33 protein-coding genes and 4 pseudogenes (1 of these 37 running past the window's edge) are annotated in these 57671 nt (G+C 61.2%); 18 read left to right on the forward strand and 19 right to left on the reverse strand.

The window, feature by feature from the left end; genetic code table 11:
• Nucleotides 1-171: 171 nt before the first annotated feature.
• Complete coding sequence (locus K3555_RS24065) at nt 172-696, reverse strand: redoxin domain-containing protein (RefSeq protein WP_260009335.1); 525 nt, start codon at nt 694-696, stop codon at nt 172-174.
• A 56-nt stretch (nt 697-752) separates the two neighbouring features.
• Nucleotides 753-1502, reverse strand: a complete 750-nt coding sequence (locus K3555_RS24070; protein WP_260009336.1) for a hypothetical protein — start codon at nt 1500-1502, stop codon at nt 753-755.
• Between K3555_RS24070 and K3555_RS24075 the strand changes: the two genes are divergently transcribed.
• Together K3555_RS24075 and K3555_RS24080 are read left to right on the forward strand one after the other, a co-directional pair.
• Nucleotides 1471-2130: a MarR family winged helix-turn-helix transcriptional regulator gene (locus K3555_RS24075; RefSeq protein WP_260009337.1), complete on the forward strand. Its 660-nt coding sequence runs from the start codon at nt 1471-1473 to the stop codon at nt 2128-2130. The genes K3555_RS24070 and K3555_RS24075 overlap by 32 nt on opposite strands.
• Nucleotides 2131-2829 carry an MOSC domain-containing protein gene (locus K3555_RS24080; protein ID WP_260009338.1) on the forward strand — a complete coding sequence of 233 codons (699 nt, stop codon included), beginning with the start codon at nt 2131-2133 and terminating at the stop codon, nt 2827-2829.
• Between the two features lie 474 nt (nt 2830-3303).
• Here K3555_RS24080 and istB read toward each other — a convergent pair.
• From istB to K3555_RS24130, 10 genes and pseudogenes are all read right to left on the reverse strand, one after another.
• Nucleotides 3304-4052: pseudogene (gene istB, locus K3555_RS24085) on the reverse strand (IS21-like element helper ATPase IstB).
• Nucleotides 3982-5582, reverse strand: a pseudogene (gene istA / locus K3555_RS24090) (IS21 family transposase). The pseudogenes istB and istA overlap by 71 nt, the downstream one beginning before the upstream one ends.
• A gap of 293 nt (nt 5583-5875) precedes the next feature.
• Nucleotides 5876-6392, reverse strand: a pseudogene (locus K3555_RS24095) (transposase); the annotation flags it as partial.
• A 122-nt stretch (nt 6393-6514) separates the two neighbouring features.
• Nucleotides 6515-6845 (reverse strand): annotated as a pseudogene (locus K3555_RS24100) (DUF2326 domain-containing protein); the annotation flags it as partial.
• A gap of 23 nt (nt 6846-6868) precedes the next feature.
• The gene (locus K3555_RS24105) at nt 6869-9049 is read right to left on the reverse strand and encodes a type I secretion system permease/ATPase (RefSeq protein WP_260009339.1); all 2181 of its coding nucleotides are present in this window, start codon (nt 9047-9049) and stop codon (nt 6869-6871) included.
• Nucleotides 9049-10446: an HlyD family type I secretion periplasmic adaptor subunit gene (locus K3555_RS24110; RefSeq protein WP_260009340.1), complete on the reverse strand. Its 1398-nt coding sequence runs from the start codon at nt 10444-10446 to the stop codon at nt 9049-9051. The genes K3555_RS24105 and K3555_RS24110 overlap by 1 nt, the downstream gene beginning before the upstream one ends.
• Nucleotides 10430-12667, reverse strand: coding sequence for a type I secretion system permease/ATPase (locus tag K3555_RS24115; RefSeq protein ID WP_260009342.1), 2238 nt, complete (start codon nt 12665-12667; stop codon nt 10430-10432). The genes K3555_RS24110 and K3555_RS24115 overlap by 17 nt, the downstream gene beginning before the upstream one ends.
• 100 nt (nt 12668-12767) lie before the next feature.
• Nucleotides 12768-13679 carry a LysR family transcriptional regulator gene (locus tag K3555_RS24120; protein WP_260009343.1) on the reverse strand — a complete coding sequence of 304 codons (912 nt, stop codon included), beginning with the start codon at nt 13677-13679 and terminating at the stop codon, nt 12768-12770.
• 160 nt (nt 13680-13839) lie between these two features.
• Nucleotides 13840-24825: an NPCBM/NEW2 domain-containing protein gene (locus K3555_RS24125; protein WP_260009345.1), complete on the reverse strand. Its 10986-nt coding sequence runs from the start codon at nt 24823-24825 to the stop codon at nt 13840-13842.
• A 781-nt stretch (nt 24826-25606) separates the two neighbouring features.
• Entirely contained in the window at nt 25607-26509 is a 903-nt protein-coding gene (locus K3555_RS24130) for a LysR substrate-binding domain-containing protein (protein ID WP_260009347.1), read from the reverse strand.
• A 116-nt stretch (nt 26510-26625) separates the two neighbouring features.
• On the opposite strand from K3555_RS24130, the gene K3555_RS24135 reads away from it, so the two are divergent.
• Genes K3555_RS24135 through phnY form a run of 3 tightly spaced genes read left to right on the forward strand, consistent with a single transcriptional unit; the run spans nt 26626 to nt 30544 of the window.
• Nucleotides 26626-27813, forward strand: coding sequence for a 2-aminoethylphosphonate--pyruvate transaminase (locus K3555_RS24135; RefSeq protein ID WP_260009349.1), 1188 nt, complete (start codon nt 26626-26628; stop codon nt 27811-27813).
• A gap of 19 nt (nt 27814-27832) precedes the next feature.
• Nucleotides 27833-29080, forward strand: coding sequence for a phosphonoacetate hydrolase (gene phnA, locus K3555_RS24140; RefSeq protein ID WP_260009351.1), 1248 nt, complete (start codon nt 27833-27835; stop codon nt 29078-29080).
• Nucleotides 29081-29095: 15 nt separating this feature from the next.
• On the forward strand, nt 29096-30544 hold the full coding sequence (gene phnY / locus K3555_RS24145; RefSeq protein WP_260009353.1) for a phosphonoacetaldehyde dehydrogenase: 1449 nt from the start codon (nt 29096-29098) through the stop codon (nt 30542-30544).
• An 18-nt stretch (nt 30545-30562) separates the two neighbouring features.
• Here phnY and tnpB read toward each other — a convergent pair whose 3' ends face one another.
• A complete protein-coding gene (gene tnpB / locus K3555_RS24150) occupies nt 30563-30964 on the reverse strand; it encodes an IS66 family insertion sequence element accessory protein TnpB (RefSeq protein WP_260009355.1) in 402 nt (133 codons plus the stop codon).
• 382 nt (nt 30965-31346) lie between these two features.
• Here tnpB and K3555_RS24155 point away from each other — a divergent pair, with 382 nt between their 5' ends.
• From K3555_RS24155 to K3555_RS24165, 3 genes are all read left to right on the forward strand, one after another.
• Entirely contained in the window at nt 31347-31658 is a 312-nt protein-coding gene (locus tag K3555_RS24155; protein WP_260009357.1) for a DUF2218 domain-containing protein, read from the forward strand.
• Nucleotides 31659-31788: 130 nt separating this feature from the next.
• Complete coding sequence (locus tag K3555_RS24160; protein WP_260009358.1) at nt 31789-32070, forward strand: helix-turn-helix domain-containing protein; 282 nt, start codon at nt 31789-31791, stop codon at nt 32068-32070.
• On the forward strand, nt 32067-33383 hold the full coding sequence (locus K3555_RS24165; RefSeq protein ID WP_260009360.1) for a HipA domain-containing protein: 1317 nt from the start codon (nt 32067-32069) through the stop codon (nt 33381-33383). The genes K3555_RS24160 and K3555_RS24165 overlap by 4 nt, the downstream gene beginning before the upstream one ends.
• Nucleotides 33384-33419: 36 nt before the next feature.
• On the opposite strand, the gene K3555_RS24170 is transcribed toward K3555_RS24165, so the two are convergent.
• On the reverse strand, nt 33420-34445 hold the full coding sequence (locus tag K3555_RS24170) for an AraC family transcriptional regulator (RefSeq protein ID WP_260009362.1): 1026 nt from the start codon (nt 34443-34445) through the stop codon (nt 33420-33422).
• Between the two features lie 160 nt (nt 34446-34605).
• Between K3555_RS24170 and K3555_RS24175 the strand changes: the two genes are divergently transcribed.
• Genes K3555_RS24175 through K3555_RS24210 form a run of 8 tightly spaced genes read left to right on the forward strand, consistent with a single transcriptional unit; the run spans nt 34606 to nt 44166 of the window.
• Complete coding sequence (locus K3555_RS24175; protein ID WP_260009364.1) at nt 34606-35967, forward strand: NAD(P)/FAD-dependent oxidoreductase; 1362 nt, start codon at nt 34606-34608, stop codon at nt 35965-35967.
• Complete coding sequence (gene peaA, locus K3555_RS24180) at nt 35943-37466, forward strand: quinohemoprotein amine dehydrogenase subunit alpha (RefSeq protein ID WP_260009365.1); 1524 nt, start codon at nt 35943-35945, stop codon at nt 37464-37466. Before K3555_RS24175 ends, peaA begins: the two co-directional genes overlap by 25 nt.
• A gap of 18 nt (nt 37467-37484) precedes the next feature.
• Nucleotides 37485-38909 carry a quinohemoprotein amine dehydrogenase maturation protein gene (peaB, locus tag K3555_RS24185; RefSeq protein WP_260009366.1) on the forward strand — a complete coding sequence of 475 codons (1425 nt, stop codon included), beginning with the start codon at nt 37485-37487 and terminating at the stop codon, nt 38907-38909.
• A complete protein-coding gene (qhpC, locus tag K3555_RS24190; protein ID WP_260009367.1) occupies nt 38906-39229 on the forward strand; it encodes a quinohemoprotein amine dehydrogenase subunit gamma in 324 nt (107 codons plus the stop codon). The genes peaB and qhpC overlap by 4 nt, the downstream gene beginning before the upstream one ends.
• 13 nt (nt 39230-39242) lie before the next feature.
• Nucleotides 39243-40322, forward strand: coding sequence for a quinohemoprotein amine dehydrogenase subunit beta (gene peaD, locus K3555_RS24195; protein WP_260009368.1), 1080 nt, complete (start codon nt 39243-39245; stop codon nt 40320-40322).
• Nucleotides 40319-42061, forward strand: coding sequence for an ABC transporter ATP-binding protein (locus K3555_RS24200; protein ID WP_260009369.1), 1743 nt, complete (start codon nt 40319-40321; stop codon nt 42059-42061). The genes peaD and K3555_RS24200 overlap by 4 nt, the downstream gene beginning before the upstream one ends.
• Nucleotides 42058-42744: a hypothetical protein gene (locus K3555_RS24205; protein ID WP_260009289.1), complete on the forward strand. Its 687-nt coding sequence runs from the start codon at nt 42058-42060 to the stop codon at nt 42742-42744. Before K3555_RS24200 ends, K3555_RS24205 begins: the two co-directional genes overlap by 4 nt.
• Nucleotides 42745-42762: 18 nt before the next feature.
• Complete coding sequence (locus K3555_RS24210; RefSeq protein ID WP_260009290.1) at nt 42763-44166, forward strand: aldehyde dehydrogenase family protein; 1404 nt, start codon at nt 42763-42765, stop codon at nt 44164-44166.
• A gap of 124 nt (nt 44167-44290) precedes the next feature.
• Here K3555_RS24210 and K3555_RS24215 read toward each other — a convergent pair whose 3' ends face one another.
• Together K3555_RS24215 and K3555_RS24220 are read right to left on the reverse strand one after the other, a co-directional pair.
• On the reverse strand, nt 44291-44995 hold the full coding sequence (locus K3555_RS24215) for a CpXC domain-containing protein (protein ID WP_260009291.1): 705 nt from the start codon (nt 44993-44995) through the stop codon (nt 44291-44293).
• A 35-nt stretch (nt 44996-45030) separates the two neighbouring features.
• Nucleotides 45031-50577, reverse strand: coding sequence for a hypothetical protein (locus K3555_RS24220; RefSeq protein ID WP_260009293.1), 5547 nt, complete (start codon nt 50575-50577; stop codon nt 45031-45033).
• 309 nt (nt 50578-50886) lie between these two features.
• Here K3555_RS24220 and K3555_RS24225 point away from each other — a divergent pair, with 309 nt between their 5' ends.
• Nucleotides 50887-51237 (forward strand): META domain-containing protein, encoded by a 351-nt coding sequence (locus tag K3555_RS24225; protein WP_260009295.1) that lies wholly within the window; start codon nt 50887-50889, stop codon nt 51235-51237.
• A gap of 134 nt (nt 51238-51371) precedes the next feature.
• Here the strand turns inward: K3555_RS24225 and K3555_RS24230 are convergent, their stop codons facing one another.
• Nucleotides 51372-52466, reverse strand: a complete 1095-nt coding sequence (locus K3555_RS24230) for a ParB/RepB/Spo0J family partition protein (protein ID WP_260009297.1) — start codon at nt 52464-52466, stop codon at nt 51372-51374.
• Entirely contained in the window at nt 52444-53865 is a 1422-nt protein-coding gene (locus tag K3555_RS24235) for an AAA family ATPase (protein WP_260009299.1), read from the reverse strand. Before K3555_RS24235 ends, K3555_RS24230 begins: the two co-directional genes overlap by 23 nt.
• Before the next feature lie 591 nt (nt 53866-54456).
• Between K3555_RS24235 and K3555_RS24240 the strand changes: the two genes are divergently transcribed.
• Nucleotides 54457-55740 (forward strand): replication initiation protein, encoded by a 1284-nt coding sequence (locus K3555_RS24240; protein WP_260009301.1) that lies wholly within the window; start codon nt 54457-54459, stop codon nt 55738-55740.
• A 74-nt stretch (nt 55741-55814) separates the two neighbouring features.
• Here K3555_RS24240 and K3555_RS24245 read toward each other — a convergent pair whose 3' ends face one another.
• Nucleotides 55815-57671: the 3' portion of an efflux RND transporter permease subunit gene (locus K3555_RS24245; protein ID WP_260009302.1), read on the reverse strand. The gene runs 1185 nt beyond the window's last position; 1857 of the gene's 3042 nt are visible here — the last part of the coding sequence; its start codon lies beyond the right edge, outside the window; its stop codon occupies nt 55815-55817.

Genomic DNA, 57671 nt, shown 5'->3' on the forward strand with positions numbered 1-57671 from the left:
GATAATGCATGGAGGTCTTCCGGCCAGCCATTTTGGATCCGCCGGGGCCTTTCGGCAGGCCGCCGCCCAAAGACTGTCGGCCTGTTGACCGCCCCAGTCATGTTTTTGCGCAACGGCTGGCCCGGCCCCGAAGAAACCTTCGCCTTGGTCTGCAGCCAGGCTGCAGGCGCTTCACACGGTGCAGCCATTGTCGCCGCACCGGCTGGAGGAGTCCGGCTGCTGATCTGCGGCCGCAGCAGCAGCCTTGCCGGCAAGCAAGCTGCCAATCTCCACACCCACCTGCAGTTTTGAGACCTGGCCAAAGTGATGCGCTGCAATCCGGCCCGACTGATCCAGCAGAACCAGGCTCGGCGTTCCATGCATCCCGTAGGCGCCCATGGTCTCCGGCAGCGGCCCTGCCCCCTGTTTGTCGACCGCAACAGGAAACGTAATGCGGTATTCATGCAAAAAGGCTTTCAGCGATACCGGGGTCATGGCTTCGTGGTGCTCAAAGACAGTGTGCAGTCCGATCACCGCCACCTGATCGCCGGGAAAGTGCCGATGCACCTCTTGTGCCAGGGGAATGCCATGGGCGACACAGCCAGGGCACAGCATCTGGAAGGCCTCAATCAGAACAACTTTTCCGTGGAAATCTGACAGCTTGAGGTTCCTGTCAGTGTTGAACCATTCACTGACCTGCAGTTCAGGCGCTTGCATTTATTCTCTCCTGTTCAGCAGCCGGCCGCCTGCTTGGCGCGGCCGGCTGCTACCGGTTATTGAAGTTTGCCCGGCAGGCTCAGATCGCCTGAGGCTACGTCGAATACATCGGTGACACACAGCAGCGGCGCATGAATGCTGGCGTTCACCCGCAGGGCGGAAGTGACCCCGTCATAGGCAACGCCTTCCAGCTCGACGCCGCTGGCAAAGCCTGCATTCACCTTAATCTCCGGGCCGTCGAACAGCGGCGTGAATCCGGGGCTGTCGAGAAAGATCGGGAACCCTGGCCAGGTCGCGGGCAGTTCGGGCGTCGCGCCTTCTGGTATGTCGCGCACGGCGAGGGCACCGGGACCGCAGGCTTCGGTCGGAGTCAGAACAACCCAATGGCTGTGCCATTCGATGCCGTCATTGGCCGGGTCGCCGTCGCCGTTTTCATCAAAAAGCGGGGTGTCGTCAAAATCCGGGTGGCTGGTTGCAGCCATTGCCAGAATGCCGGTGCCGCCCTCAAATCCCACGGCAGAGGGATCAAGAGATGTGGGCCAGACGTAGGACCAGACATCTGACCCGCCCACTGCGCCGGTTGCAGCTGGAACCGATGCCCCGGCGGTGCCGCTGGTGGTCATGTGGAAGGTAACAGTGTTGCCGTTGCGGTGCGCATGTGCCGCAAGGATGTCGAAATCCGCCACCTTGCCGGCATCAGCCGGAGAGATGATGGCCCCCTCTTGATGAATGGCATGGCCGCCGTCAGCAACAGCGGACGAAGCACCGAACACAATGGCGGCAAGGGATATCCAGGTAAGTTCCATTTCTCATCTCCAATTATTTAATAGCGATTCGCTACTATATAAAAAACACATTGCAACTTTAATTTCGACTCGCTACTTGTTGAGCATGAAATCCGACCACGGCATCCGCATCCTCATCAACCGCCTTGCCAGGATAGATTCCGCCGCCGGCTGGACCGGCGACCTGAACCCGGCACAACGGGCAGCGCTGGAGTATCTGATTGAGGCCAATCAGTTTTCCCGTTCGCCGTCACATGTCGCCGAGTATCTGGGAACAACGCGCGGGACGATGTCCCAGACGCTGAAGGCACTGGCGCGCAAGGGATACGCTGCTGAACGCCGGCAAAAGTCCGACCAGCGATCAATTTCCTATGAGCCGACCGAGGCAGGCCTGGCCGCCGTGACAGGATCCAATCCGATTGCAGACGCAATTGGCAGCCTGCCCACTGCCGTTCAGACCGCGCTTGAGGACGGCCTGCTTCAGAGCCTTAGGCTGGCTCTGGCAGCAAACGGCGGCCAGTCGTTCGGGAAATGCAAGACCTGCGCCTATCATGACGCCGGTTCCGGAAATGGCTTCTGCACCTTGCTGGGGCTCGACCTGGAACCGGGCGAAAAAGACAAGATCTGTATCGAACACAAAGAGGCCTGAATGACCCTTCCTGAACTCTCGGCAGAAATTGGCGGCATCTTCCTGGGCAGCGTTCAGGACCGCTGGGAAGGAAAAGCACCCTCCGCCATTCAGAAAGACCGGGTGCCCGGCCTTCAGGCCATTACGCAGACCGGATTTTCAGAAGATGCGCAGGCGGACCTGACCGTGCATGGCGGCGAAGAAAAAGCCATTCACCACTACGCGCTGGATCACTATGCGGCCTGGCAGGACGAGGGGCACATGGCCGCCGGAACAGTCCCTGCGGCCCTTGGTGAAAACATCACGACAATTGGGATGACTGAGGAAAACCTCTGCATCGGGGATATCCTGAAGCTGGGTACAGCCACCGTTCAAATCAGCCAGGGCCGCCAGCCTTGCTGGAAACTGGGACTGCACACTGGAATTGAAAAGATGCCCTACCTGTTTCAGAAGACAGGCCGCACCGGATGGTATTACCGTGTGCTGGAAACCGGCGCGGCTGAAGCTGGCGGCCGCATAACGCTGATAGAAAGACGCAACCCGGACTGGAGTGTCCTGCGCGTAACCCGCGCCCGGCTGACACGCAGGGTTTCCCGCGAAGATGCCGAAGCCCTGGCAGGTCTGGCAGATCTCGCCTCCGGCTGGCGTCAGGCATTTGCGCGCATGGCCGAAGGCCTTTCAAGCGAGGACACAAGCGCAAGGCTTGCTGGTCAGTATTGACACCGGCGCCATCGCTAAACTTGGTTATGGATGTTGCGCGACAAGTACCGCTTTCCCAACTGTGAATGACTGTTTGCTCAATTCGGAAAAGTTGTTCTCACAACTACAGCGAAAGGGCGGTTTGATATTAATGCCTCAAATTGACTTTCAACAACCGTTCTGACGACATCGGTTGCACGGCAGCTATGATGGTGCCGCACTTGCGAGCGGATGCTGCGTCAGCAACCTGCCAAAACGTAAATGTCGGGCTTGTCCGCTCCTCGATAGCCGCTCCTCGTTGCAGCGAAAGGACGGTTCGAATTTCGCGCCTCAGACTGGTTTTGAATGACCGATTTGGCGACATCGTGTCAATCGGCATGGAACTTTGACCCCCTATAGGCATCCAAAATTGACCCCCTGTTTGGCGTGCGGTTAGCTGGCCCGATGCGGCGCAGCCTCCACTCAGCGAAGCCGTATCGGGCCAGCGTCGGTCGGCTATTCTCGGGTTTTGAAGCGCCAGCTCTCGTTGCCTGTTTCGACGATGTCGCAATGGTGGGTAAGGCGGTCGAGCAGTGCAGTGGTCATTTTGGCGTCGCCGAAGTCGAGGTTGGTCGTCACGATGATCGATGTGCGCTCGTAGAGGCGGCTGATGAGATGGAACAATAGCTGACCACCGGTTTGTGCGAAGGGGAGATAGCCAAGCTCGTCGAGGATCAGGAAGTCGAGGCGGCACAGCAGATCTGCCGTGCGTCCCTGTCGGTCGGCGCGGGCTTCCGTATCGAGTTTGTTCACCAGGTCCACAACGTTGAAGAAGCGCCCCCGTCTGCCGCGGCGGATGCACGCCCGGGCGATGCTGACGGCCAGGCGGGACTTACCGGTCCCTGTGCCGCCGATCAGCACGACATTGCGTTGCTGCGCCAGAAACTCTCCGGTCGCCAGATCACGGACCAGCGCCTCGTTGACCGGCGTGCCTTCGAAGCTGAACTCATCGGCTTCTTTCGCCAGGGGCAGTTTGGCAATCGTCATCTGGTATTTGATCGAGCGCACCTGCTTCTCACTGATCTCGGCGTTCAGCAGATCGCCCCCTCTCGGCAGCATGCTGCGCATGCGCCTGCCGGGCAATGGATGATCTGTTGCGGTTCGTGCTGACGCTTCACTGCCGTGGCGATGGTCTCATCGTAGGCGGCCTTCATGCCGTAGAGCTTCAGCTGGCTCATCGCGTCCAGCACCTGTGATCTTTCCAGGGATGGGTCTCCTTAGGCTGTCATAGCGTTTGCAGTCGGCCACGGGCTCGCAGGTCAGTCGCAGCGCGTCGGGCGTATCGATGGTCAGCGGCGGCGGCGGTTCACGATGCCGGGCCAGAATGTTGATGACGACCGAGGCCGCGGGGGCCCCTTCGTTCAGCGCTTCGGCACAGGCAGCATCCACTGCATCCAGCCCATCGGTCGGGATCATGCTCAGGATCTGGACCATCTGCCGGTCGCCATTGGGCACCTTGCCCAGTTTGCGCTGAATGCGCCTGATCGCTGATGGCAGCTCCCAGTCCTTGAAGGGAGCCCCATTCCTGAGGGCGTCCCGCTGCCCGGCAGCGCCCGAAGGCTCGATCATGCCGCCCTACGATCTTGCCGTCCTGCCAGATCTCGACCCGCTCGGCATAGGCGCGGATCTCGACTGGCCGGCCGACGGCGCGGCCATCCACCGAATAGCGGTTCTTGTCGAACCGGACGAGACAGGTCTTCGAGACTGATGCCGGAACAGCGTGGAATCCATCAAAGGGGCCGGCATATGGCACCAGACTCGCCCGCTCGCCCTCGAAGACCTCCCAGATCGTGCGGTCTCGAAGCTCCTGATGCGGATGAGATTTGGCCCAAGCAACGCAGCGGTCCTCGAGCCAGGCGTTTAGTTCGGCGAAGCTCTTAAACTTGGGCCTGGGCACGAAGAAGCGACGCCGGGCAACGCCGACCTGGTTCTCGACCTGCCCTTTCTCCCAGCCAGACGCCGGTGTGCAGGCAGCGGGATCGACAAGATAGTGCCCGCACATCTGCTGGAAGCGCCGATTGCAGGCCCGGTCGCGGCCCACGAAGATCGTGTCTGCCGCCGTCTTCGCTCGGCCTGGCCTCGGACCCATGGCGGCCAAACCTCGCTATCGTAGATCCCGCGCGTGCAGGCCCCGCCGAAGAAGGCGAAGGCCTTGTCATGGGCATCGAACACCATCTCTTGCGTCTCGCGCGGATAGGCCCGGACAAACAGCATGCGGCTGTGGCAAAGCCTGACATGCGCCACCTTCACAGTGGTGGTCGCGCCGTCGATCACCACAATCTCGTGGCTCCAGTCGAATTGGTAGGCCTCGCCCGGATCGAAGATCAGCGGGACATAGGCGGCCGCGGAGGCCTCTTGTTCTTCCTTGGACCACGCGGCCGCGTAACGCCGGACAGCATCATAGCCGCCGTCATATCCAAGGGCTCTCAGTTCTTCGAATATCCGGATGCGGGTCAACCGCTCGCGCTTTGGCTTCCTCGCATTCGCCGCCAACATCTCTTCGAGCTTGTTTTTCCATGGCCCGATCTTTGGCAGAGGCTGAACGCTGCGTTCGTAGGTTGCTTCCGTCACACCAGACCGGATCACCTTCCGCACCGTATTCCGCGATACCCGCAGTACCCGGCAGATCTGCTTGATCGGTTTGTTCGGCATTGGCCTCGGACCAATGGCGGCTCAATGCCTCAATCCTGAAAATACGCCCGCCGGATCTTTGCTATCGTCTCCACGACCAACATCCCACTCTGTGCTCCCCGATAAGCTCGGGGGCATCATTCACATCAGTGTAAGGGGGTCTTTTTGGACGCCGATTTCCCCGCTACGGGGTCAAAATTGCATGCTTGTTCACAGACATCGGCTGCAACGCAGCGATGAGCGTGCCGCACCTGCGAGGGAAGGCTGCGTCAGCGAAGGCGGGAAAACGAATGTCGGTTGTGTCCGCATCTTTCGAGTTTGAGCATGGCGCAGCGAATGGCAACTACCTTTGCATGTTCTAAATTGTTCTAAATTTTGGCCACTTTCACATGCTCGGGCCTCTTGGGCCATATTGGCGCGCCAACTCAATCATGTCCGCGACCAGGCGCGCCTCGCCGGCCCGGCCTCTTGGCAACTTTCTCTGCGCGGAACGGTGCTGCCCCAGGACACGGCAGGCCTTCCGTTCCGACACCCTGAACTGACTGCGTACATGCTCAATGCAGGCCCGGCGGCGAGCCGGGCTCAGGGGCTCTGCCCGTTCAGGCCTGAATTGATCCACCGGATCAATTCCTAAACGGCCATCCCTCCCGTTGCGGCCTCCGACAGGATGAGCTTGTCCAGGGTCAGATCCGAAACGGCGCGACGCAGCCGCTCGTTCTCTTTTTGCAGCCGTATTGTTCCCTGAGCTGGTCGGTTCCCATCCCGCCATATTGCTTGCGCCAGCGGTAGCAGGTCTGCTCAGTGATGCGCACTTCGCGGATCGCATCCACGCGCTGCATTCCCTGACCGACAAGCACCTCAACCTGCCGCAACTTCGTGATAATCTCTTCGGGCTTGTGTCGCTTCGTTCCCATTCTGATCCTCCGTTTTCCTAAACATAACGGCGGGGCACTTCAGTGGGGGGATCACGGCGTTTGAAGGATGTCTCATAAATTGGCAGCAGACGGAACCCGCCCGTTAATCCGTCGATCTGGAGCTATCGAAATCTGAGACCAAAAAGGCCGCCTGTTTGTTCTTGGTTTGTGAGGCGGGTCGGAACCACGTACTGTTGCACATCAAAACCGTCTTGAAACCCATCCTCAGGCAGCGCGTCAGAATTCATGGTCACGATGTATTTTGAAACCGACCTTTTCCGCGTGGCTAGCCCCGAGTTGAAGGGCCTTAGCGCATTGTCTCTCATCAACACCATAGAAAAGATGACTGTCATGAATCAGGAAGCCTGGGCCAATTCCGCGCTTCGTCGTCAGTTCAGCCAACATCAGATCGAAACAGAAGATCTGCATGCTGTTGATGCCTTTGCTCTGCTGCGCGTAGAAGCAGCCCCCATCCGTTAACCGTTCTGAAGCTGCCACAGATCCGCGTAGGCCCGCCCGTATTCCAGCAACTCGCCATGGGTGCCCTGTTCGATGATTTCGCCCTTGTCCATTACAAGAACACGGTCGCACAGCGGCATGCAATTCAGCCGGTGCGCGATCATGATAACGGTGCGGCCATCGATTATTTCCGGCAGTCTCCGCAGAATTCCAGCCTCGGTCTCATAGTCCAGCGCCGAGGTGGCCTCGTCGAAAATCAGGATCTTGGGATCCGCCACCAGCGCGCGCGCAATGGCAATCCTCTGGCGCTGGCCGCCGGACAGGTTGCCGCCCCGCTCGCCGACTTGCGTGTCGAAACCATGGCGCAGCTGCTCGACGAATTCGCTGGTGCCTGACAGCCGCGCGGCATGCAGGATCTCCTCTGGCTTCGCCGTCGGATTGCCGAGGGCGATATTGTCCCAGACTGATCCGTTGAACAGGAAGTTTTCCTGCAGCACCACCCCCATGTTGCGGCGCAGGTTGGCCGGGTCGGCCATTGCAAGGTCAACATTGTCCACAAGCACCTGGCCGCTTTGCGGCACGTAAAGCCGTTGAACCAGTTTGGTGATGGTGCTTTTGCCCGATCCGGACAGTCCAGTCAGCCCTATCACCTCTCCGGCATTGACGGTCAGGTCAACGCGCCGCAGAACCTCGGCACCATCGGGTGAATAGCGGAAAGTCACCTTCCGCAGATCAATGCGCCCTTTGATATCTCCTAGCGAGGAGCGGCCGGCACTGGCTGCGGTCTCGGGTTCCTCCTGCAGAATGTCGCCGATCCTGCGGATGGAGATCCCGGTGTGCTGGAAATCCTGCCAGATCTGCGCCAGCCGCAGGATCGGCATGGTGACATGGCCGGACAGCATGTTGAAGGCGACCAGCTGGCCTACGCTCAGCTCGCCTTCCAGCACCAGGCTGACGCCAAACCACAAAAGCAAAGCCGCGGACACCTTCTGCACCAGACCGATGGCTCCGCCTGCCCAATGGCCCAGCATGCTGGCCCCGAAGGTCGCCTTGAGCGACGCGCCCAGCCTGTCTTCCCAAGCCCGGGCGAATTGCCCGCCCATGCCCAGGGACTTGATGGTTTCAATGCCGGTTACGGTTTCGGTCAGAAAGGCAGAATTTTCCGCATGCCGTTCGTATTCCCGCTCCACCCGCTTGCGCAGAAACGGCCCGATGATCAGCCAGGTCAGCCCGAACACTGCAAGTGTCGCCAGAACAACAAAGGCCAATTTGCTGGAATAGGCAAACATGACCGCCAGGAAAACGCTGATGAAACAGAGGTCCACCACCATCATCAGGGCAGAGCCGGTCAGGAAGTTGCGGATATGGTCCAGTTCCTTGACCCGGGCCAGGATTTCCCCCGCCTGGCGGTTGCGGAAGTAGTCCAGCGGCAAGTAGACCAGATGCCGGAACAGGCGTGCGGACAACTCCGAATTGGCACAGCTTGCCATGTGGGAAAACACCAGCGACCGCAGAAATGTCATCAAAGGTTCAAAGAAGGCAATCCCGATCAGGGCAATTGCCAGTACGTCCAGGCTTTGCAGGCCCCGGCTGACCAGGACCTTGTCGATCACAACTTCGAACAGCTTGGGCGACACCAGGGCAAAGGCCTGAATGATCAGCGAGGCCAGCAGAATGCGCCGGAACCGCGCCTTGTGCTTCAGGATCGAAGGCAGAAACCAGGAGAACCCGAAAGCCTTTTGCCCCGACATCCACGACGGTTCCCGGCTGCACAGGATGACCTCGCTGTCAAAGTCGCGGGCAACATCTTCGGGGGCATTGCGGGTGGTGCCGCCTGTCAGCGGGTTTGTGACCTGCAGCTGCCCGCCGACTGCGCCGGTAACGGCGTACCATTGCCCGGTATCAGCCTTGCGGATCAGGTATGGCACCGGGGCAGACAGCAGCCGCCGTTCCGGCAGGGGCGCCAGCCGCGCCTTGATCCCCATGCGTTTGGCGCAGCGGATGATGTCAGTGGCATCAAAGGCAGCATCGGTTTTGCCGTGCAGATGCCAAACCTGGCCGGCATCCGCTGCAACATCCAGCTGACGGGCCGCCGCCAGAAGTGCCAGCAGGCCCGTGTCCTGCTCCGGAGAGACCGCCGCCGCATCGCTTCCCTGCAGGAAGGCTGTATCCTGCAGGCTTTCTGCTGCCATGCTCATTACCGTTCCCTCAAGGTTTCGGACTGGTATTCGCGCAGCGGACTGAGGACGTAATCAATGATCCGCCGGTCCCCGGTCTTGATTTCTGCGGAAACGGTCATACCCGGCGACAAGGCGATGCGCTCGCTGCCGGATGCGATCACCAACCGCTCCAGCACAACCCGCGCCGGATAAACCAGCCCCAGCCGCTCATCCTCAATGGCGTCGCCGGACACATTTTTGACCTCGCCCACGACAGTGCCGAACTTGGTGTAGGGGAAGCTGTCGATCTTCACTTCAACCGGATGGCCGTCACGGACAAAGCCGATGTCCTTGTTCAGAACCATAACCTCCGCTTCAAGGTTTGCGGCATGCGGCACAACAACAAGCAGTTCCTGAGCGGGCTGGACAACGGCACCAATCGTCGAGACTGCAACTTGCTGAACCACGCCGCTCACAGGTGCGGTTACGGTCATTTTACGCGCGTTTTCATCGGCCTGGATCAGCTGGTTGCGCAGGTTCGACAGCTGGATCTGTTCCTGCGAAAGCCGGTCCAGCAAAGACTTGCGGGTTTCATAGCCGAATTGCTCGATCTGCTGGTTGAGGTCGTTCTCCTCGGACTTCATCTGAGTAAGCGACACCTCGGTCTCTGCCAGCTCGCGGCGCTGCTCGATCAGCTCGCGCGACAGTTCCAGAAACTGGTAACGCGGAAACAGGCCCTGTTCCATCAGCGTGCGGCGGCTGTCCAGACGTTCCTGAGTGTTTTCAATCAGGGCCTTGGTCTCGGCAGCAATGGCGCCCGAGGCCTGCTGCCGCAACCGCACCTGCTCGACCCTGTTCTGCAGAACAGTCAGCTGGGATCCTGTGCTGTCGGTCTCGGCCTCCAGACGGTTCTGCGCAGTCTGTGCCAGCGCAGCGGGCGTCCCCTCGGGAATCAGAAAATCACCCAGCGGCCCGCCGCTCAGCAAGGCTTCCAGCCGGGCAACCTCGAGTGCAGCCGCCTGCAGCTGGCCCCGCAGCCGGTCGCGTTCAGCAGCGGCAGAGGTCGGGTTCAGTTCAATCAGCGTGTCCCCTGCCCTGACCTCCTGCCCATCACGGACCGAGATCAGGCTCACTTCTCCGCGCTCCGGCGCCTGCACCACTTTGGAACGGTCATCAACGATCAGCCGCCCCGAAGCGGTGGCGATAATGTCGATCCGCCCATAAAGCGCCCATAGAACGACCCCGATGCACAGCAGCACAATCGCAAGGCTGAACCCCCGTGCGGCACTTGAGGGCGGCCGCTCCAGGATTTCCAGATACTCCGGCAGGAATTCCAGCTCCAAGGAGCTGCGGTTCCCCGTCTTGGCGGCGGGAGCCGGTTTCGCGGCAGGCTTTTGCTCCGCCGCTTTCCGGCGCCGTTTAGACAATAAGTCCATCTGCCTCTCCCTTTGCCAGGGCTGCTTCCGCAGCCTTGGGGGTCTGCCCCTCAATGGCGAGTTCGCTTTTTTGCAGGTTCCACAGGTTGCGGTAGGCGCCATCCGGGTTCTGGATAAGCGTATCGTGGGTTCCGCTTTCGATAATCCGGCCTTGATCCAGCACATGAATACAGTCGCAGTCCCGGACGGTGGACAACCGGTGCGCAATCACAATGACGGTCCGGCCCTTGCGGATTTCATCCATATTCTTCTGGATCAGTGCCTGGGAATGATCATCCAAAGCCGAGGTTGCTTCGTCCAGGATCAGAATGCCAGGTTCGCTGAGCAGCGAGCGGGCAATGGCGATCCGCTGCCGCTGCCCCCCCGAAATCGAACTGCCGCCTTCGGACAGGATAGTGTCATACCCGTCTTTCATTTCGAGAATGAACTCATGGGCCCCGGCCTTGACTGCGGCTTCAGCGATATCCGCCAGCGGCGCCGATGGCCGGGTCAGTGCAATATTGTCACGCACGGATCTGTTGAACAGAAAATTCTCCTGCAGGACGATGCTGGTGTTCTGCCGCAAGGACACGGAATCCAGCGTTGCTATGTCGGTGCCGTCAATGCACACTCTCCCGCTTTCGGGAATATAGAGTTTCTGCACCAGCCGTGCGACCGTGCTTTTGCCCGATCCGGACCGCCCGACAAAGGCAACCATCTGGCCGCCGGGAATCTCCAGGTTGAAGTCCTGCAGCACCGGTTCGCCATCCGGCGCATAGCGGAAAGTGACGTCCTGGATGGAAACGGCCCCCTTTGCGATACGCTGCACAGTTTTATGGGCCTTGGACACTTCGGGGATCGTGTGCAGCACATCGCCCAGGCGCTCGACCGAAACCCGCGTCTGCACGAACTGGCGCCAAAGCTCGGTCAGGCGCAGAACCGGCTGGCTGACGTGGTTGGCCATCATGTTGAACGCGATCAGCTGCCCGATCGACAGCTCCAGGCCGATAACCTTGCGCGCGCCGATCCACAGAACCAGAACCATCGTCAGCTTCTGAATGGCCTGCACCAGCGTGTTCGACAGCTGCATCAGCCGCTGAACCTTGTAGTTCGACAGCACAAAGTCGCGGGTCTGGTATTCCCATCGCCGGATCATCTGGGCTTCCAGCGCCAGCGCCTTGACTGTTTCGACCCCGGTCAGCATTTCGGTCAGAAACGACGTGTTGACGGCGCCATCCCGGTACAGCTCTTCGATCCGGCGCTGCAACGGCCCCGTTATCAGGAAAGAGACCGCCATATAGCAGGGCACCGAGGCCAGTACGACAAAGGTCAAAACTGGTGAATAATAATACATCACCGCAAAGAAGATAAAAGTGAAGCTAAGGTCGATCACCAGCGTGTTCGCCGCACCGGTGATGAACTCGCGGATTGAACTCAGCTCGTTCACCCGCGCAACGGTCACACCAACCGGGCGCGACTTGAAGTAAGTGAGGGGGAGGTCAACCAGATGCCGGTACAGATTGCCGCCCAGCCGGGCATCGATCCGGGTTGCGGTGCGCGTTGCCAGATACTGCCGCAGCGTCTTCAGCGCCACCTCGAACACAGCCACGGCAATCAGCGTGACCACCAGAACATCCAGGGTTGAAACAGAGTTATGGACCAGCACCTTGTCCATAATGACCTGAAAGAACAGCGGCGAAATCAGGGCCAGGCATTCAATAGCCGCTGAGGCCGCCAGAATTTCAAACGCCAGCCCCTTGTACCGGGTCAGTTCCGGCAGGAACCAGCGGATGTCAAACTTCTGAACAATCTTGTGAAACCGTTCGCGTACCCGCAGCACAGCCGCCTTTCCGGACCAAATGCCGGCAAATTCTTCACGGCTCAGGGCTTCGGGAGCAGCCGCGTCCGGGCGCTGTATCAAGGCGTTCTGATCCGAAAGGCTGGCCAGCAAAAACCAGGCTCCGGCTTTATCCTGCAGGATCAGCGGCAAAGGCTGCTTTTCCAGCTTCGCCTGTGTCAGGTTGTGAAAGCGCATTCTGAGCTTAAGGGCCCGCGCGGCGGAGCGGGCAAGACGCTCTTCCGCCGCATCTCCCTTCTTATTCAGCAGCTTGCGGACTGTTTCCTCTGCCTGCGGAATCTGCATGACCCCGGCCCAGATTGCCAAACACTGGATCAGGCTGCCTGCCCCGCGGCTGGTCTCCGGGCTGCATTCACCGCCATCTTTCAGGGAGACCGGGGTCATGCCATCGCACCAAAAAGGTCAGCAGCCTGCCGCCGGTTGCCGCAAGCTGCCTGCATGCAGGCGACAGCAGATTTTCGCATCGTGATGTCCGGGCAAGCCATTACGCTTCCTCAAAAACAGAAGCCAGCTGCTTCGCAAGTTTGCGCACGCAAGCTGGGGAATTCGGGTCGCAGACCACATGGAAATCAATCCTCCCAAGTTCAGGAAGGTGTTTGTCCAGCATCTTGACCGAATAGGGGTTTCTGTTCGCTCTCAAGAAGGAATCGACCGTAAAGCCAACGCCATAGCCGCGCCGGATCGCATCAAAATATGAGGTGAGAGAAGATGTTTCAAAAACCACCTGGTGCGCCCGGTTGCTGCGTTGCAGGATTTCATCTGCCGACGGACCGCGGCTGACATTGCCGCGCCAGATGACAACCGGGACTTCGGCATCATTTGCCAATGTGTTTTCGTCGAACTGCAGGCCGCAGATCCAATTCAGCGTACAGCGTTTGGAAAAAACGCTATTCGGCGGCTTTCCTTCCCGGCTGCAAACCACTGCAACTTCGATCTGCCCCAGTGATACTTTTTTCACCAGGTTGTCTTCGCTGTCAGTAACAATTTCCAGTTTCGGCCCGGTTCCAGGCGTGTCCAGTTTCCAGATCATTTCTGGTCCGAAAAAGAACTCAACAGCAGGCAGAACGCCGATCCGGAACCGTGCGCAGCTGGTATTGCCAATCAGTCCCTCGATTTTTTCCAGCTCTCCCACAATGCGCTGCGTGATCTGGTAGAGCTGCTGGGCCTGTTCTGTCATGCCCCGGTGCGGGTTCCGTTCAATGAAAAGAGAAAACTGCACCGTATCTTCCAATCGCTTTATGCGATTGCTGATTGCCGGCTGCGATAGGTTCAGTTTCTTTGAGCACGCGGTATAGGACTTAAGCTGCGCGAGTTCGAAGAACGTCCTCAAAAGGTCGATGCTGACCTGGCTCATATGCGCCAATCCTGTATTTGGGGGATCGTTACGTGCCAGCATAAGTTTACTCTCCTTAACAACTAACCACAATTCACTATAGCTGCCGGCACGGAAGCACCTGCATTGCGGCAGAGGCCTCTGATTGTGAAAGAGTGTGCCGTGCACATGTTGCGGGCACCGGATTTGCACCGGTGCCCGCTCTCGATTGACGGGATTGCGGTTACACGGCTGGTGTGACCCACAGACGGGTGATCTCTTCCTGGATCGTTGCCCCCGATTGTGTTGCCGCACCGTAGTCAAACCGTGCATGCCCCGCCATCTGAGATACCAGCAGATCGATGTTCGCGCTCGACAGGCTTTTGCCGCCGGTTGCAAGTTCTTCGATTTTGCCTGCGCCGTCTTCGCTGAAGTAGCCATTGATACGCTGGCTGCCGTCAGCTTCAGAACCGCCTTCGCTGTTCAGGATGTAAAGATCCTCGCCGTCCCGGGTGAACCACAGGTTGGATATCCCGATGGACTGGCCGTTGAGGTCTTCATAGATGATCCGGTCGGTGCCTCCGGTGTCCGAGATCACATCATGGCCGTCGCCGGCGCTGTAGATATAGGAGTCATCTCCCTGGCCGCCCCGAAGGTCATCGTCTCCCTGGCGGCCGCGCAACAGGTCATTGCCGCCCTGCCCGTCCAGATAGTTGCTGGCGGCGTTGCCATAGAACTGATCACCGTGAGAGGAACCGATGGACCCTTCAAAATTGGTGAGTTTGTCTTCCTCATACCAATTGCCGTCACCAGCCTGGTAGCGTGCAAACTGATTGCTCCCCAACTCGATCCAAACAGCGTGGTTCGCATCATAGTAGCTGGCAATATCATATCCGGACCCGCCATTCAGGTCATCGACAAACGACCCGCCGTTGATCAGGTCATCGCCAGCCCCGCCAGTGATTGTATCCTCGCCATTTCCGCCCTGAAGGAAGTTTGCGCCGCTGTTGCCAATCAGCACGTCATTCAGCCCGCTGCCGATGACTCCTTCAAAACCGGAGACACTATCGCCGTTGTTCCAAACACCGCTAGCAAAGTACTGCTCAGTCTGATCGCCGTTGAGATCAAACCGAATAGCCCAGCTCGCTCCTTTGTAGCTCGCGGTGTCAAAACCATCGCCGCCTTCCAGGTGGTCCAGCCCTGCACCGCCATGAATGAGGTCATCACCGCTTTTGCCGTAGAGGAAGTCCCGCGTATCTCCGCCAGACAGGAATTCATCCGCATCCGTCCCGACAAAATAGTCTTCGCCGGCGCCGCCAATCCGCTGATTGGCAAAGCTGCCGTTGAAGTAGTCAAAGGCGGTCTTCTGCCTGTCCGACACAGTGTGGATCTGGGCCTGCGGCAGCGGAGCTTCGGCGGGCCGCACAAACCGGGCACCCGCCCAATCCGCATGATCGCCGCCATTCCCGTCTCCGGCATCATCGACAACCAGCCGCAATTGGGAATAGCCCGCAACCGACACATCGACTTTGCCTGCACCGTCGCTTCCGGTCAGTGTGCCGCTTTCGAACAGCAGCTGGTTGTCGCCGTAGACCTTGAAGGTAACAGAGCCGCCTGCGCCGACTTCGTCATCAACACCGATGTCAGAGATGAACCGGCGGGCACCCTTGGGAATATCCACCATGATCTCCGACCCGGCATGCACGCCCAGGCCTTTGGCATAGGTTGCCCCGCCGATTGTGATCTGCTTCCCGTCAGCCGAACCGGCTTCACCATTCGACCGATCACGCTCCGCTGCACCCCAGCCATTGCTCTGTGAACTGAAGGCCAGATCGCTGAGATAGACGTTCTCTTCACCAAGCGCGTTGGGCACAGATTCCGTAATGCCGGTGGTGGTAAAGGTGATCTCTTTGATCCAGCGCGCCTTGCTGAACGTCCCGCTGACCCCGACCAGCCGATAGCTCTTGTAAGGGATGCCACCGGTCCGGATCTGGACCGTGTCGCTGCTGTTGCCCGCAGGTTCCCAGTCATAGACGTCCGAAACATCCTGCCAGTTTCCTGCGTTATCCAGAGCCTGGATCTTGAACTGGCTCTTCGGATCAGCTGCATTCTGGCTGCGCAGGAGTTCGATCGCGGTGTCAGCCCCCGCCTGTTCATCCTCAGCATAGGCCCTGCTCGACAGATCGCTGTCGATGGTCAGGCTGGTCAGAATGATCTTGTCAGCCAGGTCAAACTTGATCCAGGCGTTACCGTTCAAAGCGACATCATCTTCGCCTGTTGCCCAGGCTGTTGCGTCCCGGTTCAGCTGCCAGCCGTCCACGATGTTCGAGGGGTTGGAGCGGCTGCCCCAGCTTGTCGAATCCACCTCCGACACCCCGATGTCCGAGCTGCTGGAATGCGGAACTGCCAGCGAGCTGGCTGCCGCGCTCTCCAGAATTTCACCTGACTTGATCTTGCCGCCATCCAGATCCCGGTTGGCCCAATAGCTGCGTACAGTCGAGAACGTCGACAGAGAATCGCTGACCGACACTTGGATCAGCCCGCCCCGGTCGCCTGCCTCGTAGCTGGCGAATTTTTCGTCACCAGACACAATATCCGCTGCTGACACCCCGGCATCAATAAAGCGCTTGATGGCATCGGCACTGGTGATGCCAATCCTGAAATAGGCATCAATGCGGGCATGATCGCTGAGGCCCTTTTCAGCCATCACAGCTGCAACTTCCTTTGCGGCTGACCGCTGGTATCCGGCAATAAAGAGGGCCTTTTCGATCAAGACTGCATCCTGGCTGGTGGCCGTGCCGCTGATCAGATCCCGGACCGTCTTCACGTCCTGCGGCAGAACCCCTTCGCTCAGGTACTGCTCGCCCTGGATTGCGTTCAGACCCCCGTCTATTGCAGCCAGTACAAATTCTGCATTGGCGCCAATTCCCCGCAGCTGGGTCACAAAGGCCAGGTCGAATTCTTCCGGACGGATCTTGTCCCGAACTCCGGAGGACGCATCTTTCAGCAGTTCATCGCTGAACAGCTTGATGATCTCTGCGTCGTGCAGACCTGCTTTCAGATACGCTATGGCATTGGATACAGCAGGCTTGTCCAGGAAACCGAAGTCATCAACCAGCTGATTGATCAGATTGCTGACATCGCCTTGCAGCCTCTGGCCGCGCAGCAGCACCTTGGCCTCTGCGGCAGTCAGCGACTGATCCAGATATTCGAACCCGGCTCCCGAAGGCCACCGGTCTCCCGCCAGTTCATATGCGTTGTCGCCAAAATAGAGCTTGCCGTCGAAGTCCGGATCGAATTCCTCGGGCGAAGAATGCTGCAGACCGGAGCGGAAGGCCTCCATCGCGATGGAAGGCAGTTCTGTCTGGAACAGCATCCCCTCGGTATCATGGGCAATCCGCAGACGGCGGGTGACCGGGTCCAGCGCGACAAGGATCTGGCCCGCGTCGAACGATTTCAAGTGCGCAGATCCTGCTGCCGTCTGGAACTGGCGGATATGGCCGCTCCATTCGCGCAGGTGCAATTCCAGATCGCCTTCCCGGTTGACCTCAATCCGGATACCCGGCTTGCTGCCCCAGGACGTCTGGTCGAAGATCGTCACCTTGGTATCGAACTGGCTTTTGTCCTCTTGCGACACAAAGGCAAACTCACGGTCCGCCAGCTGCTGCCGTCCGGATGCTGTTCTGGGGGCTTCAACCAGGGTGTCTTCAACGTTGAACGCCTCCACGGATTGCGCCTCAGCCGCGGTCAGCCCGGCATTGACATAGTGGACCACGTCTTTCCGGGCGATGCCGGCGTCCAGATAGGCCTGGAACTGCGGATCCCCGTCCGGAAGCTGCACATCATGGTTATAAGTGTCACCATGCGTTGCCGTGGCACTGCTGCGCCAGGCAAAGCTGATCAGATCCGGCTCCAGATAGTAGTTCTTGAAGTAAAGCGACTGCGACCCGTCAGCCGAGGTCAGCTTCAAATCAAGGCCGATCACTTCCTTTGTATAGGCGGCCACATCCGTGTCCAGTTCAACATACCCATAGCCCTGGTTGCTGCCAAAGGCGAAATGCGGCTGCTGCGGCAGGTCGAAGAAATGCGGCTTTCCGTTGTCTATCAGCTGGATGCGCTGGTGGTTGCGGGCATCCAGTTCATAGAAATTGGTCTCTCCGGAAACCAGCGCAGGCAGCCCGTAGTTGAATCCGCTTACACCCAGGCGGACCCGCAGGTGGCGCGCTTCGGTTTCCCGGTTGAAGTTCTTCAGCGTGACCTGGCTGTTCTGATAGGACAGGATCAGATCGCCGCCCTGATGGGTCAGCACCACGTCGCGCATGTCGCCCGATGCAACGCCGTCCAGCTGCAGCATGTCATAGGTCAGTGCGCCGTCGGTGTTGTCGATGACAAAGGATTTGCTGCCTGACAGGTCCACTATATACGTGTCGCTGCCTGCGCCGCCGGCCATTTCGATGTAATTGGCCCCTGACAACTCGTCGTCACCGCTGCTGCCCAGATAGCTGTCTGTTTCCGCCGCAATCGCCTGCGCGGTCACCGACTGCCCATTCACCGTCAGCCCCGGAGCAGAAGCAGCCGCGTAATAGCCTTCAATCAGCAGCGACTCCTGCGCCTCCAGCCCCAGCGCGGGGTCCAGGCGGCTTTCGTCATAGACCAGCAGATCATCCCCCATGCGCAGATAGGCAATCTGCGACAGGGATGCGATGGAAACCGCCAGCCCCGCTGCGGCGTCCGCCTGTGCGACATAGCGGCCTTGCGCATCAGCGGAACTCAGTTCAACCGCATCGCCTGCCTTGACCGAGGTTGTCGAGCGCAAACCGGACACGGCCTCTTCCGCCTCGGCTGTCCCGCCGGCAAGATTTTCTGCGGACAGGCGGCCGCGGCCTTCCAGCGGCAGCTCCAAGAGTGCAGGTACCGCATTTTCGGTGCCCGGCTTATTGGCATAGATCGTAATCTGACCTGCATGGGCGTGATAGTCCGGGATGAGCACCTCAATGGTGTCATCGAAAGCGAAGTACAGCAGGGTCAGCTGACCGTCTTCCGTGTAGAAATAATCCACCTTGTTGAAATCGACATTCAGGACAACCGACATCATCCTTTGCGTGCGGGGTTCCAAAAGGAACGCACCAGCCCCCTCATTCAAGCGGTAAGTCGACACAGCCTGATCGCCGGCAAGGCGGGTAATGTCGTTGTCGCCAGCCGCCTTCTTCTTGAAGACAAAGGACTTGGACACCCGTTCCAGCGAAACCGGGTAAACGTTGCTGCCGTCACCCCGGTACTTGTTTTCCAGCGTCAACGAGAAGCTGGCGCCGCTCTTGTCCCGGAACTGCAGGATCTTGTTCTTGCGCACCGTGCCGTCGCCTTCGAAGATATCGCCGATCTGCAGGGTCTTGCCGTCCGGCCCGCGCAGCACCAGCGCGTTGGCCGAGGTATCCAGCGTATAGCGGTCGTAATTGTCCGGCAACTCGATCAGCGCAGCCTGCGGGCCGTCGTTCTTGTCCAGCCAGATCTGGCCGTGGCTGCCCGCGCTCCACAGGAAAGTGTCGTCGCTGGTGCTGTGAATAACGATGCCGCTGTTGACGACAATTGTATTGGCGCCGCCGCCGCCATGCACCTCATAGCCGCTGGCAAAAAAGCCATCGCCGCGCACATCCAGCAGATTGTCGCCATCGTCGCCATAGACCTTGGTGAAGCTATGCGCATTCACCACCGAGATGTTCTCAATGCTGCTCAGGTTGAAGTTGATCGGATCCGGATGTGTAATCCGCCCGGTTCCCGCTTTCAGATCAATAGTCGCCGAATGCCCATCCGCATCCAGGATCAGCGTATCAACCCCGGCGCCGCCGTCCAGGTGGCCAACCTTGGCTTCCGAGGACATGTTGTAGACATCCGCCAGATCGCCGCCGGTCAACCGCGTCAATTCTGTGGAATTGTCCAGGCTGAACAGGTTCTTCTTGGCCAGATCGCCAATGATTGACTCGCCCGCCTTACGGCCAAGCTCCGCCCAGACCGTGGTACCGGTTGCGATCAGATGCGTGGTGATCCGCTCCAGGTTGCCGAAAACCGGATCTTCCTGCTGCAGCAGATAGCCAACCTCGTCCTTGTCGCCGTCATTGTCACCATCATAGTCGACAATGCCATAGTTCACGTTGAAGCTGCGGTTGCGGACATTCAGGTCTTTGTTGCCGCTTTTGGCAAAGATGTCCGACAAATAGGCCTTGGTTTCGTTCCAGCCGTCCAGCAGGCTGGTTTCCGTGTCGGCTGCGGCTTCCTCGCCCTGCTTTTTGGCCTTGGCTTCCTTGAACCCGCGGGTTTCCACGCCGACCCAAGCGGCAAAGAACTGATGCACCTTGTCCGCGGTGTTCTCAAAATAGTCGCCGTATTCCTCGATCTGCAGCGCACCTTGAACAATGCCCTGGATAATGAAGGCCGCAGCACCGATGGCCAAGCCGATCGGGCCGGCAGACGAGGCGACTGTCGCCAAAAGCGATCCGGCCGCGGCGGCAGCCGCAACTGTCGTGCCTGCAGCGGATGCCGAAACGGCGGCCGCAATGGAAACGCCGGTCAGCGCCACACTGGCTGCCAGGGACACCGTGGTGATCACGGTGCTGGACACCAGCGACTTGTATTCGATGCTGCCTTGATCGCCGTTGTTGTTCCAGAAATCCTTCCATTCCAACCCGATGGAGGCCAGGCTGATCGGCGCCAGCAACAGATCCAGCCCCCCCGCCTTGACCGCCTTGCCAACGGTTCCCAGCGCCTTGCCCGCCAGCTTGAAGCCGGTGCTGATACCTTTGCTGACCACTGTCGGCAGTGCCACGCCGCCAGCCAGTTCCGTCACGGTCAGGGCTTTCTGGGTGGTGTTCAGGTTGTTCCAGTCAGTAATGACCGAGCGGACCGAATTCAGCGTCGTCAGGGTGGTAAAGCTGATGTTAGCCCCGTTCAGCGCCTTCTGCGCCCGCGACGGGCTGAAGTTGCGGCGCAGGGACTGCCCCAGTTTCTGGGTCTCCAGATCAGTGTCCTGACGCAGCTTTGTTTCGATGCCCCGGTACAGTTCCGGGTCAATCTTGGTGAGAGCGCTGACCAGTTCCAGCCGGTCCCTGTAGGTGCCGCTGTTGACGATCTTGCGGACGGCATTGACATCCAGCGGATCCGCATATGGCCCGGCCCTGAACACACCCTGGTCGTTGAGATAGCCCATCGCGTCGGACCGGGTCCAATCGGCCATGTCCACAATCGCGGTTCCGTCATCCAGTCCGCGCACGCTGCGCCGCAGCTGATCCGTCGCGGCGATTTCGAGCAGCTGCAGGTCGGACGCACCGCGGTGCTTGTTTCTGAGCGCCTGAAAATCCTGCTCACTGTAGCCGTTCAGCTGCTTGGACAGCTCGGCAACCCTCAGAACCGACGCCGTGTCCTCAACCGTCAACCCGAATTTAGCCTGCAGCTCCTGTGACTTGCGCAAATTTCGACTCTGGCCGGTTGCAGTCTCGATTGCCTGATGGAAGTCCGGTGCGGCCTCATAAGCGCCCGTGATCTTGGACGTGACCACATCCGCCAGCGATTGGGCCAGATCTGTTGTTCCAACCTTGCTGTCCTGCAAAGAGTCGGAACTGAAGACCTTGGTCAGATCGCCGCCTTCCGCCTCCAGCCGCTGCTTCAGGATGACAGCGAGCTTTACCTTCTCCGCATCCGCCAAATCGCTGGACAGAACGCCTTCCAGGCCGCGCACATCAAACCGGAGATCAGACAGCATTGCGCCGCCGCTCACCAGCGTATTGAACACATTGCCGGATACCTTGAGCCCATGCACGGAGGTGGCCGCGTCATACAGCGCCAGCGCCGAGACGGGCTTGCCGTTCAGGCTGATATCCCCAAGCTTGGACAGGCGCTGCCGCTCGGTCACAAAGCCATCGCCCTCCAGCAGACCGTCAAGCGCCGTGAAGGCCTCCTTGCCGGAAACTTTTGCTGGATCGAACTGGTAGGTGTCAAACACCAGGCTGCCCGAGGAATTCTTCTTTGTGTCATAATAGGAGGCAAGGCTGCCCTCCCAGTGCCCGCCGCTGCTTTTCTGCTGCAAGTGGCTTTCGATGACCGATTTCAGGGCCCCTGCTGTTCCAGCTTCGGAGGATGACGACAGTTTCACTTCGGCAGCATTGGTTTCATAGAAGTGATAGCTGGCGGTGCCGCCGGACACTTTCTTGGCCACGGCAAAGGCGTGGTTGCCGGTATGCAGCTCGTAAAATGCATCGCCGGACGCTGCTTGCAGCCGGGACATCACCTGGTCCAGCGTCAGGCTTCCCTGCCCGTTCAGCACCGACTGTGCTGCATCGCCGGAGTTGCCAAAGGCGCTCAGGCGGCGGATCAGGCTTTGGAAGCCGACACTTTCCACATCTTCGCGCACCGAACTGCTGCTGTTGTCCACGATTCTGGAGTGGGTGAACACGCCGTCCAGAAACTTCTGCTTGGTGCTGTCGGACTGCGACAGGCTGTAGAGATAGCCCAGCGACAGGCCAACACACTGCCCGCAGGGCTTACCGTCCTTGCCGACCCCCACATACAGCGACTGAGGTGCATGACGCACTTCCGTTGTGAACTGCCCGGCCGGGGCCTTGCTGTCCACCATCCGGGTGAACCCGGCAGAAACTTCCCCGGCAACGGCTTCCCAGTTCAGAAGACGTTCGAGATCGCTGCCGTCATCGCCCAGAAGATAGGTTTGGTCTTCCGCTGACCCTGCCCGGCGGCGGCTGGTTCCCGCCTGGCTTTGAGGGGCCTTGTAAAAGGTCAAGTTCTTCTGGATTTCCAGCGTGTGGCCTATGGTATAGCCTGCCGAACCGCCTGCCTTGACCACAAAACCGCCTGAAACAACAGCCTTGTCGGTGAACCCGGATTGCACCGAAACATCAAAGGTCAGCTGATTTGCGTTCTTGGATTTAGTGGGGTCTTTCAAGATCTTCTGAACGTCTTTCTGGAACCCAGTGTTGTCAAATCCGACCTGCTTTCCGGCACTGTCCCGCACGATATGCTTCTTGTAGAGCGCTTCGGCCGCATCGTCACGGATCTTGAAATCCACCACGAAATTTTTGGATTTGTCATTGCCAAAGGCCTCACCGGCCGCGCTGGACAGCTGCCGTGCTTGCGCCCGCCACTCATTGAAGACATCACGCCCGAACAGCTTCTGCAAACCGTTCTTAAACCCCAGAATTTCGCGGCCTAATCCAGTAAGCGTGTTTTTGTGCAGGGAGAATGGGATCGTGAACTGGCCTTTCTCGGCGATTTTGGCCTGGCCTAGCCGAGCCTCGGCAGTGGCGTAGCTTTGCGCGGCAGACCCGGAGACATTGTCAGGGCGGGCGCCTTCAGCCCGCAATCCGGCGCCGCCGGAAATTGGCGTCCAGCCCAAATTGATGCCGCCTGATGTGTTCGATTTCCGTTTTGCCACCGCTGCCGGATCGTTCAGAAGCAGCTTGTCGATATCAACCTTGGTGACTTCCTTGTTGCCCGGCGTGGATACTGTGATTGAACCGGATGAGGTTCCATCTGCTGCTGCTGCATCTCCGGTACTCCCCGCAACGCCGCTCGACAATCCTGCCGCCACCTCGCCCTTCTTTTTAATTTCACGGGTATAGTTCTGGAAGTCGATCGCTTCCAATTCCCCTGTGTACAGCTGCTCAATCAGGTACTGGACCGCCGTCAGATTGAGGTTCTCCGACGACCAGGTCGCCGTCTTCTGGTAGTTGATCAGCTTCACATCCAGAGTCGGCTGTGTGTAAGCAACGTCAACACCTGCACCATAGTCGCCCCGGATCTTAAAGGACCTGCCACTGGCGATAACAAGATCCACGGAATAAACGCCGTCTTTCGCCTTGATAGTGAAGACAGCAGTCGTGTTAGAATCAAGGCTCGCCCCGGCTTTGAATCCTGCTCCAACAGTTCCTTTGGCGCCAATCCCATGGCTGCGCTCCGACTGGAAAGCAAAGGACGTTGTCCCGATGTCATCCGCCATTGAGGTCGGAATATCCTTCAGGATCTCCAGCTTCTGAGTATCGGTCAGTTCGCCAAGCGCCGGATCCCGGTTTGGTTTCACAACATGTTCAAAGAAATAGTCGAAGGGTTTGGTACGCGCTTCGCTGCTGTTGAATTGAGCAATCCGGCTCTTCAGCCCTGCCAGATCTTCGATGTCGCCATCGGTATCTTCCAGCAACGGCGTTTCCCCGCTTGTTCCTGCACGTGCCTCAACAATCCGGGTTTTGACCGCGTTGACGCGCTTTTTCACCAGAGAGCCGGAGCTGGAAGCGCTCTCCTTCAGCCGTTTGGCCGCGCCGAGAAAACTGGTTTTCAGGCTTGGGCGTGCATCCGGGTCAACTGATGTGCCTGTGGTTCCCGACTGAACAAACGGGGTCGCAGATTTGAAAAAGGCGGTCTTGGAGGATTCAGGTTTGCGCAGCTCGGCCAGAGTCTGATAGTCGAATTTGACCACATCAACCTTCGAGTCATCTCTCTGGTTTACACCCAGAAGCCCCGCCGCATCCTGACTTGCCGCCCTCGTCAGCAGCCCAGTGAACTTATCCCGCGGCGTCAGTTTAGCGCGGAAGTCATTCAAACCATCCGCCAGGCTTTTGCTCTTATTTTTGTCCAAGGCCCCGCTGCTGGTACCCTCGGCGCCGGCGAACTCGATATCGAACCCTTCGCCGCCCATCTCAAAGACGCCGGCATCTTCGTCTGCCGCTTCCGCCGCGGTATCGATCTCAAACGCCTCTGCAATATCCGGATAGAGCGCGGCCGCGAATTTCGCCCCTTCATCACCACTGCTGTCGCCCTCGCCCAGCAGAGCGTCAAAGTGATGCCCCAGCTCCTCAGCCAGAAGATATTTCAGATAGGCGCGCCCCTGTGTGATCGCATCGTAGGTCAGCACGATGGTGCCGCCCGCATTTGCCGAATAGGCCGCATGCGCACCGTTCAGGCTGTGTTCCGGCAGGATTGCCAGGCCTTCCGGCATCAAGTCGTCGTCGATATTGGAAAACTTGTTGAACAGAGCATCTTCCGCTGACTGGTCGCCGCTCAGCTTGCTGAAGCTTGCACGCAGGACCTCCCGCAGCCCGGCAGCATCTTCCGACACCGCCAGATTGAGATCCGCCAGCACCTCGGCCATGACATCGGCGATATGATCGTATTCTGCCGCCAGTACGTTTTCATCACCGCTTTCAGCGTAGAGGAGGTCTTCTGTCGTTGTCATGCCGTTCAGCCCTTAATCCTGGTTGCCGTGTCCGCGCACGCCTGTGCACTTTGACCGGCTTGGTAGGAAAGCTGGGAGAAACGCTCAAATTCCTATCCGAAATACATCATTCACCATGTGAATAAGGTCACAATTACTGACGCAAATCGAAGCGAAATCTGCCCAAAGCACAGCTTACGTCATCCACTGTGACACAAACGGCCAAACCTCTGCTCTTCAATGCATTTGTCTAGAAATTCCAGCAGCTGCGCAACAGAACCACAGACAGATGCATGAAGGATGATATTCATCTTTCAGCAACTGAACCGATATGGATAACCTAACGTAAACTGCGTGCTCCGGTGCCGCTTGCACGGCACCGGCAGAGGGCCAAACCCGCAATTTAGGAGCTTCAAGCGATCAGCCGAGTCACTGCCTCAGGTGCGGGGCTTGCGGTGTTTGCTCAGCTCGCAGATCCTCAATTGAACTGAGAAACGGTCGGAAGAAACTGCCATGTCTCCAAGGCACGCATAAGACGATATCTCGGATGGTTTCTGTTCTGCCCATGTTGGAGCGTCGACTTACCGCGCAAAAGTTCCGGTTTCTCAGCCTATGTTGGTCTTCCTGGACCTGTCGTGGATTGATGCCGCCCCTTTTGATAGCATCTAGGGTCAGGACCCATTGATTTCCGGTGGGTGGCGTGATTCACGGTTCGAAAAATGAGCGGTGATATGCCTGCTGACGGGCTGAGGCCGATGCAAAGGCCGTGGAGCCAGGCTAAGCGGCAGTGTTTCTGGCGGTGTCATCCAGCTGGCGGGCTGGGTTCGGGCATTTCCTGCCGGGCCAATGTGTTTGCAGCAAACTCCATGAAGGCGCGGACCACCCGCACGTCCTGCCGCTGGGTGAGCGAGACAATGCTCTCGCCCATCGTCAGGCTCGCATCCTCCAACCTGATCTTGACCAGCCGGCTGTCATGTCCGAACTCCGCCTCGGAAACAAAACCGATGCCGGCGCCCGAGGCAACCAGTTCCCGCACCGCTTCGCGGCCTTCGGCAATAATCGCGGGTTGCAGAATAACACCCCTGCTTCGCGCCTCAGCTTCAATCTTCTGACGGGTCTTTGAGCCCGCTTCGCGGAACACCAGCGGCAGGCCCGGCAAGTCTGCAAGGTGCAGGTTCTGCCGGCCTGAAGGCAAAAACCCGCGGGCGGCAAAGGCGGTGATGCCAGTGGTGCCCAGGTGCAGCCCGGTCATGTCCCGGCCCGGGGTCAAGCTGCCTATGACACCGATCTCAGCCTTGTAGCTGCGCAGCTGTTCCAGGACGTCTTCGGTGTTCCCGGCCCTTAGAAGAATGGTGATATTCGGGTGTTTCTTGCGGAACGGCCCGAGCAGGGCAGTGATATGCAGGACCGAGTCAGCAATGATCCGCAGCTCGCCCTCCACCACCGTACCGGAATCGGACAGGTGCTCGCTGATCTGCGCTTCGGCCTCGAAATAACCTTTGGTCAGCCGCAGCAGCTCTTCGCCTTGGGGGGTTAGGGTGATCTGTTTCTTCTCCCTGCGAAACAGCAGAATGTCATGGTCCTGCTCCAGCTTGCGGACCTGTTCGGAGACCGCCGGCTGGGTCAGATGCAGCGCCCTGGCGGCGCGGGAAAAGCCGCCCAGAAGCGCGACATAGTGGAAGGCGCGAAGCTGGCTGTGGCGCATCTGTCCCCTTTCCCGGCAATCATAGGCTGAGCCTATAAGTGAATTGTTTTTTGCAATTTTACATATGGATTGGCAGGCGGCAATGATGTGTTCAAATTCCTCTTGGGAGAGTGCAGATGAGTGCTTCCACGGATCCGATTGAACCGCCCAGGCTGGGCGAACCCTATTTGCTGACGCCGGGGCCATTGACGACTTCTTATGCGGTGAAACAGGCGATGCTGCGGGACTGGGGCAGCTGGGACGATGATTTTCGCGGCATGACCCGCGAGATCCGCAACCGCCTGCTGGCGTTGCTGGGGCGCGGCGCGGAGGACTTTGACTGTGTGCCGATGCAGGGCTCCGGCAGTTTTGCGGTCGAGGCGATGCTGGGTTCCTTCATTCCCCGCGATGGCAAGGCGCTGGTGCTGATCAATGGCGCCTATGGGCTGCGCTCGGCGCAAACGCTGAACTATCTGGGCCGCGACCACGTGGTGCTGGACAAGGGCGACTACCTGCCGCCGCGCGGTGCGGAGGTGGCGGAAATTCTGACCGCTGATCCGGCGATCACCCATGTGGTGGCGATCCATTGCGAGACGTCCTCGGGCATCCTCAACCCAATCGCTGAGATATCCAAGGCTGTCTATGCCGCGGGCCGCAAGCTCTTGATCGATTCCATGTCGGCCTTTGGTGCGATTGATATGCAGCCCTCGGACATTCGATTTGAGGCAATGGTGTCGTCGGCCAACAAGTGCATTGAGGGCGTGCCGGGCTTTGGTTTTGTCATCGCCCGCAAGTCTGAGATTGAAGCGGCCAAGGGCAATTGCCATTCGCTGTCGTTGGACGTCCACGCGCAATGGGACAATATGGAAAAGACCGGCCAGTGGCGGTTCACACCGCCGACCCATGCGGTGGCCTCCTTTCTGGTAGCTTTGAAGGCGCATGAAGCCGAAGGCGGCGTCGCTGGCCGCGGCGCCCGTTATGCGCGCAACCGCGATGTGATGGTCGCCGGAATGCGTGAACTGGGTTTCGAGACGCTGCTGGACAGCCGCTGGCTGTCGCCCATCATCGTCACATTCTTTTGCCCTGCGGATGAGAAATTCGTGTTCAGCCGCTTTTACAGCCTGATGAAGGCGAAGGGTTTTATCATCTACCCTGGCAAGCTGACCGCTGTGGACAGCTTTCGCATCGGCTGCATCGGGCAGATGGATGAACATGTAATGCGGCGGGTTGTGACCGCTGCCCAGGAAACGCTTGCCGAAATGGGCGTCGCAAGCGCGGCCCCGCCTGCTGCGGCGCTGGAAGAACGCGCCAAACTGGCTGCCTGAAGACAAAGGACCCCGAGATATGACCACCCACACCCCCGTCATCGCCAATGGGCGCAGCTACCCGGTCCCCAAGGTTCCGGCGATTGCCATCTGCCTGGACGGCTGCGAGCCTGAATACCTGGAGGTTGCCATCGCCAAGGGGCTGATGCCGACGCTGAAACGGATCCGCGAGACCGGCACCGACCGGCTGGCGCATTCGGTGATCCCGTCGTTCACCAACCCCAATAACCTGTCGATTGCCACCGGCCGCCCGCCCAGCGTGCATGGTATCTGCGGCAACTATCTGATCGACCCGGACAGCGGCGAAGAGGTGATGATGAACGACGTGCGCTTTCTGCGCGCGCCGACCATCTTCTCGCAGTTCTATGAGGCCGGTTATCGCGTTGCCATGGTCACCGCCAAGGACAAGCTGCGGGCGCTGTTGGGGGCGGGGCTCAAGTTCGACGAGGACCGCGCGGTGGCCTTTTCCTCCGAAAGGTCGGGTGAAACCACCAAGGCAGAGCACGGCATCGACAACGCCAGCCACTGGCTGGGCATGGACGTGCCGGAAGTCTACTCAGCCGAACTCAGCGAGTTTGTCTTTGCCGCCGGTGTGAAGCTCTTGCAGGAGTTCAAGCCGGACGTGATGTATCTGTCGACCACCGACTACATCCAGCACAAATTCGCGCCGGACCAGCAGGGCGCGCTGGATTTCTATGCGATGTTCGACAAGTACCTGGCACAGCTGGATGAAATGGGTGCCGCCATCGTCGTCACCGCTGATCACGGCATGAAACCCAAGCACCACGCCGACGGCACGCCAAATGTGATCTACGCGCAGGATCTGCTGGACGGTTGGCTGGGCAAGGACGCCGCGCGGGTGATCTTGCCGATCACCGATCCCTACGTTGTGCATCACGGTGCGCTTGGCTCCTTTGCCACCGCCTATCTGCCCGAAGGTGCCGGCAAGGCGGAGGTGATGGCCAAGCTGGACGCCCGCGAGGAGCTGATCCTGGTGATCGACAAGGAAGAGGCCATCAGGCGCTTTGAACTGCCCGGCGACCGTATTGGCGACATCGTGATGATCTCCGGCGAGAATATTTGTATCGGCACCTCCGCTCACCGCCACAACCTGGCGGCGCTGAAGGAACCGCTGCGCAGCCATGGCGGGCTGACGGAACAGGAAGTGCCGTTTATTGTGAACCGAGTCCTTGATCTGCCCGGCCAGCCCGGGGATTTGCGCAACTTTGACGCCTTCTTCTATGCCACCGCTGCGGCGGCCCTCTGATCCATGGGTGAAACTATGACCAATACTGAGATCCGGAATGAAGGGATGCGGATCGGCGGCGAGATCGTCTTTACCGACGAAACTGTCCCGGTTCATTACCCCTATACCAATGAAGTTGTTGGATATGTTCCTGCCGGCAAAGCCGAGCATGCCCGCATGGCGTTTGAGGTGGCAGCGAACTACACGCCCAAACTCACCCGTTATGAGCGCAGCCAGATCCTGCAGCGCACCGCCGAATTGATTGGCGAGCGCCGCGAAGTTCTGGCCAAATGGCTGACGCTGGAGCTGGGCATCTGCCACCAGCACGCGATCTATGAAACCAAGCGCGCCCAGGACGTCTATCAGTTTGCGGCGGCCGAGGCGTTGAAGGACGATGGCGAGATCTTTTCCTGCGACCTCACCCATAACGGCAAGGCGCGCAAGATCTTCACCAAGCGCGAGCCGGTCAAGGCGATCTCGGCGATCACGCCGTTCAACCACCCGCTGAACATGGTGAGCCATAAGATCGCGCCGTCGATTGCCACCAACAACTGCATGGTTTGCAAACCGACGGAACTCACGCCGCTGACCTGTATTGCACTGGCCGATATCCTTTATGAGGCCGGGCTGCCGCCGGAGATGTTCCAGGTGGTCACCGGCTGGCCTCAGGACATTGGCGACGAGATGATCACCAATGAAAATATCGACATCATCACCTTCACTGGCGGCGTGCCGGTGGGTAAGATGATCGCCGAAAAAGGCGTCTACAAACGCCAGGCGCTGGAGCTTGGCGGCAACGACCCGCTGATTGTGCTGAACGATCTCTCGGACGCGGATCTGGACAAGGCCGCCACCATCGCCGTGGCCGGTGCCACCGGCAACTCCGGCCAGCGCTGCACCGCGATCAAGCGTATCCTGGTTCAAGAGAGCGTCGCGGACCGCTTTGTGCCGCTGGTCTTGGAAAAGGCTCGAGCGATCAAATTCGGCGACCCGCAGGACCCGGCCACCGAGCTGGGCTGCGTCATCCACGACAAGGCCGCCGCGCTGTTCGAAAACCGTGTGCTGCAGGCCGAAAAAGACGGCGCTGAAATCCTGTACCACCCGCCCCGCCAAGGGGCGCTGCTGCCGCCCATTGTGATCGACAAAGTACCCCACGGCAGCGAGCTGGTGATGGAGGAAACCTTTGGTCCGATCGTGCCCATCGTCCGGGTGCCGGATGACGACGCCGAGGTGATGAAGATCTCCAACTCCACCGACTTCGGCCTGTCATCAGGCGTCTGCACCAATGATCTGAACCGGGCGATTGCCTATATCAACGGGTTGGACGTGGGCACCTGCAACATCTGGGAACAGCCCGGCTACCGCATCGAAATGTCCCCTTTCGGCGGCATCAAAGACAGCGGCAATGGCGTCAAGGAAGGCGTCATCGAAGCCATGAAGTTCTTCACAAACGTCAAGACCTACTCCCTGCCATGGCCGGAATAGCGCCGCCTTGCGGCTTTTTCACTGCCGTCTGTGTGCTCTGCAGCAGCGCTGACATCTGGCTGCTTGCACTTTCGGCCAGGTGAAGCGTTTACCGTTCAGCCGTTTCATGATCAACACAAGGCCGGATCCATCCCAATCCAGAATCTTAAGCCGGCCGGCGCGCCGGGAGCGGAACATGTAAATCGCCCCGGAATAGGGATTGAGCTTGAAACTGTTAGCCACACAGGCGGCAAGCCCGCCCATACCCTTGCGGAAGTCGACCGGCTCCGAGGCAAGGTAAATCCGGAAGTTACTGGCAGGAGAAATCATTGTGCCGCCCTCACAGCCCGCAACACTTCCGCCAAGTGATCGGCAGGATAGCCAGAGGGTATCTCGATGGCTGCCGCTCCGATACTGATCCGGCATCATTCCGTCCAGCATCGCCATCTCCTTTCTGCAGGTGGCGCCAGTATCGCAAACCCCTTATTTTATTGAAACATGGGGTCTTTGCACCGCTTACGTTCATTCGCCCGGCGAAACCCTGGATGGCGCAGGATATCAAGGCGGTGACGGCGGGCAGCATCAGATTGCAGATCGTGTAGATGAACACTGCTGCCCAACTGTTCCTCGGCAAACTGGATGCGGCCGTCAGCGATTTCTTTGGCGCGCCTGGAAAACAGCCGTGACTGCAAAAGTGAACCAACTGAAGCGCCGGCCCCGCGCGCATCGCACGCCGGTAGCCGGAGCCTGTGTTTACGGGTTGCAGCGCCGCGGTGATTCACTACATTGCCCTTAGCTTAGTAAAACAGTAAGGAATTTGAAAATGCTCACCGACACCGGCCGCTTTGACACCCCGAACGGGGCAAAATACCTGCAGCAGCTCTGCAAGCATTTCTCCCATAAGGTCGAGGTGCAGTTCGACACCGCCGATGAAACCGGCCAGGGCACCGTGGCGCTGGGAATGGGCCCCGCAACCCTGCGCGCAACCAGGCAGGATCTGACCGCCAATGTCACCGCCCCCACCCCCGAGGAACTCGATCATGCGCGGCAGATCATCGACAATCACCTCGCCCGCTTTGCCTTTCGCGAAGAGTTCAAAAACATGACCTGGCAATCCGCAACGGCCCCGGCCTGACCTTTACCGTATTCGATAAATTCCTTGAGAATCCCCCGTCCCCGCCCGAAATTTATCGAAAACGGTAAAGTCTATTGATTCACCTCCGGCCACAGGGCATATTTACCGTATTCGATAAACCGGAGCCCGCATGACAGATCAGAAGCAGCCAGAGCTGATCGGCCTCGGCCAGTCCATCCGCAGCATCCGCAAGACCAAGGGGCTCAGCCTGACCCAGCTTGCGCAATTAACCGGGGCCAGTGTTTCGGCGCTCTCCACTATCGAAACCGGCACCCGCGACGCGCGGGCGTCGACCCTGTACCGGATCGCCAAGGCCCTGCGCGTGCCGGTGGCCGAGCTTTTCGGAACGCCCCAAGGCGCGGCACCGCACAGCGGCACCGCCAGCGGATATGACCTTGGAGACCTGGAATGACCCTTCAGGTTCCGGTTTTTTATGCGCAGTTTCTGGTTGGCAGCGTCGCGGTGCATGACGACGGCAGCACAGGGTTCACCTATACGCCGGAATGGATAAACACCCCTCGCGCCTTTCCCATCTCGGTGCTGATGCCGCTGCGGCCAGATCCGTTTCCGAACAGCATTGCGGCCCCCTGGCTGGCAAATCTGCTGCCCGAAGAACAGCAGCTGGAAACCCTCAGCCGGTCTCTTGGCTTGTCGAAAACAGACGCCGTTGCCCTGCTGCGCGAAATCGGCGGCGACACCGCCGGGGCGCTGTCCTTTGACAGCCCCTCTCTGCCGGACCAGTGGGACTATGTCCTGCTGACAGATTACTACCGCACCACCAGCCCCGAAGACGCGCTGCAGGCGCATTTCAACGACTTGGCTCAGCGGCCTTTCCTGGCTGGTGCCGATGGCGTCCGCCTGTCGCTGGCCGGCGGGCAGCAGAAATCCGCGCTCGCCGTTCTGGACGCCGGCGGCCGCCCGGTGCTGCAGCTGCCCGAGGACGGCAGCAGGCTGGCCATTCCCAGAAACGGCGCCCCCTCCACCGTTATCCTCAAGCCGGACAATCCGCGGCTGCCGGGCATCGTTGAAAATGAGCTGTACTGCCTGACCCTTGCGCAAAAGACCGGCATTCCCGCCGCGCAGGCGGCCTCCCTCGCCCTAGGGGCCCGTTCCGCCATTTGCGTTCTGCGCTATGACCGGCATCTGTCCGCCTCCGGACATATCCAGCGCCTGCATCAGGAGGACTTTGCCCAGGCCACCGCCACGCCGCCGGGCCGCAAGTATGAGGCCGGATCGGTGCCGGGTTTCACCCTTGCCAATCTGTTCACCGCCGCCGGCCATCTTGAACCACAGGACGTTCTCACCCTGTTTGACCAGTTCGCCTTCAACATCCTGGTGGCCAACACCGACGCCCACGCCAAGAATTACTCCATGCTGCACCGGCTTGGCCCGTCGGTTCAGCTTGCCCCGCTTTACGATGTCTCAACGGTTCTGCCCTGGCCTGCCGTGAACCAGTATTTCGCCCAGAAAATCGGCGGCCGCAAACGCAAGCCCGCTGACGTGACACCGGATCACTTTGCCCGCATCGCAACCGAGCTGGGCTTCCGCCCCGCCGAAGTCCTGAACCGGATCACCCGGCTGGTGGATCTGATGGTGGAACACCGGCCCGCAGCCGAACGGCATGTGGCCCGCCTGCCCGGCACCGCACCGGGTTATGTGGAACAGGCCGCCGGCTGCGCCGAACAAAACGCCCTCAGGATCCTGGGCCGGATCCCAAGGAGCTGATCCTTTCGCGCCGCACTGCAGGCCTGCGGCGGCGGTTCAGCCGCCGGAACCGCAGGCCGACGCTTGCTTGCGGTACTGGCTCGGTGTCGCCCCCTCCCGCTGCCGGAAAGCACGTTCAAAGGCCGAAACTTCAGAATAGCCCAGCCGCTCTGAGATTTCATGAAGCTGCGCCCCCGGCGCCAGCAGCATGCGCTTGGCAATCTCCATCCGGCAGCCCGCCAGCAGCCGCGAGAACTTCTGCCCCTCCTCCTCCAGCTTGCGCCGCAGGGTCCGGCGCGACATCCCCAGGGCCGTGGCGATGGCGGTCTGCTCGAAACTTTCGCGGCCAATGCGCATCAGCAGCTCACGGCGCACCCGCACCGCAACCGGTGCTTCACGCTCGCTTTGCCGGGCGCTGCGGACCATCGACTGCGAAGCCGCCTTAAATGCCGGGCTTTCGCTGTCCGCCAGTGGCAGATCCAGCATTGCCGCAGGAAACACCAGCGTGTTGGACGCGGCGGCAAACTGCACCGGGCAGCGCGGCCCGGCACTGCTGCGGCTTTGCAAGGCGCTTGATTCGTGCTCCAGCGATAACAGATCAGGCCGCCAGTCCGGCCCGGCGGCGGACTTCACCAGGCCATGGAACACCGACAGCGTCAGCTCGGCATCCTGCTGCCGCGGCCAGATGCGTGCATCCAGGATCCGGTAGGTCAGCAGCGCCTTGTCCGCCTCAATCGCCAGCCGCATTTCCGAGTCGCTTTGCACCATTGGAAAGGCATTGCGGAACAGCGACAGCGCCGCTCCCAGCGTCGGCGCCTGTTTTATGAATTCTCCAAGCGTGCCAAGATTTTGCAGATCAAACACCGATCCCACCCGCCAGCCGAAATCGGGCAGCCCCAGCTGGTCCGATGCATGCTCGCAGAAGTCCACGAATTTCTTCAGGCCGATCTCGCCATCCAGGTCTTCGGGGCTGATCCCGGCCGTGCGGAAAATCCTTCCAGGATCGCCGTTCATGAACTCAACAGCCCGCAGCGGGTCGTTCAAGGTCGTGGCCGAAATCCGGGGCTGATAGTTGTGTGGCATCGCGCAATTCCTCAGGATTGCGCCAGAATACCGTAAAAACCGGCCATTCCAGAAAAATCACTGCAGACAGGGCCGCATCCGCCGATTCTGTCCGGAAATGTCGGCTTGTTGTCCGGATGTGTCCGCCACAAGCACCGCCGCCACAGTGCAGCTTATGTAAATGGCACCTCAATTTGGCACCTTTGACATTGCAATCGCAGGCGGCGGCCCGGCCGGGTCGGTGGCCGCGATCCTGCTGGCGCGGGCCGGATACAGCGTGGCGCTGGCCACCCTGCCGCCGCGCGGGTCCCGGTTTGAGGGCATGTCCGCCCGCGTCGCCGCAATTCTGCAAAGACACGGCCTGCCGCTTGCGGGCATCGGTCCGGCCACGCAGCGCCATGTCAGCTGGGGCGCTTTTCAGGGCGGCCAGAACAGCGAGCATCTGGCCGACCGCAACCAATTTGACACCGGACTGCTGCACGCCGCCAAGGACGCGGGCGTCGCAGTGTTCTATCAGGCGGTGGCCAGTGTCCACCCGGATGCCGGCGCAATCCGCCTGTCTGACGGACAAAGCCTCACCGCCAGCCTGCTGTTTGAGGCCCGCGGCCGCCGCGCCCCGCGCCAGCCCGCGGCACAAAACCGGGCAAAACACATCGGCCCGGACACGATCTCGGTTGCCGGATTTGTGCCGCCGCAAGCCGGATACATGGACACCCCGCGGATCGAAGCCCGGCCCGGCGGCTGGATCTGGTCTGCTCCTGCCCGGCAGGATCAGCTGTGGCTGCAGGCGGTGGGTGACACGGGTGCGCTGGATAAACGGACCGGCGGCAAGGCGGCTGTGGCGGCGCTGTGGAATTCAGTTCTAGGGGACACCCCCCTGCCCCGCCACCCCGCCATACATGCCATCGCACCGCGGCTGACCGCGCCGGAACTGGACCCGCGCTGCCCGCGGCTGGGTGATGCGGCAGTCGCACTTGATCCCCTGTCCGGGCACGGCATGTTCTGGGCCGTGTCCTCGGCACTGATGGCGGCGCCCATCGCGCGGGCCTTGCTGAACGGCGGCACCGAACTGGCCCGCGATTTCTACCGCAACCGGGTGGCCGGGACCTTTTGGCGGCAGGCCCGTGTGGGCCGTGATTTCTACCGCGAAGCGGAATTTGAAACACCGTTCTGGCAGCAGCGCACCGCTTGGCCCGATGATATCCCCGCCCATGACACGCAAATCCGCCCGCACATCGCCCGCCGGGTGATCGTGCAGGACGGCCGTCTGGCACGGCGCGAGGTGCTGATCACCCGCGATGCCCCCGGCGGCGCCGCCTTTGCCGCCGGGCAAGAGATCGTGCCGCTGCTGCGCCGCCTGAACGGCCGGCCGCTGCCGGGCGCAGACGGTTTTCACAGCGCAGTTCTGCCGGAGGCCCCGCCGCAGGCCGCCCGGGCCATCCATCAATGGCTTTTGTCGCAAGGCTTTACCGAGGGGGCGCAGATCCCCTGGAACACACCAAACAGGGAGACTAATCCATGCAACTACGCCCCCGCAGTCTGACGGCTGCACTCCTGATAACCGCCGCCGGCGCGGCCCCTGCGCTGGCCAGCGAAGAGCTGCTGCAAAACATCTGCTCCAGCTGCCACACCGCAGAAGAATCCGGGCTGAGCCGGATCAGCGGCCAGCGCAAGACGCCCGAAGGCTGGATGATGACCATCGTCCGGATGCAGCAAGCGCATGGGCTGGACATCAGCTCTGAAGACCGCCGCGCCATCGTGCAGCATCTGTCCGACAGCCAGGGCCTGGCCCCGTCCGAGGCCGCCCCCTTCCGCTATGCGCTGGAAAAAGATCCGAACGCGCAGGAAAGCTTTGACGAGCCCTTCGCCTCGATGTGCGCACGCTGCCATACCGGTGCGCGCGGGCTGCTGCAGAATCGCACGCCCGAGGAATGGACCCTGCACATGGATTTCCATGTCGGCCATTTCCCGACCATCGAATACCAGGCGCTTGGCCGCGACCGCGAATGGTACCAGATCGCCCGCACCGAAATTTCCAGCTATCTGGCCGAACAGAACCCGCTGGAAACCGCCGCCTGGACTGACTGGCAGGCCTCGGACAAGCAGCCCGTGGCGGGCGACTGGGTGGTGATCACGGACCTGCCCGGCATCGGCGAGGCCTACGGGCGGCTGACAGTGACGGGCGACACCTCTCCCTATCAGATCAGCGGTGAATTCGTGACTGCTGACGGCACCACGCATCCCGCGTCGGGCCAGATGAACCTTTATACCGGCTATGAATGGCGCGCCAATCTCGACATCGGCGGCACTGCCTACCGCCAGGTCCTGGCCCTGTCCGAGGATGGCAACGCCCTGCAGGGCCGCCAATTCGACCGCAGCAACGACGCCCTTGGCGCGCCGCTGACCGCTGCCCGCGCGGGTGCAAATAGCGTCATACTGGGAACTGTTCCCTCTGCCGTTCCGGCGGGTGAGGCACAGGTGCAAGTGGTCGGCACCGGACTGGACAGCCTCGCCAGTTCACACGGTGATGCAACGGCAAACAGCTATGGCGCCGCGCTGTCTCTGGCGGCTGAGGGCAATGGCGTCGTGACCTTCAGTGCCGGCGGAACCGAAGGGCAGATCGCACATTACACCTCGGTTGACAGCCTGCGGGTGGAGCCGGAATTCACCATCGCCCGCGTTGGCGGCGGCAGCGATGCAGGCCCCCCCCCGGTGCCCGCCTATTTCAACGCCATCGGCATGTGGAACGGTCCGGACGGCACTCCCGGAACCGAAGACGATGTGCGCATCGGCCGGGTCGAGGCACAGTGGACCGTAGCCAACGCGCATGATCACGCAGCCCATATGAAGGACACCGAATTTGCCGGCGGCATGCAGGCAAATGGCATTTTCCTGCCCGCCATGGCCGGCCCCAACCCCGACCGCCCCTTCAGCGCCAACAACGCAGGCGAGCTGAAAGTGCAGGCCAAGGCGATGGGCCAGCAGGCCGAGGCGATGCTAATCGTCACCGTGCAGCGCTTCATTGATCCGCCGATCCGCTGAAGCACAGGGAGAAAACCCATGAAAGACTTTCACTATCAGCCCGCCAATGCGCACCGGGTTTCGGTCGAAGGGCGCGAGGTTCTGTTCCACGTCCCCACCACCTCGATCTTTGAGATGGACACCGCCGACCGCGACATCCTTGATTATGCGGCGCAGGCACAGGCCTTCACCATGGATGAATTCGAGGCCCGGTTTGCAGCATCGGACGCCGCCGCCCGCCTCGACGGTCTGGTGCGGCTCGATATCGTCAATGACGGCCGCCCGCTGCAACCGGAACGCCCCCCGATCGAGATCGAAAACTTCCCGCTGACCACCATCGTTCTGAACGTCAACACCGGCTGCAACCTGGCCTGTTCCTACTGCTACAAGGAGGATCTGGCGGTGCCCTCCAAAGGCCAGAAGATGGCCTTTGACACCGCGCGGAAATCGGTCGAGATGCTGATGGCCGAAAACCCGGACCGCGACAGCTATAACGTGGTGTTCTTCGGCGGTGAGCCGCTGTCGAACCAGCCGCTGATCCGGCAGGTGGTGGACTGGGCCGAACCGCATTTTGCCGCCCTTGGCAAGGCGGTGAACTTTAGCCTGACCACCAATGCGACGCTATTGACCGAACCGCTGATCGACTGGCTCGACCAGCATAAATTCGGCCTCACGGTGTCCATCGACGGCCCCAAGGCGCAGCACGACCTGAACCGCAAAACGGTCGGCGGCAAGGGCACCTATGATGCGGTCGCCGCCAAGGCCCGGCTGCTGCTGTCGCGCTACACATCGAAACCGGTGGGCGCCCGCGTCACCCTGACCGCCGGCGTCACCAACATTCATGAGATCTGGGACCATCTGATCAACGATATCGGCTTTGCCGAGGTCGGGTTTTCGCCGGTGACCTCGGGCGACATGGATGCCTTCAACCTAAACGGCGCCGAACTGCTGGAGGTGTTCGAGGGCATGAAATCCTTGGGCCGCCTCTATGTCGAGGAAGCGCTCAAGGGCCGCAACATCGGCTTTTCCAACATGCACCAGATGATGAACGACCTCTATGAGGGCCGCTCCAAGGCACTGCCCTGCGGCGCCGGGGTGGGCATGCTGGCCGTCAACCACGACGGCGCGCTGAACCTGTGCCACCGGTTTACCGGATCGGACATGGACCAGTTCGGCACCGTTGACGAGGGCATCAAGCGCAAGGAGCTGTCGGGGTTTATCAAGGCACGGTCCGACCGGACTGAGAAGGGCTGTGCCACCTGCCGGATCCGCAACCTGTGCGCGGGCGGCTGCTATCACGAAAGTTATGCCCATTTCAGCGACCCGATGATGCCGACCTATCACTACTGCGACCTGATGCGCGACTGGATCGACTTTGGCGTCGCCGCCTATGCCGAACTGATCGCCCAGGCGCCGCAGTATTTCCACCACCATGTTGCGCCGAGGAGGGCGTTTGGAAAATGAAACCGCTCAATCAGAAAGCCGAACGCGTCCAGCAGGCCGCAACCAAAAGCCAGATGGAAGAGGTCCGCGCGATGCAGACCGTGACCGCCGGCTGCGCCACCACCTTCGATCCCGGCTGGGAGGTCGACCCTTTCGGCGGGCTCGCCGCCCTGTGCCAGCCGATGGAAGCGGACCTCTATGGCTGCTCCGACCCCTGCTGGTGGCCCGCGCAGGTGCCCGACATCATGGTCAATCACCAGAACTGGGACGAAGGCGCACCCAATGCCGCCAAGGACTGGCGCGCGCTTGGCGCCACCTACCCCACCGACGCCGAAACCTAAGGAGACCCGCATCATGAAATCCGCGTTTTTTGCTGCAGCCGCGTTCTGCGCCTCCGCCCTGCCGCTGGCCGCCGGCGACCTTCTGGTGACGGTGGCCCGACCCTCCAACCTCTATGTCTTTGACGCTGATACCCGCTCGGTCAAGGCCGACTGCGATCTGGGCGCCAATGTGACCCCCGGCGTCATTGCCATGTCACCAGACAACCGCATTGCCTATGTGCTGCTGAACCACTGGCAGGATGTGGTCGGCGTTGAAATCGGGACCTGCGAGAAAGTGTTCCACGCCGCCCAGTCCGACGGCGACGTAAGCCGCCGCTCGCTGGCCTCGCTCGCCGTCTCCAAGGACGGCAGCCAGATCTACACGGTGCGCAACCCGGTGCGCAAACTGACCGACCGATACGAGGTAATGCAGCCGGAATTCGCCGCCTATGACGCCAGCGCCGGGTTGGAGGCGGAACCCGTCGCTGTTTTCAAAGCCCCGCGCCGCTCCACCCTGATGGCCAGCGACCGCAACGGCCAGGTCTATGTTGCGGGCCATGACATCTACCGGGTTGATCCGGCCACCGGCGAAACCGAGGTGGCGATTGCCAACGCCAGCTGGGACCGACCGACCTACAGCCCGCCGGATGTGCTCGCCTTCTGGCCCACCGGCAGCCAGAACGACGAGATGCTGCTGATGTACACGGCGGCGGTGTTTACCGACGAAACCCAGCAGGAGATGGCGGATTTTGTCTGGGGCTACCAGTCGGTTGACCTCACCACCGGCAAGACCGAGATCGCCGATTTCGCCTCCTTCGAGGTTCTGATGTTCTCAGCGGCCCGCAGTGCCACGGACCCCAAGCACCTGTACGGCGTCTATACCCAGCTGTCCAAGCACAACCTGGAAACCCGCGAGCTGGTGAAACGGGTGGATCTGCCGCACACCTATTACGTCATCAACGTCTCCAGCGACGGGCGTGAGATTTATGTCGGCGGCACCAATGACGACATTGGCATCTATGACAGCGAAACGCTGGAACGCCTGGGCGAGATCCGGGTGCCCTCCGGCGGCGACATGTCGGTCTCCACCCTGCACGTTGTGCCGCAGGGATGACCGGGCCTGCCGCCAAACTCTCCCCCCAGCCGGGCGGCCCTGCGGCTGCCCGCCCCTGGCCGCGCCTGCAATCCCGCGCAGGTGCGGCGCTTTTCACATCCACCACTGCGGCCTGGCTGCTGCCGCTGCTGCGCCCGCACCACCGCCGGCTGGCCCTGCTGCTGCTGATCAGCTTTGCCGCCGCCGCCCTTGGCCTGCTGCCGCCCTATATCAGCAAGCTGGTGATCGACCGCGGCCTGATGGGTGGCGATGCAACGCAGCTGGTCACATGGTCACTGGCGCTGTTTGCCATCGGCTTGTTGGCCACCGCCACCGGCGCGCTGAGCAATACCCTGCACATGCGTGCCTCGGTCCGGATGCTGGCGCAGCTGCGGCGGCGGCTGCTGTCCCGGATGGCGGCCAACCCCTCCGGCTGGTTCGCGGCACAACGCACGGGCGAGCTGCTGGCGCGGATCGACGGCGATGCGGCAGAGGTGCAGAAATTCGCCTTCAACGCGGTGCTTGGCGGCTCCTCCGCGCTGATCCGGCTGATTGGCGGCTCAGCAATGCTGATGCTGCTGGACTGGCGGCTGGGCCTGCTGACCGCGCTGCTGGCCCCGGCTGAGCTGCTGTTCCTGCTCTGGGCGCGGCCCCGCACCGAACGCCACGCCGCCGCCGTGCGCGAGATGCAGGGGCGCTACGCCGCCGGCCTGTCGGAAACTCTGTTCGGCCTGCCCGCGCTGCAGGCCGCCCGCGGCACCCTTTGGGCGGAACGGCGCAGCCTGCGCGACCACGCCGGGCTGAACCAGCGCCTGATTGCGCAGAACCTGTGGGGCGAATTCACCCGCGCGGTGCCGGTGCTGCTGTCGGCGCTGACCCGTTCGGCAATCTTTCTGGCGGGCGGGCTGATGGTGATCCGCGGCGACTGGCCGCTGGGGTCGCTGATTGCCTTCATCGCCTATATGGGATTTATGACCGGCCCGATGCAGTCGCTGCTGGGCCTGTGGCACGCGCAAGCACGAGTCAAGGTTGCGGTCGCGCGGCTGGATACGGTGATGCAGCCCGCCGCCCCCCGGCCCGCCGCGCCCTTTGCCCCCGCAGGCTATGCCCTGCAACTGAACACTATGACTGTCTCCCGCGGCCAGGCAGCCCCGCTTGGCCCGCTGACCCTCACCATTCCCCAAAGCACCAAATTGGCCCTTAAGGGGGCCAGCGGCGCCGGAAAAACCTCCTTGATCGCGGTGCTTTGCGGCCGGGCGCAGCCCCTGTCCGGGCACATCACCCTGGGCGGTGCGGACCTTGGCCAGCTTGGCAACGCCACCCTGCCCCAAATGGTGGCCTATGCCGGCCAGCGCCCGCTGATCCTGCGCGCCAGCCTGCGCGATAACCTGTTCCAGTCCCGCGCCTTCTGGACCCGCCCCGCCAGCGAAACCCGCGTCTGGCAGCTGCTGGACCTCTTCGGCCTTGGCGAACGGTTCCGCAGCGCAGACGGTCTTGACACGATGCTGGGCGAAAGCGGGCTGACGCTATCCGGCGGCGAACGCCAGCGACTTTGCCTGCTGCGCGCCTTGCTTAGCCCCTTCGACATCCTGATCCTGGATGAGGCCCTGTCCGAGGTCGACCCCGCCACCGCCGCCCGGATCCTCACCCATATCGACAAAAGTTTCCCCCATTCCACCCGCATCATCACCGCCCACGGCGGCGCCGCAGCGGCCGGGCATTTCGATATGGAGATCACCCTGGACGAGGCCAGTCCATGACCCCTGCCCCGCTGATTGCCCTGATAGACGGCCCGCTGGCGGCAGACACCCCGGGCCTCGCCGCCCGCACAGATTTCTGCGAACTTCATCCCCGCGCCGCCGAAAGCCCGGCCGCGCAACACGCCGGTTACATGGCCGCCGCCATCCGCGCCAATGCACCCGCGGTGCAGATCCTCAACCTCAGCATCTTTCCCGGCCGCCTCGCCACGTCCCTCGCCGCAGTGACCAAGGCCCTGCACCACGCCGCCCGATCCAAAGCACAGATCGTCCACTGCTCCTTTGGCCATGCCAGTGCCAGCCCAGAGCTGGTTGAGGTTGTGGCGGCGGTGCTGCAGGCAGGCAAGCTGCTGGTCGCCTCCGCCCCAGCCCGCGGCGCGCCGGTCTACCCCGCCGCCTGCCCCGGCGTTCACTCGGTGCAGGGCGATGCCCGCTGCGCCCCCGGCCAATGGTCGCTGTTGAACCTGCCCGGCGCGCGCTACGGCGCCTGCCCCGGCGGCCCCGGCATGCCGGTGCGCGGTGCCAGCCTGGCCGCGGCGCATTTCACCGGCCTGCTGGCCCGCGCCTGCATGGGCGGCGGCGCCGCAACGCTGCTGCAAACCCCGGCCTTCACTGGCCGCGAACGCATCACTTTGCCGCCGCCCGGCTCAGCTCCTCTTTTCCAATCACCCCCCGCAGACAGATAAAAAACAGGGAGAACACCAATGGACTACGCAATGCTCATCAATGGCGAACAGGTGTCGTCAGACCAGATGATCGACGTGATCAACCCGGCAACCGAGGCGGTCTTTGCCCGCGTGCCGCATGCCTCCGAAACGCAGCTGAATCAGGCCGTGGCCGCCGCCAAAACCGCCCAGCAGGCATGGGCAAACACGCCGATGGCCGAACGCCGCGCCAAGGTGGAAGCACTGGCCGCCGCCATCGGCGAGGAGGCCGATGAACTGGCCCGTCTGATCACAACAGAGCAGGGCAAGCCGCTGCCCGAAGCCCAGGGCGAGGTCGCCTGGTCGCAGGGCTATCTGGGTCATACCGCCACGCTGGAGCTGCCCGACCGCATCATTCAGGACGACGCCGAATTCCGGATTGAGACCCGGCACAAACCCTTGGGCGTGGTGGCGGGCATCATCGCCTGGAACTTTCCGCTGCTGCTGTGCTGCTGGAAGATCGGACCGGCGCTGATGGCCGGCAATGCGATTGTGCTGAAGCCAGCGCCCTCCACCCCGGTCACGGCGCTGAAGCTGGGCGAAATCTGCGCCCGTATCCTGCCGCCCGGGCTGGTCAATATCATCACCGACGCCAACGACCTGGGCCCCAAGCTGACCACGCACCCGGATGTGGCCAAAATCGGCTTTACCGGCTCGTCGGAGACCGGCAAGCGGATCATGGCCAGCGCCGCCGACACCATGAAACGGGTGACGCTGGAAATGGGCGGCAACGACCCCGCCATCGTGCTGCCGGACGTGGATGTGAAGGCCGCTGCCGAAAAGGTCTATGGCGGTGCCTTCCTTAATGCCGGGCAGGTCTGTCTGGCGGTGAAGCGCGCCTATGTGCACAGCGACATCTACGAGGCGTTCTGCGCCGAACTGGCCGCCCTTGCCGAACAGGCGGTGGTCGATGACGGCATGAAACAGGGCACAACAATCGGTCCGATTCAGAACAAGGCGCAATTCGACAAGATCATGGGTTTCCTGGAAGACGCCCGCGCCAACGGCCAAATCATCGCCGGCGGCAGCCCCAAGGACGGCCCCGGTTATTTCGTGCATCCCACAATCGTGCGCGATGTGACCGACGGCCAGAAAATCGTGGATGAGGAACAGTTCGGCCCGATCCTGCCGGTGATCCGCTTTGACAGCATTGATGACGTGATCGCCCGCGCCAATGCCTCGGACTACGGGTTGGGCGGCTCGGTGCATTCTGGCGATACCGCCAAGGCGGTTGAGGTCGCCGGCCGCATCGAATCCGGCACCATCTGGGTCAACCAGCAGCTGAACATCGGCCCGCATATCCCGATGGCCGGCTTCAAAGGCTCCGGTCTTGGGGTCGAGCAATCCGTCGAGGGGCTGGCCGAATACACCCAGATGCAGGTGATCAACGTCGCCCGCGGCTGACCGCGCACCCGTGCGCTGATTGACGGGCTGCATTCCAGCGGCCCGTCATGGGTTTCAGCGGGCGTTCCGGCAGGGCTGCATGTCCAGTTCAGGCCCGCCGCACCGCAGGCAGTGCGCTGCCAGGCTATGCCGCCGGGCGCCCCTCCCCCATGTACAGCTTCTGCATATCCACGAAATGCCCAGTATCAAGCCGCTTGCGGATGGCATCCCAGCCCTCCGGGTTGCCCTCGATCGCCCTGTACAGCTCCGCCGGCACGGTCATATATTCGATGTATTTCTCCGATGCGGTCTCCAGCCAGGCAAAGACATAACCATCGCTGTCTTCGTCGGTATTCACCAGGCGCAGCTCTATGCCCTCGGCCATCGGCACCGATTCAACGCTGCGCAGGATGTGCAGCTTCATCATCTCGACAATCACGTCATCCAGCCCCAGCTGCCTGACCAGCAGCTTTTCCCGCACCGCCGGCCAGCCGAAGGTCAACCGCACCGCCAGCCCGCTGCCCACATCCCGCGCCGCCGCCGGAGCATTTGCGCCATAACTGGTGTCAAACAGCGCCCCGGCTTCATCCTCAATCTCCAGATGATCCCGCAGTCGGCTGGCAGGCATTGCCGCAATCCACTGGCCGCGCCCGGCATCCAGATAGTTGAACTGCGGCTGCAGCCGGAAGCTCTCGCCGCAGGCCTCGCAGCTCACATCCTGAAACCGGTCTTCCAGGATATCGTCCCGCAGATCGGGGCGGCGGTCGGCGTTCACACTGCCCACGGCCATCATGGTCACCGGGGCCTCGCATTGCGGGCACACCAGATTGACGGGGTGAAAAAGCGACATCGGTCAACAGCCTTTCAATGGATCAGATCAACGGGTCAAAGTTTGGCCAGCCAGCCGACCGCCGGGTGGTTCGGCTTCAGCTTGCCGGAATGATAGGCGGCATACAGCTCCGAGAACCATTCCCCCGGCGCGCGGAACTGATAGCCGGTGATCCCCTTGGCCCGCTCGCCCAGCAGATAGGAATTCCAGGTGTTCGGATAGCTTTCCTGATACACGACACCGCCGATTTCGATCTTCTTGGCAATTGCCATGCTGGACCAGGGCTGGGCCGGTTCGGACGCCATGTCGATATGCGCCTGCATCTTGATGCGGCGGCTTTCCCATTCCTCGTCCGTGCAGGTCTCACCGGCCGGCTTGTCCGGCACATGGGCGCCTTTGTTATGCGCCATATATTCGGTGGCATAGGCCTTGTCATAGCTGAATTTGGTGGCAATTTTCTCAGCGATGGCAGCGATATCCATGCCGTGTTCGGTCCAGCCGCCGTATTCCTTTTTGCCGCCGTTGCTTTTCATGAAGCTTTGTTTGTCGTCAACGGCATGGCCGACCTCATGCAGGGTGTTCCAATTGAAAAACGTGACAGGCTCCTCGTTTGCCGGTTTGCATTTTTCCAGCTCGGCGCGCTCTTCCGGGGTGGCGGCATCATCCAGGCTGCCCACCGCATCATCGCTGCCAAAGGCATAATTGGGCGAGGCCCCCGCGTCGCCTTCATGCATCACAATCCGCTTCTCATTGCCCTGGTACATTGAGCCGCCTTTCGCAGCTTCATTAACCGCGAACTTCTGCAGCGAGTCATTGTTCAGCGTGTGATCCAGCGGCAGATCCTGCATCGCCTTGTAGAAGGCGACAATGTTCGGCCCCTTCAGATTGGCATCGGCAATTTCCGTGGCCGGCGCCAGGTTCTCATTATTGAAGTTCTTGATATCACAGCCAAAACGCGCCTTGAACGCCACTTTGACCACCGCCCGTTGCGCCTCGGGCTCCAGGTTGTCGATCATCGCGTCCAGCTCATCGGTACCATTGGGGCGCGACAGGATTTCCTTGATGTCCTTGTCCGTGGGCGGCGTGTTGGCCCGCATTTCCGCCATCACAAAGGCGCTGGTGCCGATGGCGCGCGCCTCTTCCAGCAGTGTAATGGCCTCTCCCGGTTTCTTGCCCGCCACAGCCGCAGCGGCATCGGCCAGTTTCTTACGCATGGTGTCGATGCTGGGCTTGATGGCATAGCGGTGCTCATGCCCTTCCAGCACAGCCAGCCGCGGCTCCACCTCCGGTTTGACGCGCAGGTCCTTGTATGCCTTGTGCTGCTCCGCCATCTCCAGTGCGGCCTTGGTCTGGGCAATCGCCGCCTCGATGTCCGCACTGACCTTGGCGTAATTCTGCCCGCCCTTGGCGGCGGCTTCGGCATCAGCCAGCAGTTTTTCAACCGCGTCGGTCTCATCCTTCACATAGGCCGCTTCGCCGTGACCGGTAACCGGAGTCAAAGCCGCCCGGGCACGGGTGATTTCCTGTTCGATGAACGCATATTGCGAGATCACCTCATCCGCCGTGTTGCAGGCTTCCAATGCGGCCAGCAGATGGCCCTTGGCGGTTTTGGCGTCCAGCCCGTCCTTGCCGCAGTTTTCAATCTCGGCATTGGCAGTATCCAGATGCGGCTTGGCCACCGCAGCGTTTTCACGGCTTCCGACCACCTTGATCGACAGTTTCGCCGCCTGCACCTGCGGCCACCAGGGGGCGCTGTCCTCATCGCCGCCAATGGCTGAATTCACCGCCTCAAGAATACCATGGGTATTGGCCGAGCTGATCGCCTCTTCAGCCGAGGCCGTCACCTCTTCGGCCATGGTCTTGGCCGAGGCATAATCGCTTGGCGCCAGTTTCACCAGATTATCGTATTTTGCGGACAGCCGGGTCAGCTGCGCCGCGATTGCATCAGCCTGCTTATGGGCTTTTGCCTCTGCCAGCTTGGCCTCCGCCGCGGCCCGCGCGGGTTCATAGGCGGACGAGCCCTGGATCGAGGGCAGCAGCGCCTTGGCATCATCGGTGATCTGCTTCAGCAGCTTGATCGCCTGGGTATAATCGTTCTCGCCCAGATCGGTCCTGGTTGTATCCAGCTTGGCCGCGGTCAACCGGTCCGCCAACGCCTTGATCCGGTCCTTGGTGGCATCGTTGCTTTCCGGCGCCAGCGCATCCACCGCCGCCTGCGCGTCGGTGACAGCCTGATTATACGGGGCCGCTGCCGCAATCAGCCGCTGGCACGCGGTGATTTTCTGATAGGCCTTCTCGAACATGCCCTTGGCAGCCGTGTAGGTATGCGCCGCCTTTGCCGCCTCGTATTTGGCGTAGTCCGCATCCGCCCGCGCAATCTGATGCACGCCGGCCTCGTTGCCCGGCCCGATCAGCGCCGCACGGGGCACAACGAAATACTGGTTTTCCCAGCCCAGCACCGTCTTCAGCGTCTTCAGATCTTCATCCGTGGCTTTTTCCCAGCCCGCGGCAGCCTTGGCCTTGTCCGCAGCGCCTTGGAAATCCCGCGCGGTCTGCTTGGTGGTGCTTTCATCCAGCAAGTCCTGGATTTCGGTCTTGCGATGGGTCAGCTGGGTCTCAACCGCGCCGCCTTCGGTGGTGATCTTGGCAATCACTGCGGTGGCCTTGGCCCGGTCCGCCTTGATGGCCTTGTACAGCTCGCCGTCGGCGCGGGCCTGCTCGGCCATCTTGCGCGCCGCCGCGATTTTGGCCTCCGCCCCCTTGTAATCATAACCCTCAGGCTTGATCAGATCATCCGCCTCGCCGGTCAGCCGGGTGATGTCATCCAGATGCGGCTGCAGGCAATTGGCATCGTTCAGCGGCGCCAATGCAGCGGCCTGTGCCGCCAGCGAGGTCTTCAGCTCGCCATAGGCGCGATGCTGATGAACCAGCACCATCGCCATCTTCAGGTTTGCAATGGCGCTGTCCAGGTGCGCCCTGGCATCATCGTATTTCTTGGCCGTCTTGGCCTTTTCCGCTTCTGCCGCGGGCAGTTGCGCCTTGGCGATCAGCGCGGTGAAATCATTGCCCGCATCCGCCGCAACAACCTTGTCGCGGATATCGGTAAAGACCTTGAACGCCGGGTCCCATTTCTTTTTCAGATCATCAAGCGCTGCCGTATCGGTCATCCCGTCCAGCTCGACCGCGGCTTCCGCCGCCGCCTTGGCGCTGTCCACCCGTTTCTCCGCGTCCGCCACGCAGGTGTTTGCCGTGGTGAAATCCAGCTTCAGCGCCGCTGCCGCCGCCTCGGCCATCAGCGCCTTGGCATCCTCCAGCATCGGGGCCGCCTGGGCCACATTCTTCAGGGGATCGATCTTGCCCTGAACCGCCACCCGTTTGTCCTTATAGGCCTTGCAGGCATCCGCCTGGGCCGTGGCCGCGGGCCAATCGCCCTGGGTCGCATCCAGCAGGGTCAGCGCGGTGGAGTATTTGTGCAAAGTTGCTTCAGACGTGGCCGAAGCAAGATCCGCCTCCATTTTCAATATGATAACCTGAATGCCCGAGGCGCCGTCGTGGTCCTTGAAGTCCTTCAGCTTGGCCTTAAAAGCGGTCAGCTTGGGCGCATATTGCTGAACCACCGGGATTTCTTTTTCGATAAAGGGCCGCACGCTCCAGAATTTGCCGAGCTTCTTCAGGGACTCGCCATAGTCCTTGGTCGTGGCCACGTCTGAATCGGTGTAATAGCCGTTTGCCTCGTCCAGCTTGTCCGTCAGCAGCGTTTTGATTGCAGCCGCCAATCCAGCCCAGCTGTCGACCCAGGTCTTGGCATTCGGACGCTGGGTTTCATAGGTTGTCCGCTGCTTGCGCACCTTGGCGGTCTTGCCATGAACCGTGGCAACCTCGTCAAGCTTTTTGATGCCGTCTTTGAATTTCTTCGCAGCCTTGTCCACCTGCGCCGCATCATACAGACGCTCCATCTCGCGCGCCGCGTCATCTATCGCCGGATCGCCGACCGAGACCCCGCGGGCCGCATCAGCCAGTGCCTTGCGGTCCGGGTCAAGCGCCATGAAATGCGCAAAGTCATCGGCCAGAATCTCGGCTTTGGCAATTTCAGCCTCTGCGGCGGCCAGGTCATCCGTGGCGGTTTTCAGATCATGGGCCTTGGCCTTATCGACTGCAGCCGTGCGCAGCCCGTTGATCCGGGTGATTTCCGGCGCAATCTCGGGCGCCGCAGCCTTGGGGTGGCTGGTCAAGGGCACCAGCCGCAGATCGAAAATCTCCAGCGCTTTCTGAAAAGCGGTCTTGGCGCCGGTGTCGGCGGCAACCGCCTTTTCCAACGCATCCAGCGCCTTTTCCCCGGCCTCCAGTTTGGCGCCATTGGCATCTTCGGGTTTTGCCTTGGCCTGGGCGGCCAGTGCTTCGACCTTATCCAGTGCAGCCTTCCACTTGTCCGGGGTCTGGCTGACGGCCTCGGGCACCAGGGTGTTGTAGGTCTTGACCGGCCCGTCGCGCAACGCCTTCAGTGCTGCCTCGATCCGGGCGATCTGGTCTGCCAGATCGGCCTCAGCCGTATCGCCGCCGGCGTCATCCGAAGGCGGTGCAGCCTGTTCCGGCGCCTTGGCCGGGGCGTCGGGTTTGGCGGTGGTGACGGTATCCCCCTCCCCTGCCGATGCGGCTTCGGCACTGGCCGGTGCCGCGTCGTCTTCGGCAGTTTCAGCCGCGGCTTTGCGGGCCTTGGAAATAGCCTGGGCCAACGGCCCGACCGCCTTGAGCGCGCCTTCATAATCCGGCGGCGTGGCCGCCACCCGGGCCTTGATCTGCGTCCAGACGTTTTCGATTTTTGCCGACTGCGGTGTGTTGAGCGCCAGAACCTCGGTGATCAGCGGCTCCAGCTTGCCCGCGGCCTGCTGCCATTTGCCTTCCAGCAGGGTTTGCCGCTTGGCCCGGGCCGCAGCGTCCTGGGCCGCGGTCTTCATTTCGGCGGACAGCTTCGCCACATGCTCCAGCGCCGCCGCATAGCCGCTGCCCTCTGCCTTGGCCTGAATGGCCTTCCACAACGCATCTGCCTTGGACAGATCAATGCCGGCAATATCGCGGAGCTTGGCCAGGTTGGCCTCAACCTTGGCGGATGCGGTTTTCCATTTGGCCTCCGCCGGATCCGGTTCCGCCGAGGGCGCTGCCGGCGCATCTGCCGGATCCTCGGTGACGGTATCGCCGCTGGCCGCCGGAGCCGCCTGCGGGCCGTCATCCGCGGCCTCCTCGCCGTCGTCATCCTCCTCTGACTCGACGACATTTCCGCTGGGGTCCAGAATGAGGATCTTGTATTTCAGCCCCACCACCATGAACATCTTCTTGGCCTTGCGCGCCATGCCCGGCACGATCTTGCCCTCGACTGACAGCGACAGTTCCTTGCCGTCCAGCGTCAGCGTCCCAAAGGTGAACTGCGGCGTCTCGCCGTCGGACTTGGCCTGTTTGCCCAGGACCTTGGCGGCCTTGGTCTTATGGGTGAGAAAGATCGAGTTTTCGATTTTCTTGCCAAAGCACAATCCGAAGGACAGCGCGCGCTTCTTCGCAATCGCCATCTGTTGCTTGATTTCTTTTGCGGCAGATCCATCAAGAGGCATGGGCAGCTCCTGAGTTAAAAAACTGTTTAAAAATAGAGCGTTAGCCCCGATCACCCTCAAGCGTCGCATGGAACCCGGATTCCAGCAAGATTTTTTTCTTGTCAATTGCCTCCGGCTGCGCACACTCGGTCGGTACATGCATCAAGGTGGGACGCTGATGACTTTCCAGCCAGCCGATTCAGCCGAGTGACGGGATTGCGCCCGGCGCGGGCCGCAATGATTGCGGTGCTTGCAGGCCTGTGCGGCGGCGGGCTGGCGGTGTGTTCATTTGCCTCTGACACCGCGACCGGACACAACGGAGAGATTTCAATGGCTTCAACCACGGCAGAAAGCTTTGACGGCGCCTGGATTGTGCAAAAGGTCCAGGGCGTTGATCTGGCGCAGTTCGATGACCTGCGGTTTGATTTCGACGGCGGCACGCTTTACGGCTCCAGCCCCTGCAGAAGTTTCACCACAACCTTCGGGCCAAACATGCAGAACATCATGTTTTCACCGCTTCAGATCGGCGGCGGGCTGTGCGGCGAAACAGCGATGATCGCCGAGCGGGATTTCCTGCAACAGGTCGGGCTGGTCAACCGGATGGAGCTGACCGGGGACGGGCAGCTGGTGATGTATAACTTCGACACGCCGCTCTTGTGGGCCGAACGGATGCCTGGATGACCCGGCACAGGTTTCGCTGCGAAACCTGCCGAGTTACCCGGCAGCCGGATTTGCAAAAGACATAGCGGAACGGAAAAACCCCGGTCCTGCCAGGACCGGGGTTTCGCTGCGAAACCAGGAACCGGCGCCCTGCTCTATCCACCGTGCTCCAGCAGGTGGCGCACATTGTCCATGACCGCATCAACCAGTTCAGCCGTCACTTCGCCGCCGGAGAACCGGATGGCATAGCCGCCGGGCCCGTATTCGCGTTCGATCGTAATGCCGCTGGCAACACGGGTCCTGCGGGTGCGCTCCACCTTTTGCGCGGTCTTGGGGCGCCCCCCCCGGCTGGTGTCCTGCGGGGCGCCTTCAGCGTCCTCAACCATCGGCAGCATGGCCTCCCATTCCTCAGCCGCCGAGCGCCCCTCTGCCCGCTCCAGCGCGGTCCGCAACCGTTCCGCCCAACCGTTCCGCAAGGCGGCGGCCAGACGCAGGCATTGGCGTTCATTGAGGCCGGTTGCATGGGACAGCATATCGCCCAGTTCCTCGTGGATCAGGGCAAAAGAGCGGATCTTGGAGCGCTTGGCCTTGGAGGCGTTCTGGAACAGCACCGCAACCGCCTCGTCCACCGTCGGGAACACCCCGTCATGCACCGCCGAGGCCGCCGCCCTGCCCCGTTCGTACTGGCTGAGGCCCGAGCGGATTTCGTTTTCCTCGATCATCGAGACCAGCGCATTTGCAAGGCTGCCGGGCTCGCGGATGAACGCCGGGATGGTCTGGAACCGTTCGCCGCCGCTCAGCCCGTTCAAGCGGCGCAGGGCTGTCAGGCGGCGGTATCCGGAGACCAGCGCGTATTTGCCCGCGTCCTCGGGGTTGAGCGGCTCGAACACCTCGATCGGCAAGCGCAGCCCATTGACCGAGATCGAGGTCATCAGCTCCTGCATCTCCTCCTCGTCCAGCACGATCCGGTCGCGGTTCAGGGCGTCTGCGGTGATCTCTTCCAGCGGGATTTCCACCGCCACCAGCCCTTTGCTGGTCGCGTCGCGCAGGCGTTCGGCGTCTGCCTTATCACGGGCTGCTGCCTCGCGGTCGGCCTGCGGCATCGGGTCCGCGTGGCGGGCGGCATCGGCAACCACATCGGCAATCGGAGGCCGCAGGCCCGGGCCGCGCGACAGATCGCGGTCAATGCCGGCTTCGATCTCTTTCAGTGCCTCAGGCGAGGGGGTCTCAAGCTGTCTGCGTCTGGCCATCTTCGCTCTCCTCGGTGTTGCCTTCTGCCTGCTGCATCTGCTGATCGCGCCACCAGCTGCCGATCAGCAGTTCCTTGAACTCCGCATAGGTGCGGTCGAACACCTCGCGGCCGCGCACATAAGTATCGCGGTTGAAGTTGCGGTAATCCGCCTCGTAGATGCCGGAAACACTTTCGCCGGCCTGGCCGACCATGGCGGTGTAGTCCTGCCGGTAGGCGTTCATCATGTCGCCGAAATAGGCCTGGATCACATTGGCCAGATCGGTCTGCTGGCTGGCGTCAAAACGGGTGATCAGGGCGCGCACCACATCCCATTCGAACTTCATCTCCGGCAGCCCGGCGCGGCGGCGGCCGGCATTTTCACCGTCCTCGATCGAGGCGAAAGTGGAATAGAGCATGTCGAAGAACCGGCCCGTGGAGTCGAACTCAAGGAAGGACGCGCCAAGCGGCACCATCAGGATGTCGGCGGCAGCCAGCGCGTTGATGGTCAGGTAGCCGAGGGCAGGGGGGGTATCCAGCAGGACGATGTCATAGTCATCCAGCGCGCCGCCCTGATCCAAAGCGTTGGTCAGCGCGTCCCACAGCGCCCAATTGCGCAGCCCCATGCGCCAGACCGGGATCTGGAATTCAGCCCAGTAAAGGTTCAGCTGGGCGCCAATGAGGTCGATGTTGGGCCAGTGGGTTTTCTGCACCACGTTTCGCAGCGAAACCTCCCGCGCTTCGGTCAGGGTTTCGTCCAGCGGAATGGGATCGAGGCCGGAGGCGGCGCGGACCTTGTTTTCAGCCTCCACAGCCTCGGCATAGTCGCGGGCCAGCAGCGGGAAAACGGTTTGCCATTCGTCGGCCACCTGGCCGCCCATGATCGAGGTCATCGATCCCTGGCTGTCCAGATCGACCACCAGCACCTTGTAACCGTCAAGTGCTGCCGACATTGCCAGATGCGCTGCGGTGGAGGTCTTGCCGACGCCGCCCTTGAAGTTGGCCACGGCCACGACCTTGGCGGGCAAGCCTTCGGGGCGGTAGGGGCGGTATTCCTTGGTGCTGATGCCTTCTTCGGCGAAATGGTCGCGCAGCTTCAGCACATCTTCCAGGGTGAACCAGCGCGAGCCGCTGGCGCCCTCGCCCTGGGGCAGGTCCGGGTTCTTGTTCAGCACCCGGCGCAGGTGGGCGGGGGCGACCGGGATCAGGTAGCGGCAGACCTCCCACGTTGAAAAACTGCGCAGGCGTTTGCGCCCGTCCGGGGCGTAGCCGCGTTTGGCCAAGTCATCGCGCCCTCGGCCGGCAAAGGCGGCAGCCTTGGCGAACCGGGCGGTGTCGACAAGCTCGCCCAGTTTGGCGGCGGCAGCCTCGGGGTCGAGGTTGAAATAGGGGGGCAGGGGGGTGTCGGGTTTCTTTGCCATGTGACGGGTGCCTCGGGTATATCGCCTGTTTGGCGTGTTATCACCGCTTTTGTGGCACATCCTGGAGAGAGTGTGAATCATATTCTAGCAACGCATCTGTTTTCCGCCGCCGTCCGTATCCCGCGGAATATATGAGTCTTTTCCCCAATATTCATAATGGCACAAACAGATTGAAATGTTGTGAATCTTTGATTCAGTTTAGAGTCTTTGGGGTCAGTAAGTTTCGGTATATCAGATGCTTACATATGTTTGGGGACCTGTATCCAGTATTAAAGGAACCCGTTTGCAGGAGCATTGGTACCCGTCTGCGGGAGCAAGGGCCCCGATTCGCAGGAAGACAGGCACCCGCGACTCGCAGACCGCAAATCAGGCGGTTTCAGGATCCATATTAGCCGGAAAACCGGGGAAACCAGCGCTGAATGGCGCCTGAATCCGGAGAGACAGGATAAAGGTACCCGTTTGCGGGACGAGGCTTTCCCGTAAATGGGTCCCCAATGCAGGATTGAGCGCGGGTTCCTTTTAAGCCATAGTACCGCCAAGGCAGGCCCCGGAGAGTCGCAAAGACCGGCACGGGGACAGGAGGGCAGGGCGATGGACGCCAAAGACATCCCGCACAACAAGCTGACTGGCCCGCTGCGCCGCGGGTCGGTGAAGAAGAATGTGGCGGCCATTCATGTCTCGGGCAAGCTGACGCTGCTGCAGCGCAAACTGTCGAATGTGCTGCTGCTGAATGCCTATGACACGCTGATCACAAAACCCAAGCATCAGATCGACGCGCAGACGCTGTGCATGATGGTGGGCTATAACTCCAATGATATGGAGACGCTGAAGCAGTCGCTGCGCAGCCTGGCGGAGACGGTGGCGGAATGGGATATGCTGGATGAGCAGGGGCGGCAGGAATGGGGGGTCAGTTCCTTGCTGTCTTATGCCAAGCTGTCGGGGGGTGTGTGCGAATATGCCTATTCTCCGGCGCTGGCGGAGAAGCTGCATGACCCCAAGGTCTTTGCGCTGATCAATCTGAACATCCAGCGCCGGTTCACCTCCGGCCATGCGCTGGCGCTTTATGAAAACTGCTACCGTTTTGTGCGCACGGGGTCGACGGGCTGGTGGGAAATCGCGCTATTCCGGCGCCTGATGGGGGTGGATGGCAGCGCCTATTACGAGAGCTTCAAGCATCTGAATGCCAAGATCATCAAGCCGGCGGTGGCGGAGGTGAACAAGACCTCGAACATCCTTTTGACGCCGGAGTTCAAGAAGATGGGGCGGCAGGTGGCCGAGGTGCGGTTCCTGATCAAGGAGAACCCGCAGCTGGCGATGCTGGACATTGATGACGGGGCAGGGGTGCGGCAGGGGGCGGTGTATTCCCAGCTGATCGGCCTGGGCGTCAGCGACCGGCTGGCGCGGCAGTGGATCGCCGAGCACGGCGAAGATTACGTGGCCGAAAAGGTCGGCTATCTGAAGGGTAAGAAGGGCGTGGACAGCCCGGTGCGCTATCTGAGCGCGGCCTTGCGGGACGATTACAAGGACGTGCCGGCCGAGGCAGTGAAAGAGGTTTCGCCCGAGGTTCTGGCGGCGGCTGAGGCGCGCCGTGCGGCAGAGGCCGAGGCGGCCCGGCTTGCGGCAGCAGAGGACGCAGTCAAGGCGCGGGAGCGGTCGCTGAGGGCGCAGCGGCTGGAGCGGATCCGGGATCTGGCCGCCGGACGTTCACCGACGCAGAGAGATGCGGACAAGCGGCTGTTCCTGAGCCGCCTGGAAACAGAGATCGACCGCGAGGAGTTCCGCAACCGCGGCTGGGCGGCGGCGCTGCTGGCCGGTGAGATGGCGCAATTCTGGGAAGAGCTGATCCCCGGCGCGCTGGAGGATCTGGCAGGGTAGGGCGGGCCGCTTAAGGGAAGCGGCCCGGCAGGATCAGGCGGCGGGCCTGACCCCGGTTTGCAGATGGCGGAGGGTTAAACCCCCGCCATTTCCTGTTTCTCTACCCGCCGGAAGAAGATCAGGTAGAACACCGGCGCGGCCACCAGGGTAAGCACCGTGGCAAAGGCCAGGCCGCCCATGATGGTGATTGCCATCGACACAAAGAAGGCGTCGGTCAGGAGCGGCGCCATGCCAAGGATCGTGGTCACCGCCGCCAGCATCACCGGGCGCAGACGCGACACTGACGCCTCGACGATGGCTTCGCGCAGGGGCAGGCCGGTTTCGCGCACCAGGTCGATTTCCTCGACCAGGACAATGCCGTTTTTGATCAGCATCCCCGACAGGCTGAGCAGACCCAGAAGGGCGGTGAAAGTGAAGGGGAAGCCGGTGCCCAGAAGCCCGATCACCACGCCGTTCACGGACATCGGCACCAACAGCCAGATGATCACCGGCTGGCGGATCGCGTTGAACAAAAGCACCGAGATCAGCACCATGATCAGCAGCGTGACCGGCAGCTGCTTGCCCAGGGACTCATTCGCATCGCCCGAGCTTTCATGCTCGCCGCCCCATTCCATCAGGTAGCCGGGCGGGATGTCCATCGCCTCGATGGTTTCCTGCACCTCGGCAAAGACGGTGGCGGCGGTCAGCTCCGGCGGGATGTCGGCGCCGACGGTCAGGGTCGGCAGCCGGTCGCGGCGGTGCACCAAGGTGTTTTCCATGACCACATCAACGCCGTCGATCATCTGTTCCAGCGGCACGAACTTGCCGGCCGAAGAAGAGAAGACCACCTGATCATAGATGTTGTAGGGATCCTGCGGCGCGCGGCGCACGACGATGGGGATCAGCCGGTCGCGTTCGCGGAACACCCCCATTTGCAGCCCGTCGGTGGAAAACTGCAGCGCATCGGCGATGTTTTCGCGGGTGACGCCGGCGGTTTGCGCCCGGTCGTTGGCATAGACCGGTTTCAGCACGGGTTCCTGCTCGCGCCAGTCGTGGCGCGGGGTCAGGATATTGGCAGAGGCCGCTTCAAGCCGCTGAACGGCTTCCTCGCCCAGTCTGCGCAGCACGCGGGGGTCGGGGCCGGAAAAGCGCACCTGAATCGGATCGCCGCCGCCGGGGCCGAACACCAGCCGCTTGGTGCGGAATTCGCCCTCGGGGAACTGCGCCTGGCCGAATGCTTCGAGTTCGGCCTGCAGCGGCGGGATCGCATCCAGGGTTTCGGTGCGGATGATCAGATGGCCATAGCTGGGGTTCGGCTTTTCGGCCGAGTAGGTCAGCATGAAGCGGGTGGCGCCCTGGCCGGTGAAGGAGGCAACCGAGACCACGTCGTCGCGTTCGCCCAGCCAGTCCTCGAACACTTTCAGGTGCTTGGATGTCGTCTGGATCGAGGTGCCCTGCGGCAGCTTGTAGTGGACAAAGAACAGCGGCGTGTTGGAGTCCGGGAAGAACTGCTGTTTCACCTGACCGAAGCCGATGAAACAGATCACGGTGATGCCCGCCAGCCCGGCCACCACCAGCCAGCGCAGTTTCAGCGCCGCCGCCAGGATCTTGCCATAGGTGCGGAACAGGAGGCCGCCGTAGGCATCGCTGCCGCCGTCCTTGCCTTGTTTGAAGAAATAGTGGCCCAGCAGCGGCGTTGCGGTCAGCGCCAAAAGCCAGCTGAGCAGCAATGAGATCGCGATGACGGCAAACAGCGAGAACAGGAATTCACCCGTTGAATCAGGGCTGAGGCCGATGCCGGCAAAGGCCATGATGCCGATGACGGTAGCGCCCAAGAGCGGGATCTGGGTTTTCGAGGCGGCATCATGCGCGGCCTCGCGCGAGGTTTTGCCGCGCTGCATGGAGATCTGCATCCCCTCGGCAACCACAATGGCGTTGTCCACCAGCATTCC

It is taken from the genome of Leisingera sp. M527 (genome assembly GCF_025141525.1).
Taxonomy (GTDB): Bacteria; Pseudomonadota; Alphaproteobacteria; order Rhodobacterales; family Rhodobacteraceae; genus Leisingera.

What these genes read in the sequence shown, in the direction of transcription:
- K3555_RS24110 (WP_260009340.1), bottom strand. Translation starts at nt 10,446, where the DNA reads ATGGACTTATTGTCTAAACGGCGCCGGAAAGCGGCGGAGCAAAAGCCT.
- K3555_RS24225 (WP_260009295.1), top strand. Translation starts at nt 50,887, where the DNA reads ATGGCTTCAACCACGGCAGAAAGCTTTGACGGCGCCTGGATTGTGCAA.
- K3555_RS24080 (WP_260009338.1), top strand. Translation starts at nt 2,131, where the DNA reads ATGACCCTTCCTGAACTCTCGGCAGAAATTGGCGGCATCTTCCTGGGC.
- K3555_RS24125 (WP_260009345.1), bottom strand. Translation starts at nt 24,825, where the DNA reads ATGACAACGACAGAAGACCTCCTCTACGCTGAAAGCGGTGATGAAAAC.
- K3555_RS24205 (WP_260009289.1), top strand. Translation starts at nt 42,058, where the DNA reads ATGACCCCTGCCCCGCTGATTGCCCTGATAGACGGCCCGCTGGCGGCA.
- phnY (WP_260009353.1), top strand. Translation starts at nt 29,096, where the DNA reads ATGACCAATACTGAGATCCGGAATGAAGGGATGCGGATCGGCGGCGAG.
- phnA (WP_260009351.1), top strand. Translation starts at nt 27,833, where the DNA reads ATGACCACCCACACCCCCGTCATCGCCAATGGGCGCAGCTACCCGGTC.
- K3555_RS24175 (WP_260009364.1), top strand. Translation starts at nt 34,606, where the DNA reads ATGGCACCTCAATTTGGCACCTTTGACATTGCAATCGCAGGCGGCGGC.
- K3555_RS24215 (WP_260009291.1), bottom strand. Translation starts at nt 44,995, where the DNA reads ATGTCGCTTTTTCACCCCGTCAATCTGGTGTGCCCGCAATGCGAGGCC.
- K3555_RS24120 (WP_260009343.1), bottom strand. Translation starts at nt 13,679, where the DNA reads ATGCTGGCACGTAACGATCCCCCAAATACAGGATTGGCGCATATGAGC.
- K3555_RS24105 (WP_260009339.1), bottom strand. Translation starts at nt 9,049, where the DNA reads ATGAGCATGGCAGCAGAAAGCCTGCAGGATACAGCCTTCCTGCAGGGA.
- K3555_RS24210 (WP_260009290.1), top strand. Translation starts at nt 42,763, where the DNA reads ATGGACTACGCAATGCTCATCAATGGCGAACAGGTGTCGTCAGACCAG.
- K3555_RS24115 (WP_260009342.1), bottom strand. Translation starts at nt 12,667, where the DNA reads ATGACCCCGGTCTCCCTGAAAGATGGCGGTGAATGCAGCCCGGAGACC.
- K3555_RS24130 (WP_260009347.1), bottom strand. Translation starts at nt 26,509, where the DNA reads ATGCGCCACAGCCAGCTTCGCGCCTTCCACTATGTCGCGCTTCTGGGC.
- K3555_RS24160 (WP_260009358.1), top strand. Translation starts at nt 31,789, where the DNA reads ATGACAGATCAGAAGCAGCCAGAGCTGATCGGCCTCGGCCAGTCCATC.
- K3555_RS24235 (WP_260009299.1), bottom strand. Translation starts at nt 53,865, where the DNA reads ATGGCAAAGAAACCCGACACCCCCCTGCCCCCCTATTTCAACCTCGAC.
- K3555_RS24075 (WP_260009337.1), top strand. Translation starts at nt 1,471, where the DNA reads ATGGCGGCAAGGGATATCCAGGTAAGTTCCATTTCTCATCTCCAATTA.
- K3555_RS24065 (WP_260009335.1), bottom strand. Translation starts at nt 696, where the DNA reads ATGCAAGCGCCTGAACTGCAGGTCAGTGAATGGTTCAACACTGACAGG.
- K3555_RS24135 (WP_260009349.1), top strand. Translation starts at nt 26,626, where the DNA reads ATGAGTGCTTCCACGGATCCGATTGAACCGCCCAGGCTGGGCGAACCC.
- K3555_RS24170 (WP_260009362.1), bottom strand. Translation starts at nt 34,445, where the DNA reads ATGCCACACAACTATCAGCCCCGGATTTCGGCCACGACCTTGAACGAC.
- K3555_RS24200 (WP_260009369.1), top strand. Translation starts at nt 40,319, where the DNA reads ATGACCGGGCCTGCCGCCAAACTCTCCCCCCAGCCGGGCGGCCCTGCG.
- tnpB (WP_260009355.1), bottom strand. Translation starts at nt 30,964, where the DNA reads ATGCTGGACGGAATGATGCCGGATCAGTATCGGAGCGGCAGCCATCGA.
- K3555_RS24070 (WP_260009336.1), bottom strand. Translation starts at nt 1,502, where the DNA reads ATGGAACTTACCTGGATATCCCTTGCCGCCATTGTGTTCGGTGCTTCG.
- peaB (WP_260009366.1), top strand. Translation starts at nt 37,485, where the DNA reads ATGAAAGACTTTCACTATCAGCCCGCCAATGCGCACCGGGTTTCGGTC.
- K3555_RS24220 (WP_260009293.1), bottom strand. Translation starts at nt 50,577, where the DNA reads ATGCCTCTTGATGGATCTGCCGCAAAAGAAATCAAGCAACAGATGGCG.
- qhpC (WP_260009367.1), top strand. Translation starts at nt 38,906, where the DNA reads ATGAAACCGCTCAATCAGAAAGCCGAACGCGTCCAGCAGGCCGCAACC.
- K3555_RS24230 (WP_260009297.1), bottom strand. Translation starts at nt 52,466, where the DNA reads ATGGCCAGACGCAGACAGCTTGAGACCCCCTCGCCTGAGGCACTGAAA.
- K3555_RS24240 (WP_260009301.1), top strand. Translation starts at nt 54,457, where the DNA reads ATGGACGCCAAAGACATCCCGCACAACAAGCTGACTGGCCCGCTGCGC.
- peaD (WP_260009368.1), top strand. Translation starts at nt 39,243, where the DNA reads ATGAAATCCGCGTTTTTTGCTGCAGCCGCGTTCTGCGCCTCCGCCCTG.
- K3555_RS24155 (WP_260009357.1), top strand. Translation starts at nt 31,347, where the DNA reads ATGCTCACCGACACCGGCCGCTTTGACACCCCGAACGGGGCAAAATAC.
- peaA (WP_260009365.1), top strand. Translation starts at nt 35,943, where the DNA reads ATGCAACTACGCCCCCGCAGTCTGACGGCTGCACTCCTGATAACCGCC.
- K3555_RS24165 (WP_260009360.1), top strand. Translation starts at nt 32,067, where the DNA reads ATGACCCTTCAGGTTCCGGTTTTTTATGCGCAGTTTCTGGTTGGCAGC.